This window comes from Desulfothermus naphthae (genome assembly GCF_054657475.1).
Genome location: NZ_BAAHYQ010000001.1, coordinates 1,841,495 through 1,898,692 on the forward strand (window position 1 = coordinate 1,841,495; position 57,198 = coordinate 1,898,692).

Annotated in this window: 60 protein-coding genes and 1 tRNA gene (1 of these 61 running past the window's edge); 35 read left to right on the forward strand and 26 right to left on the reverse strand. The window is 35.1% G+C overall.

Annotation, left to right across the window (positions count from 1 at the left end):
- The 5 genes from ACYQ1E_RS08905 to ACYQ1E_RS08925 all read left to right on the forward strand — a co-directional run.
- Positions 1-657 carry the 3' portion of a sigma-54-dependent transcriptional regulator gene (locus ACYQ1E_RS08905; protein ID WP_459878091.1) on the forward strand. Its footprint begins 741 nt before the window's first position, so 657 of the gene's 1,398 nt are visible here — the last part of the coding sequence; its start codon lies off the left edge, out of view; its stop codon occupies positions 655-657.
- A 61-nt stretch (positions 658-718) separates the two neighbouring features.
- Positions 719-1,960: an HD domain-containing protein gene (locus ACYQ1E_RS08910; RefSeq protein WP_459878094.1), complete on the forward strand. Its 1,242-nt coding sequence runs from the start codon at positions 719-721 to the stop codon at positions 1,958-1,960.
- A gap of 74 nt (positions 1,961-2,034) precedes the next feature.
- The gene (locus ACYQ1E_RS08915; protein WP_459878097.1) at positions 2,035-2,757 is read left to right on the forward strand and encodes a hypothetical protein; all 723 of its coding nucleotides are present in this window, start codon (positions 2,035-2,037) and stop codon (positions 2,755-2,757) included.
- Positions 2,754-3,377: a LexA family transcriptional regulator gene (locus ACYQ1E_RS08920; protein ID WP_459878100.1), complete on the forward strand. Its 624-nt coding sequence runs from the start codon at positions 2,754-2,756 to the stop codon at positions 3,375-3,377. Before ACYQ1E_RS08915 ends, ACYQ1E_RS08920 begins: the two co-directional genes overlap by 4 nt.
- Before the next feature lie 39 nt (positions 3,378-3,416).
- The gene (locus tag ACYQ1E_RS08925) at positions 3,417-3,911 is read left to right on the forward strand and encodes a hypothetical protein (protein WP_459878103.1); all 495 of its coding nucleotides are present in this window, start codon (positions 3,417-3,419) and stop codon (positions 3,909-3,911) included.
- An 81-nt stretch (positions 3,912-3,992) separates the two neighbouring features.
- On the opposite strand, the gene ACYQ1E_RS08930 is transcribed toward ACYQ1E_RS08925, so the two are convergent.
- Positions 3,993-5,714 (reverse strand): LysM peptidoglycan-binding domain-containing protein, encoded by a 1,722-nt coding sequence (locus ACYQ1E_RS08930; RefSeq protein WP_459878106.1) that lies wholly within the window; start codon positions 5,712-5,714, stop codon positions 3,993-3,995.
- Between the two features lie 23 nt (positions 5,715-5,737).
- On the opposite strand from ACYQ1E_RS08930, the gene rlmB reads away from it, so the two are divergent.
- Positions 5,738-6,475: a 23S rRNA (guanosine(2251)-2'-O)-methyltransferase RlmB gene (rlmB, locus tag ACYQ1E_RS08935; protein ID WP_459878109.1), complete on the forward strand. Its 738-nt coding sequence runs from the start codon at positions 5,738-5,740 to the stop codon at positions 6,473-6,475.
- Here rlmB and fliQ read toward each other — a convergent pair whose 3' ends face one another.
- From fliQ to ACYQ1E_RS08975, 8 genes are all read right to left on the reverse strand, one after another.
- Entirely contained in the window at positions 6,476-6,745 is a 270-nt protein-coding gene (gene fliQ, locus ACYQ1E_RS08940; protein ID WP_459878112.1) for a flagellar biosynthesis protein FliQ, read from the reverse strand.
- 12 nt (positions 6,746-6,757) lie between these two features.
- Positions 6,758-7,540 (reverse strand): flagellar type III secretion system pore protein FliP, encoded by a 783-nt coding sequence (gene fliP, locus ACYQ1E_RS08945; protein ID WP_459878115.1) that lies wholly within the window; start codon positions 7,538-7,540, stop codon positions 6,758-6,760.
- Complete coding sequence (gene fliO, locus ACYQ1E_RS08950; RefSeq protein ID WP_459878118.1) at positions 7,476-7,805, reverse strand: flagellar biosynthetic protein FliO; 330 nt, start codon at positions 7,803-7,805, stop codon at positions 7,476-7,478. The genes fliP and fliO overlap by 65 nt, the downstream gene beginning before the upstream one ends.
- Positions 7,798-8,349, reverse strand: coding sequence for a flagellar motor switch protein FliN (gene fliN / locus ACYQ1E_RS08955; protein WP_459878121.1), 552 nt, complete (start codon positions 8,347-8,349; stop codon positions 7,798-7,800). Before fliN ends, fliO begins: the two co-directional genes overlap by 8 nt.
- Before the next feature lie 16 nt (positions 8,350-8,365).
- A complete protein-coding gene (fliM, locus tag ACYQ1E_RS08960; protein ID WP_459878124.1) occupies positions 8,366-9,373 on the reverse strand; it encodes a flagellar motor switch protein FliM in 1,008 nt (335 codons plus the stop codon).
- An 86-nt stretch (positions 9,374-9,459) separates the two neighbouring features.
- Entirely contained in the window at positions 9,460-10,023 is a 564-nt protein-coding gene (locus ACYQ1E_RS08965; protein ID WP_459878126.1) for a flagellar basal body-associated FliL family protein, read from the reverse strand.
- 15 nt (positions 10,024-10,038) lie between these two features.
- Complete coding sequence (locus ACYQ1E_RS08970; RefSeq protein ID WP_459878129.1) at positions 10,039-10,770, reverse strand: flagellar motor protein MotB; 732 nt, start codon at positions 10,768-10,770, stop codon at positions 10,039-10,041.
- 62 nt (positions 10,771-10,832) lie between these two features.
- Entirely contained in the window at positions 10,833-11,762 is a 930-nt protein-coding gene (locus ACYQ1E_RS08975; RefSeq protein WP_459878131.1) for a hypothetical protein, read from the reverse strand.
- Positions 11,763-11,950: 188 nt separating this feature from the next.
- Here ACYQ1E_RS08975 and dprA point away from each other — a divergent pair, with 188 nt between their 5' ends.
- From dprA to ACYQ1E_RS09010, 7 genes are all read left to right on the forward strand, one after another.
- Positions 11,951-13,072, forward strand: a complete 1,122-nt coding sequence (gene dprA / locus ACYQ1E_RS08980) for a DNA-processing protein DprA (protein WP_459878134.1) — start codon at positions 11,951-11,953, stop codon at positions 13,070-13,072.
- Positions 13,073-13,081: 9 nt separating this feature from the next.
- Entirely contained in the window at positions 13,082-13,414 is a 333-nt protein-coding gene (locus ACYQ1E_RS08985; protein ID WP_459878137.1) for a hypothetical protein, read from the forward strand.
- A gap of 23 nt (positions 13,415-13,437) precedes the next feature.
- Positions 13,438-14,274, forward strand: a complete 837-nt coding sequence (locus ACYQ1E_RS08990) for an HDOD domain-containing protein (RefSeq protein WP_459878140.1) — start codon at positions 13,438-13,440, stop codon at positions 14,272-14,274.
- Between the two features lie 4 nt (positions 14,275-14,278).
- A complete protein-coding gene (locus tag ACYQ1E_RS08995) occupies positions 14,279-15,238 on the forward strand; it encodes a GGDEF domain-containing response regulator (RefSeq protein ID WP_459878143.1) in 960 nt (319 codons plus the stop codon).
- Positions 15,219-16,124, forward strand: coding sequence for a tyrosine recombinase XerC (gene xerC, locus ACYQ1E_RS09000; RefSeq protein WP_459878145.1), 906 nt, complete (start codon positions 15,219-15,221; stop codon positions 16,122-16,124). The genes ACYQ1E_RS08995 and xerC overlap by 20 nt, the downstream gene beginning before the upstream one ends.
- A 112-nt stretch (positions 16,125-16,236) precedes the next feature.
- Positions 16,237-17,991, forward strand: a complete 1,755-nt coding sequence (locus ACYQ1E_RS09005) for a hypothetical protein (protein ID WP_459878148.1) — start codon at positions 16,237-16,239, stop codon at positions 17,989-17,991.
- Positions 17,992-18,046: 55 nt separating this feature from the next.
- Entirely contained in the window at positions 18,047-18,640 is a 594-nt protein-coding gene (locus tag ACYQ1E_RS09010; RefSeq protein WP_459878151.1) for a hypothetical protein, read from the forward strand.
- 31 nt (positions 18,641-18,671) lie between these two features.
- Here the strand turns inward: ACYQ1E_RS09010 and ACYQ1E_RS09015 are convergent.
- From ACYQ1E_RS09015 to ACYQ1E_RS09030, 4 genes are all read right to left on the reverse strand, one after another.
- A tRNA-Ala gene (locus ACYQ1E_RS09015) sits at positions 18,672-18,744 on the reverse strand.
- A gap of 40 nt (positions 18,745-18,784) precedes the next feature.
- Positions 18,785-19,732 carry an ABC transporter ATP-binding protein gene (locus ACYQ1E_RS09020; RefSeq protein WP_459878153.1) on the reverse strand — a complete coding sequence of 316 codons (948 nt, stop codon included), beginning with the start codon at positions 19,730-19,732 and terminating at the stop codon, positions 18,785-18,787.
- A 3-nt stretch (positions 19,733-19,735) separates the two neighbouring features.
- Positions 19,736-20,698, reverse strand: a complete 963-nt coding sequence (locus ACYQ1E_RS09025; protein ID WP_459878155.1) for an ABC transporter ATP-binding protein — start codon at positions 20,696-20,698, stop codon at positions 19,736-19,738.
- Between the two features lie 6 nt (positions 20,699-20,704).
- On the reverse strand, positions 20,705-21,784 hold the full coding sequence (locus ACYQ1E_RS09030; RefSeq protein ID WP_459878158.1) for an ABC transporter permease: 1,080 nt from the start codon (positions 21,782-21,784) through the stop codon (positions 20,705-20,707).
- A 258-nt stretch (positions 21,785-22,042) separates the two neighbouring features.
- Here ACYQ1E_RS09030 and ACYQ1E_RS09035 point away from each other — a divergent pair, with 258 nt between their 5' ends.
- The 10 genes from ACYQ1E_RS09035 (at position 22,043) to thrC (ending at position 32,233) form a co-directional block, all read left to right on the forward strand.
- Entirely contained in the window at positions 22,043-22,339 is a 297-nt protein-coding gene (locus ACYQ1E_RS09035) for a hypothetical protein (RefSeq protein ID WP_459878161.1), read from the forward strand.
- A gap of 65 nt (positions 22,340-22,404) precedes the next feature.
- On the forward strand, positions 22,405-23,010 hold the full coding sequence (locus ACYQ1E_RS09040; protein ID WP_459878164.1) for an anaerobic ribonucleoside-triphosphate reductase activating protein: 606 nt from the start codon (positions 22,405-22,407) through the stop codon (positions 23,008-23,010).
- A 119-nt stretch (positions 23,011-23,129) separates the two neighbouring features.
- Positions 23,130-25,226, forward strand: coding sequence for a ribonucleoside triphosphate reductase (locus ACYQ1E_RS09045; RefSeq protein ID WP_459878167.1), 2,097 nt, complete (start codon positions 23,130-23,132; stop codon positions 25,224-25,226).
- A 169-nt stretch (positions 25,227-25,395) separates the two neighbouring features.
- Entirely contained in the window at positions 25,396-26,739 is a 1,344-nt protein-coding gene (locus ACYQ1E_RS09050; RefSeq protein ID WP_459878170.1) for an FAD-dependent oxidoreductase, read from the forward strand.
- Between the two features lie 192 nt (positions 26,740-26,931).
- A complete protein-coding gene (gene rpsF / locus ACYQ1E_RS09055) occupies positions 26,932-27,249 on the forward strand; it encodes a 30S ribosomal protein S6 (protein ID WP_459878173.1) in 318 nt (105 codons plus the stop codon).
- Between the two features lie 2 nt (positions 27,250-27,251).
- Positions 27,252-27,518, forward strand: coding sequence for a 30S ribosomal protein S18 (gene rpsR / locus ACYQ1E_RS09060; RefSeq protein ID WP_459878176.1), 267 nt, complete (start codon positions 27,252-27,254; stop codon positions 27,516-27,518).
- Entirely contained in the window at positions 27,515-27,994 is a 480-nt protein-coding gene (gene rplI / locus ACYQ1E_RS09065) for a 50S ribosomal protein L9 (protein WP_459878179.1), read from the forward strand. Before rpsR ends, rplI begins: the two co-directional genes overlap by 4 nt.
- Positions 27,969-29,381: a replicative DNA helicase gene (dnaB, locus tag ACYQ1E_RS09070; protein ID WP_459878182.1), complete on the forward strand. Its 1,413-nt coding sequence runs from the start codon at positions 27,969-27,971 to the stop codon at positions 29,379-29,381. Before rplI ends, dnaB begins: the two co-directional genes overlap by 26 nt.
- 91 nt (positions 29,382-29,472) lie before the next feature.
- Positions 29,473-30,771, forward strand: a complete 1,299-nt coding sequence (locus ACYQ1E_RS09075; protein ID WP_459878185.1) for a phenylacetate--CoA ligase family protein — start codon at positions 29,473-29,475, stop codon at positions 30,769-30,771.
- Between the two features lie 19 nt (positions 30,772-30,790).
- The gene (gene thrC, locus ACYQ1E_RS09080; protein WP_459878188.1) at positions 30,791-32,233 is read left to right on the forward strand and encodes a threonine synthase; all 1,443 of its coding nucleotides are present in this window, start codon (positions 30,791-30,793) and stop codon (positions 32,231-32,233) included.
- An 11-nt stretch (positions 32,234-32,244) separates the two neighbouring features.
- Here the strand turns inward: thrC and ACYQ1E_RS09085 are convergent, their stop codons facing one another.
- Both ACYQ1E_RS09085 and ACYQ1E_RS09090 read right to left on the reverse strand, forming a co-directional pair.
- On the reverse strand, positions 32,245-33,570 hold the full coding sequence (locus ACYQ1E_RS09085) for a sigma-54-dependent transcriptional regulator (protein WP_459878191.1): 1,326 nt from the start codon (positions 33,568-33,570) through the stop codon (positions 32,245-32,247).
- A 43-nt stretch (positions 33,571-33,613) separates the two neighbouring features.
- Complete coding sequence (locus ACYQ1E_RS09090) at positions 33,614-36,061, reverse strand: GAF domain-containing sensor histidine kinase (RefSeq protein ID WP_459878194.1); 2,448 nt, start codon at positions 36,059-36,061, stop codon at positions 33,614-33,616.
- A gap of 500 nt (positions 36,062-36,561) precedes the next feature.
- On the opposite strand from ACYQ1E_RS09090, the gene ACYQ1E_RS09095 reads away from it, so the two are divergent.
- The 6 genes from ACYQ1E_RS09095 to ACYQ1E_RS09120 all read left to right on the forward strand — a co-directional run bounded on the left by ACYQ1E_RS09095 (position 36,562) and on the right by ACYQ1E_RS09120 (position 40,271).
- Positions 36,562-37,014, forward strand: coding sequence for an IS1/IS1595 family N-terminal zinc-binding domain-containing protein (locus tag ACYQ1E_RS09095; protein ID WP_459875674.1), 453 nt, complete (start codon positions 36,562-36,564; stop codon positions 37,012-37,014).
- Positions 36,921-37,280, forward strand: coding sequence for an IS1 family transposase (locus ACYQ1E_RS09100; RefSeq protein WP_459874973.1), 360 nt, complete (start codon positions 36,921-36,923; stop codon positions 37,278-37,280). Before ACYQ1E_RS09095 ends, ACYQ1E_RS09100 begins: the two co-directional genes overlap by 94 nt.
- 58 nt (positions 37,281-37,338) lie before the next feature.
- Positions 37,339-38,025 carry a VPLPA-CTERM sorting domain-containing protein gene (locus tag ACYQ1E_RS09105; RefSeq protein WP_459878197.1) on the forward strand — a complete coding sequence of 229 codons (687 nt, stop codon included), beginning with the start codon at positions 37,339-37,341 and terminating at the stop codon, positions 38,023-38,025.
- 46 nt (positions 38,026-38,071) lie between these two features.
- Positions 38,072-38,833, forward strand: coding sequence for a LamG domain-containing protein (locus tag ACYQ1E_RS09110; RefSeq protein WP_459878200.1), 762 nt, complete (start codon positions 38,072-38,074; stop codon positions 38,831-38,833).
- A gap of 21 nt (positions 38,834-38,854) precedes the next feature.
- Entirely contained in the window at positions 38,855-39,793 is a 939-nt protein-coding gene (locus ACYQ1E_RS09115; RefSeq protein WP_459878203.1) for a VPLPA-CTERM sorting domain-containing protein, read from the forward strand.
- Between the two features lie 64 nt (positions 39,794-39,857).
- Complete coding sequence (locus ACYQ1E_RS09120) at positions 39,858-40,271, forward strand: LamG domain-containing protein (RefSeq protein WP_459878206.1); 414 nt, start codon at positions 39,858-39,860, stop codon at positions 40,269-40,271.
- Between the two features lie 61 nt (positions 40,272-40,332).
- Here the strand turns inward: ACYQ1E_RS09120 and ACYQ1E_RS09125 are convergent, their stop codons facing one another.
- Positions 40,333-40,458: a hypothetical protein gene (locus ACYQ1E_RS09125; RefSeq protein ID WP_459878209.1), complete on the reverse strand. Its 126-nt coding sequence runs from the start codon at positions 40,456-40,458 to the stop codon at positions 40,333-40,335.
- A gap of 109 nt (positions 40,459-40,567) precedes the next feature.
- On the opposite strand from ACYQ1E_RS09125, the gene ACYQ1E_RS09130 reads away from it, so the two are divergent.
- The 4 genes from ACYQ1E_RS09130 (at position 40,568) to ACYQ1E_RS09145 (ending at position 42,981) form a co-directional block, all read left to right on the forward strand.
- Complete coding sequence (locus ACYQ1E_RS09130; RefSeq protein ID WP_459878211.1) at positions 40,568-41,413, forward strand: LamG-like jellyroll fold domain-containing protein; 846 nt, start codon at positions 40,568-40,570, stop codon at positions 41,411-41,413.
- Positions 41,414-41,550: 137 nt separating this feature from the next.
- On the forward strand, positions 41,551-41,625 hold the full coding sequence (locus ACYQ1E_RS09135; RefSeq protein WP_459878504.1) for a VPLPA-CTERM sorting domain-containing protein: 75 nt from the start codon (positions 41,551-41,553) through the stop codon (positions 41,623-41,625).
- Between the two features lie 71 nt (positions 41,626-41,696).
- Complete coding sequence (locus ACYQ1E_RS09140; protein WP_459878214.1) at positions 41,697-42,455, forward strand: hypothetical protein; 759 nt, start codon at positions 41,697-41,699, stop codon at positions 42,453-42,455.
- A 289-nt stretch (positions 42,456-42,744) separates the two neighbouring features.
- Positions 42,745-42,981 carry a helix-turn-helix domain-containing protein gene (locus ACYQ1E_RS09145; protein ID WP_459878217.1) on the forward strand — a complete coding sequence of 79 codons (237 nt, stop codon included), beginning with the start codon at positions 42,745-42,747 and terminating at the stop codon, positions 42,979-42,981.
- A 467-nt stretch (positions 42,982-43,448) separates the two neighbouring features.
- Here the strand turns inward: ACYQ1E_RS09145 and ACYQ1E_RS09150 are convergent, their stop codons facing one another.
- The 9 genes from ACYQ1E_RS09150 to ACYQ1E_RS09190 all read right to left on the reverse strand — a co-directional run bounded on the left by ACYQ1E_RS09150 (position 43,449) and on the right by ACYQ1E_RS09190 (position 50,702).
- Complete coding sequence (locus ACYQ1E_RS09150) at positions 43,449-44,165, reverse strand: ABC transporter ATP-binding protein (RefSeq protein ID WP_459878220.1); 717 nt, start codon at positions 44,163-44,165, stop codon at positions 43,449-43,451.
- On the reverse strand, positions 44,162-44,920 hold the full coding sequence (locus tag ACYQ1E_RS09155; RefSeq protein WP_459878223.1) for an ABC transporter ATP-binding protein: 759 nt from the start codon (positions 44,918-44,920) through the stop codon (positions 44,162-44,164). The genes ACYQ1E_RS09150 and ACYQ1E_RS09155 overlap by 4 nt, the downstream gene beginning before the upstream one ends.
- Positions 44,917-45,879 carry a branched-chain amino acid ABC transporter permease gene (locus ACYQ1E_RS09160; protein ID WP_459878226.1) on the reverse strand — a complete coding sequence of 321 codons (963 nt, stop codon included), beginning with the start codon at positions 45,877-45,879 and terminating at the stop codon, positions 44,917-44,919. The genes ACYQ1E_RS09155 and ACYQ1E_RS09160 overlap by 4 nt, the downstream gene beginning before the upstream one ends.
- Positions 45,880-45,882: 3 nt before the next feature.
- Positions 45,883-46,737: a branched-chain amino acid ABC transporter permease gene (locus tag ACYQ1E_RS09165; protein WP_459878229.1), complete on the reverse strand. Its 855-nt coding sequence runs from the start codon at positions 46,735-46,737 to the stop codon at positions 45,883-45,885.
- Positions 46,738-46,747: 10 nt separating this feature from the next.
- Complete coding sequence (locus ACYQ1E_RS09170; protein ID WP_459878231.1) at positions 46,748-48,010, reverse strand: amino acid ABC transporter substrate-binding protein; 1,263 nt, start codon at positions 48,008-48,010, stop codon at positions 46,748-46,750.
- A gap of 578 nt (positions 48,011-48,588) precedes the next feature.
- On the reverse strand, positions 48,589-48,813 hold the full coding sequence (locus ACYQ1E_RS09175) for a hypothetical protein (RefSeq protein ID WP_459878234.1): 225 nt from the start codon (positions 48,811-48,813) through the stop codon (positions 48,589-48,591).
- Entirely contained in the window at positions 48,806-49,213 is a 408-nt protein-coding gene (locus ACYQ1E_RS09180; RefSeq protein ID WP_459878237.1) for a YkvA family protein, read from the reverse strand. Before ACYQ1E_RS09180 ends, ACYQ1E_RS09175 begins: the two co-directional genes overlap by 8 nt.
- A 447-nt stretch (positions 49,214-49,660) precedes the next feature.
- The gene (locus ACYQ1E_RS09185; protein WP_459878240.1) at positions 49,661-50,251 is read right to left on the reverse strand and encodes a hypothetical protein; all 591 of its coding nucleotides are present in this window, start codon (positions 50,249-50,251) and stop codon (positions 49,661-49,663) included.
- A complete protein-coding gene (locus tag ACYQ1E_RS09190) occupies positions 50,244-50,702 on the reverse strand; it encodes a hypothetical protein (RefSeq protein WP_459878243.1) in 459 nt (152 codons plus the stop codon). The genes ACYQ1E_RS09185 and ACYQ1E_RS09190 overlap by 8 nt, the downstream gene beginning before the upstream one ends.
- Positions 50,703-51,750: 1,048 nt before the next feature.
- On the opposite strand from ACYQ1E_RS09190, the gene ACYQ1E_RS09195 reads away from it, so the two are divergent.
- Both ACYQ1E_RS09195 and ACYQ1E_RS09200 read left to right on the forward strand, forming a co-directional pair.
- Entirely contained in the window at positions 51,751-52,677 is a 927-nt protein-coding gene (locus ACYQ1E_RS09195) for an RpnC/YadD family protein (RefSeq protein WP_459878245.1), read from the forward strand.
- A 51-nt stretch (positions 52,678-52,728) separates the two neighbouring features.
- Complete coding sequence (locus ACYQ1E_RS09200; protein ID WP_459878248.1) at positions 52,729-54,501, forward strand: AAA family ATPase; 1,773 nt, start codon at positions 52,729-52,731, stop codon at positions 54,499-54,501.
- A gap of 178 nt (positions 54,502-54,679) precedes the next feature.
- Here ACYQ1E_RS09200 and ACYQ1E_RS09205 read toward each other — a convergent pair whose 3' ends face one another.
- Entirely contained in the window at positions 54,680-56,491 is a 1,812-nt protein-coding gene (locus ACYQ1E_RS09205; RefSeq protein WP_459874731.1) for an IS1634 family transposase, read from the reverse strand.
- Positions 56,492-57,198: the final 707 nt, after the last annotated feature.

The following is a 57,198-nucleotide window of genomic DNA, read 5'->3' on the forward strand; positions in this document are numbered from 1 at the left end:
GAAATTGCCAATGCATCACCTAAGGTTCAAAAAAAGTTACTCCGTGTGATTCAGGAAAAGACCTTTGAAAGGCTAGGAGGCGAAAAAACTATTAAAGTGGATGTGCGAATAATAGCTGCCTGTAATAGAGATCTATCTCAATTAGTCAAGGAAGGGGTTTTTCGAGAAGATCTGTTTTATCGTCTAAATGTGGTGCCAATCTATTTACCCCCCTTGAGAAAAAGAAAAGAAGATATTCCGCTTTTGGCGAGGTTCTTTCTGGATATGTTTACCAGACAGATAGGGAAAGAGCCAATGGATCTCACTCCTGAAGCGATTGAGCAACTTATGCATTATTCATGGCCTGGCAATATAAGAGAATTGATGAATGTAATGGAGCGCATAGCAGTCATGAATTCGGATAAGGTAGTTAAAAGTATTCCTATCTCCATGACAAAACCGATTGTGGGAGAGTTGGAACAAAGAGAATCAAAATCTGTCAGCTTAGAGCCACCTCTAAAGGACCAGATTGCCTCTCTAGAGTTTAATTACCTTAAATTAGCACTCAAGACCTATCGAGGACGAATAAAAGACGTTTCAAAACAATCAGGACTGAGTACTAGAACGATTTACCGTAAGATGAAACAATATGGCTTAGACAAACGCGATTTCAGATGAAATACATCTTAAGCTAAAATCTACTTAAAAGAGTTAAAAGCAAAAACAAAGCAAAATATTTATGGGCACAATTAGAAAGAGTTTGTTACAACTTATATTTTCTGGCTCCTATATGCGAAGATGGAATGATAAATTAAGGTCCTTTGAGCTGTGGGAGGTAGATAAACAGGCCCATAAGTTGATTATTGCGTGGGTTTTTTATTGTTTAAATTCCAGAGAGTTATCCCAAAATAAAAAAAAAGAACTTGCCTTGAATGTGATTGAAGGAGGAATCTTTGAATATCTTTATAGGCTTATTATCACAGATATAAAACCCCCTATATTTTACAAAATAAAGTCTAATCCTGTTCATTATAGGCAGCTTACTGATTGGGTATTTGAAAATCTAGAACCAAAACTAATGCCCCTGGGTGAAGATTTTTGGAGTAAATTTAAATGCTATTTTTTAGAAGAACAAAATTCCCTTGCCAGAGATATCTTATTTAGTGCCCATCTTTGTGCGAGTCAGTGGGAGTTTAATTTACTCAAGGACCTGAATAAATGGGATGAAGAGATAAAAGAAATAGACAAAAATTTTATTAATCAGTTAAAAAAATTAGAGCATATTAAAGGGGTGTCTGAAATAATAGCACCCCTATCTTCCCCTTTAAAAAAGTTTATATTTCAATGTGGGCAATTGCGGTTTCAAAAAAGATGGTCTCAAACTCCAAGGATACCTGAGACTTCTGTTCTAGGACATATGTTTATAGTGGCGTGTTATGCATATTTTTTTACCCTTTCCATGGGGGGATGTACCTCTATGTTGATAAATAATTTCTTTAGTGGTCTTTTTCATGACCTGCCAGAGCTACTCACAAGGGACATAATTTCTCCAGTAAAGAGGTCTGTTAAAAAGATTGGGGACTTTATTAAAGAATATGAAGCAAAGGAATTGGAAAGACGAATATTTAAAGTCCTTGAAAGTGGCGGATATAAATTTATTTCTGATAGGCTTAGATACCTTCTTGGCATTGAAGTGGGTTCAGAATTTATACCAGTTATTCGCATAAATAATGAAACAAAGGAAGTTACTTGGGACATGTTATACGAAAGATATAACCATGACAAATATGATCCAAAAGATGGTGAAACAATTAGGATATGTGATAATATTGCTGCATTTATAGAGGCATATAATGCTCTTAAAAATGGTATCACCTCTGATCATTTGCAGCAAGCTGTATGGAGAATAAGGAGTGACTTTAATCAATATTCTCTGGGAAATAGATTGCACGTAGGAAGTGTCCTTGCAGATTTTGATTAAAAATCATATGTTTTAGTTTAACCTTCCAAAATCTCAAACTTGCCATTAGAAAAAGTAATTGTTATGTGAACTCTATGAAACCAAAAGGTGTGAGTACTTATCCTAAGGTAATAAAAAGATTTAGGATTTGTCAGTGTTGCGGGATTCCTTTAGATAAAGGGAGAAAAAAATATTGTTCTTCTAGTTGTAAAGAGGACTTTGTATTTAGATTAAAATGGTTTAATAATTTGCTCAGAGCAGTAAATGCAAAGTACGCAACATTTTTTTTCAATGAACAGATACTTGGGTTAAATATTCTCCCATATGATTCAGAAAATGTTTATTCTTTCTTTTATAACCGTACTCCAGGTAAACGTCCTATATATGACATGGAAAAGATGTTGTTTCTGCTTGGGGAAATATGGTGGGAAAAATTAAAAAATTATGGTAATAGGGATGCTGCATGCAGAGGAGTATTGAAACAGGGTAAGACCCATATATTCAACAAAAATTTACTTATCCCAAAAGAAAAGATCTCTCTGGCAGGAATTTCAAAGCATCTGAGCTGTCTTAAAATAAACAGAATTGAATTGATTGCCAGTGAAGATCCATATGAATTTGTAAAAGGGGCTTTCAGGAGAAATATTTTAAAGCACCATCCAGATATGGGTGGAGATGAGAGGACATTTATTAAAATTTACAATTCTTATCAAAATATTATTAATTGGTTAAAACATCCTAGATATACCTCTACCAGAGGCGTTCCAGGCCAATGGTGTTTTGAAGCAGGAAAGAGCAATTGGTACGCTCCGCTATGACAGACCTTGATTTTAATTCATTTTTTGAAAGAGTCACTAAACTAACTCCAATCAAAAAACAAATTCAGCTTGCAAATGAGTTGGGAGTTGGCAGGGCAGCCATATCAATTGCCAAACAAAAAAATAGTGTTCCCTATAAATGGGTCATCCATATTGCAGAAAAATACAATCTAAATCCTACCTATCTCATCACAGGAAAAGGAGACCCTTACAGTGGTGTTCAATCTGGCCCAAAAATGATCCAGTTAACGCCATTATGCGAAAATAATGAAGATGAGGGAAGTGGCGAGGTCTCTGTTGCTTTTTCAGAGGGAGTAGAAATTTTTATATCTCCTTGTAATAAAAAATTTTATTTCAAACTAGAGGATAATAGTATGGTAACTACCTTTTATCCTGGGGATATTTTAATAGTTGATAAGTCAAAGGAAATAAATTTGGGACATGTGTTTGTCTTTAAGTTATTGAAATATAAAAAAACATCATTTTTTGTTAGAAGAATAGGTCTGGGGGAAAATAGTTTGATTTTATTAGCAGATAATGTTAATTATCCGCCTGTTCCATATGACTCAAATAAATTTGAGGTTATTGGACGAGTAGTTGGATTTTTTAGAACAATATAGTGATGGGATTTGCAACTAAACAAAATTTATGGAGAAATTATGAAAAATAATAAATTTAAATATGCATTAAAAGAGATTGCTGATGTGATAAAATTTGAAATGTGGCTGCGTTTTTACTTTGCATCTCAAGGCAGTGAAAGAAACTCTGTGGTCTTAAAGGTACCTGAGGAAGTCATGGAATATATTAAAAAGGAATACAAGCTCCTATATGAGCTGGCTAATGAGCTCAACAATAAAAAAATCACTCCTGAGATATCCCAAAAAGCAGTGACAGATTTCATCCTCAGAAAACTTGAAGGTAAAAAATTTCCTCCTGCCATGGTCCCTAGCGTATTGAACAGTAAATCTTTTGAAGTAGAAGTGTCTGTGTTTCACCTATGGGTTTCAGCCCATGAGGATCAATTAGATGAAAAGGTTTTTGATTTTAAGGAATGGATGCAGCTTTTTGAGGCATGGAAGAGGACAGAAAAAGGTCAAAATGTATTAAGCACCTTACATTCTCCTGGATGTAAGACAAGCGAAGTAACACAATAACCACAATTGCAAAGTAAAGTGATATTAGTGAAAACTCTTTAAATGTCCTGTATGACATGTTTAGTGGAGGCGTTTTTTTTATTAATTTTCCACAATTTCAATAAAAATTTTGATCTTATCCCCTGGATATATTTTAGAGTTCTTCTTTAAATTGTTCCATGTGAGTAATTGGTTAGTGGTAACTCCAAATCTTTTTGCTATCCCCCAAAGATTATCTCCTTTTTTTACCTGATACAGAATTTGTTTAAGTGCCCTTTGAGCTTTTTTTAAAGATTTATAATCAGTGCGTGGTATATATAGTTTCATGCCAGGTTTTATTATGGATTTTTTATGTAGCCTATTTACAATGAGAATAGTATTTAAAGGTACATTAAATCTTCTAGCTATATCCCATAGGGTATCCCCAGGTTGTACTTCGTAATTTTTGCGCTTATTTTCCCAGGATCTTTGTTTGGACAAATATTTGGGGTTTCTTTTTGTTTTTTTGAAAGCAAGGTAAAATTGTTTGGATTTAGGAATCAATATAGATCTGCCAGGCCTTAATAAATTTTTGTTAGTTCTGTTAATTCGTTTTAAAATCTTTATTGGTACTCCAAAACGTCTGGAAATCCTCCACCAAGAATCTCCCTTTTTTATTTTATATCTATAGAGTCCTCCAAAGGGACGAATTGCCTTTGTCTTAATAAGATCTTTGGCCTTGGCCTCGAGAGATCTTGGCACGTAAATTATTGATACAACACTAGGTGGAGTCACATATCTTCTAAAATGGGGATTCCACTTTCTAAATTTTTTCCAGGATACTCCAAGCTTTTTAGCAAAGGTATAGAGATCTGTTCCTTCTCTAACAAATATTCTTGCTGGTAGTTTTTGATCATTTACTTCTAGGGGTTCAAATCCAAGTTTCTCTAAGTTTCTAAGGATTTTTAATATGGCCATAAATTTGGGAACATACATTCTAGTCTCTTGTCGGAGATAACCTCGCTTTGCAATATGGAAGAAATTGTCCTTTTTGGTTCTTTTTAAAGCCTTTGATATCTTACCTTCCCCTGCATTATAAGCAGCTAATGCAAGATACCAATCTCCGAAAATTTTATATAGATCTGATAAATATTTCGCAGCAGCTATAGTGGACCTAAAAGGATCTAGACGTTCATCTATCCACCAATTTACTGTTAAACCATATTTTCTGGCTGTAGCTGGCATAAATTGCCATATCCCTGCTGCGCCAGCTCTGGAATAAGCCCTTGGATTAAAACCACTTTCTCCAAAAGGAAGAAAAGCCAGGTCCTCTGGTATATTATACTTTCTGAAAATTTTCAGAATATAAGGAAGATACAATTCAGACCTTTTTAGCCACCTTTGAAAGGTCTTTCTTTCAATACTTGTATAATAAATATAATATTTTTTAGTGTATTTTGTATCTTTAATCTTTAAAACAAAATTAAAATATTCTTTCTTTGAACCATTTGAACCATTGGACAAAACCCCTTTTTGCTTTGAACAAGATGTGAATTTATTCAATTTTTTTTGAGTCTTTTCTAAGTGCTCTATCTCTTGAGGCGATATTGTAACCTCTTTCTCAAGCGGTTCAGGAGAATTTACACTTACTTTTACATTAGGTCCTATTTTCTTCTGTCCAAGATATAGGGATTTTTGTTGAGTTTTAATTGAATTATCTATATCTTCATAGTGTGAGAGGGTTTGGTTTCCTATTTTTGTGTTTGGCCTTTTACCTGTAGAAAGAAAAGAACAAGCACTTAAAGAATAAATTAATATTAACAATGAAATTAATAATTTAACCATATAGACACTCCTTGGAACAAACTATGAAGTCTGACATCCTTTATGGCAAACGTATTGTAATGGATATGTTAAGTAAATCTCCTTCTAAAATAGAGATAGTGTGGATTCAAAAAACACGATATAGAGATGTTAATGAAATATTAAAGAGTTGTCAAAACAATAAAGTCAAATATCAATTTGTTCCAAAAGAAAAGCTTGATAGGATTTGTCCAAAAAAACATCAGGGAATAGTTGCAAAGATTTTCTCCCCTGGATTCGTGGATGAATATGAATTAATTTCCAGGCTCAAGGGTTCCAAGCTTCCCCTGATATTGGCATTAGATCAGGTGCAGGACCAGGGGAATATTGGAGCCTTAGCAAGGACACTATATGGTTTGGGTGGATGCGGGATGGTTATCACAAAATTTAGGTCTGGTCAGTTAGGAGAACGTGCCATTAAATCTTCCTCAGGTGCGCTTTTGCATCTTCCTATTTCAAGGACTCAAAATCTTAAGTCTTTCCTTGACCTTTGTGCTAATAATAATATTTTTACTTATTTTGCTGGAATTTACGAAAATTGTGAGGATGTGTATTCTATTAATCTGAAGTTACCTGCAGTATTAGTTTTGGGAAACGAAGAAAAGGGTGTGAGAAGAACAGTTAGAGATAAATGTTTGATGGGATTAAAAATACCAATGTTAAGGGATTTTGATTCCCTTAACGTAGCCCAGGCAGGAGCCATTTTAATTGGTGAGTTTTTGCGCACCTGGCTTAAAAAATAGCTATCCAATTATATTGGGAATATTTTCAATGACTTGTCTGGTAAAGGTTATCATCTTGTCCATGAGCCATGGAAAAGACACAAGAAGTGCCAAAAATATTGCCAAAATCTTTGGAATAAACGATAAAGTCATCTCCTGTATCTGGGTGGCTGCCTGGATAATACTAATAATAACACCCACTATTAACCCTATCCCTAGCATAGGCATTGATAAAAGTAGAGTAAGTTCAATAGCATCTTTAGCAAAACCTACAACAAAATCTGGAGTCATAATTTGCTCTCCCTATTTAAAGCTTTTTACTAAGCTTCCTATTAAAAGTCCCCAGCCATCCACTAATACAAATAAAAGAATTTTAAAAGGTAAAGAAATCATTACAGGTGGGAGCATCATCATTCCCATGGATAACAAAATGCTTGAGACAACCATATCAATTATTAAAAATGGAATATAAATTAGAAAACCAATTTCAAATGCAGTTTTTAATTCACTTATCATAAATGCGGGAATAAGAATTAGGGTTGGAACTTCATCTTTATTTTTTGGTCTTTTTATTTTTGCAATTGAAACAAACAAAGAGATATCTTTTTCTCTTGTATTTTTAAATAAAAATTTTCTAAGGGGCTTTTCTGCCCGCCTTATCGCCTCTTTAAATCCAATTTTTTCATTTAAATATGGTTGAAGGGCATCTTTATTTATAGCCTTTCCAACTGGATACATAATTACAAAGGTCATAAAAATTGCGAGGCTAATAAGCACCTGATTTGGGGGCATTTGCTGAATACCCATTGCATGTCTTAAAAAGGAAAATACAATTACGATCCTTGTAAAAGATGTGACCGTCAATATTATGGCAGGCGCCAAGGAAAGTACTGTTAGTAGAAACAGGATTTCTAAAAGAACTGAAACCTTTTCTGGCTCATGGAGATTGTCAGGAAGTTGTAATTTTAGTATTGGTGTGGGGTCCTGTGCCCCCCATAGTGGAGAAGTGAAAAATAATACACTAGCTAGAATTAAAAGAATTATTATTGATTTTTTCTGTAAATACACTCTCAAAGTCCTGGGCATGGCTTACATCCACCTCTTTTAATAGAGTGATTTTTGACTCAGTGACACCAATCACTAGCAAACTATTCAAAAAACGCACCACCACAATTGCTTTTTTAGGTCCAAGGCTTAAACTTCCCAGGACTTTGAGTTGACTTTGTTTAAAATTATTAAATCCAGGAGGGCTAAATTTTTTTATGACAAATAATATCCCTATTAAGATTGCCAACAATATTAAGAGAAAACCAATTACTTTGAGATAGATAAGCACGGGAAATTTATCCAAGCTGCTTCACCCTTTCCATAGGACTGATAATATCAGTTAGTCTGACCCCGTACTTTTCATTGATTACTACTGCTTCACCTCTGGCAACTAACTTACCATTGACTAAAATTTCCAGGGGCTCTCCTGCCAGTTTATCCAATTCTATAACCGATCCCTGACCTAGTTGTAGTAAATCATTTATCAGAAGTTTGCTCCTGCCAAGTTCTGCGGAAACGCTCAATGGAATATCCAATATAAATTCTATATCCCTTTTTTCTCCTGTTGATTCTCTGATTTCACTACTTATATCTTTAAAATTAACATCTTGAGCTTGAAAGGATTTTTTCTTTTCTTCTTTTTCTTGTTTTAGAGTGGTTTCCTCTTCTTCAGCCAAGGCTTTAGCCCATTCTTCAGCTAGTTTTTCCTGGTCTACCTCATCACCCTTTGCTTCAGACTTGGCTCCTTTAGTTTTTTCTGATTCGTCCATTATTCCTTCTTCAGAAAGGGCCTTAGCCCATTCTTCAGCTAATTTTTCCTGGTCCACTTTATTATTTTCATCAGCCATATTAATACTCCTTTGTTTATCCTAGTTTTTGGGAAATTTTTGCATTTAATAATTGATAATTCTCAATCTCTTTAGATATTAAAAGGGCCTTGTTACCCTTATATACCCCTGGTTTTCCTGTAAATTTTGGAATTCCTTCAACTTCTGCAATAAGTTCATCATCTACGTATGTATCAAGCAACAAGATATCTCCCACCTTTAGATTTAAAAGTTGCTTTGGAGTTATCTGGGTAAAGCCCAGATTCACCACTATTTCAACTGGAGTTTCTAACAATCTTTCTCTAATTCTAATAATCCAGGTTTGGTCAACTTCAAGTCTTTCAGATTGATAGGAGGCATAGAGTTTTGACCTAATAGGTTCTATTGTAGCATAAGGTAGACCAATAATTAGATTTCCAATCGCATTTTCAAGTTCCACCTCAAAGGAGGACACAACAATTACATCGCCAGGAGGGATAATTGATGCAAATTGGGGATTTATTTCAGTTCGTTGAAATTCAATTTGAACTTCGTGTATAGGCTGCCATGAGGACTTCATTTCTTTTAAAGCAATTTCCACCACCCTATGGATTACTGCCTGTTCAATTGGAGTGAAGTCTCTACCTTCAACCTTTGGCTGAGAACCTGAACCTCCAAAGAAATTTTCAATTAAAGCAAAGACCAGTCTGGAATCTATTATAAGAAGAGCACTACCCCTTAATGGATTCATTTTAAATATATTTATAGAAGTGGGAACAGGTAAGGAACGCATAAACTCGCCGAATTTTATCATATCCACAGAGGTTGGATTAACATCTAGCCTTTTTCTCATAATTGTGGCTATACTATTTGAAAATTGTCTGGCAAATCGATCATTAATTATCTCTAAAACAGGCATACGACCGCGAATTATGCGGTCCTGATTTGTTAAATCAAAGGGAACAACATCGCTTTCTTCAGTAACTTCAACCTCTGTTTCGGCTTCTTCTCCCTGAAGTCCTCTAAGTAATGCGTCAACCTCTTCTTGGTTTAAAATTTTGCTCATAATTGTCTTGTTTTATCTAAAGATTTTATAAATCATTATTCTTTTATGTTAAAATTAATTTTAGCCAAAAAAACTCAGATGTCAACTTATTGAACTAAGAAATCAGTAAAATACACCTTGGTTACTATTGGTTTTTCAAAGATTTGATTAAGTCGCTGGGCAATTTCCATTTTTAGTGCATATTTTTTTTCAAGAGAACTTAGGTCATCAAAAGTTTTAGATGAAAGAAGCATGATTAAAGTATCTTTAATCATGGCCATTTTTTCTTCAACAAGTTCACCCGGATCCTTTCCCTTTACCTCAATTTCAATAGTTACTTTTAAATATCTTTTCCCAAGTGGATCGGCTAAATTTACTATTATAGTTGGAAGTTGGACCAGTGATGTTTCCAGCTGTGGCCGAGGTTGTTCTCCTTCTGCTTTTTTTTCTCCCTTATCTTTTGTTTTTTCTTCCTCTTGTTTTTTGTCTCCCTTCTTTTCGTTGGGTGCATCTGTTGTTTGTTTCTTGGCTGCAAAGAATTTTTTGTAGGCAAAATAACCTCCACCTCCTAACAGTGACAATATTACCAATAAAATGATTATTAATTTTAATCTACCCTTTTTCTTTAGTTCTTCCTGGGTCTTATCTTGGTCTTTTTTTTCCTTAGCCACCTATGTCTCCTTATTTTATAAGTAAGTTTTGGAATGAGGTCTATTTTTTATTAATATTTCTACTCTTCTATTCTTTGCCCTATTAGAAATAGAGGTATTGGGAACCAGAGGCCTGTCTGGTCCGTAGGCCGAGATAGAAAAATATGAAGGTTCCATTCCTTTATTAAGAAAAAACTGTAACACAGAAATAGCCCTTAAATAGGATATTTGAAAATTTTTTCTCCTAGTTCCTGTATCGTCAGTATGTCCAGAAATATTAACAGGTGCATTCATAAGTTGTATTAAATAGCTAACTTGCTCCAAGATTTTTTTTGCCAGAGGTGTTAATTTAGTAGATCCACTTTGAAAAACAATTTTATCACTTAAAACCAATACTACACCCTCTGGTCTATTTAAAATTTCTAAGTTTTTAAACAAGGTACTTTTATTTATATATTTTGGCATGATTTCGTCCGGGAAAAGGAGATCCTTGATTCTATTGGGCTTTTCCAAAATATCCCAGGGATTTTCAAGCATTTCCCTGGCAACAGTGATTCTTGTGGGGATCCTTCCTGTTTCAGTTGACATTAGAAAAGCAACCTTTCCCCTAAACCCCTGAAATGCAATCTTTATAACTTCTTTGTCCAAAGTGGACATACTCAGTAACAGGACAAAAAAGGTAAGAAGTAAGGTCATCATGTCAGAAAAGGTGACCAACCATGCCTGAGAATCCCCTTTTGGGCTTTCTTTTTTTTCTCTCTTCGCCATATTCTTAAATCTTAATACTGGTATTTATTGATGGTATTTCTAAATGAAATTTTAAAAATTTTTTAACACACAGCAAATAGTTTTATAACAAATAAAATACTTATTATCAAACCTAAAAAGGGATTTAACACCATGATTTCTTTAAACCTTATGGGATGGACACTTTTTATCAGTTTGTTATTTAGCAGAAGACCAACAATGATTAAAACAAATATCCCTCCTAAAACCACCCAGATAAATAAAGGGATCTGTCTGAAATCTTTAAAATAAATTAGATTCATAGCAATTGAACTCAATAAAAAAAATATTAGTCCATAAGACCATTTAGCACAGGCAGGGATAGAAAATTTATAATAATCCCTTCCAAAGTCATCTTTATTTCTCCTGATCATCAAGTAAAAAGTGGAATATAGAGAGGATATACCAAGAGAGAAAAATAAATAAGACCAAAATATCAAAATAAGAAACATATCTTTTGGAAGTAATAAATTTTTTATATTTAAAAGAGAGGTATTATTTTTTAAATAGTAAAAATTAAAGATCTGTGCTCCATACATTCCAACCCACCACAGGATATTAATAATAAGCAAGATTAAGATGTAAAGTCCTGTACTTTTCTTAAAGAGATTTTTCAACAAAAATAAGATAATAAATAAAAAAATAGATGCAACTATTATGGTAAGATCAATTTGTACAAAGAGATTTTTTAGGAAGAATTCTTTTATTTGTTCCAATTGAAATTTGAATTCAGAAAATTTTATTAAATAACAAGCAGATAAAATACCTAAGATTAAATATACTAAAAAAGAGAAAAAGCTCATTCTGAGGATCTGAATAGAGAGTTTCTCATAAAATTTAATTTTCTTTATCTTCCCAAAAAGCATGGAGAACAAAGAGATCAAAAGTCCTCCGCTGAAGATTCCAAAGACAAAGGTCAAAATCCCGCCTGGCACACCTAGGCTTAAAAATTTATTTAAAATTTCACCATCCATTTAGGACCTCCTTGAAAAACAGCTAAGCCCAAAGTTATTGTTGCATTACTAATTGACTTTTTATACACTTCAAAATACGTAAATACCCAACCAAAATGCATGAGGGATATAACTTTAAACTCTTAATTTGCAAACATCAAGTATTTAACCACTTTTAGAAATGGTTAGGATCACAAAGGACCCTATTGATGGATGAGAGAGAACTCTTCTATTCATTGATGCTGAAGCACACTCCAGGAATAGGACCGAGAACCTGGAAAAAATTAATTGAGGTGTTTAAATCTGCTCAAAATGCAGTTGTTAACTCTCACATGTGGAGTTCTTTTGGGATTTCGTCAAAAGTGGTCAAGGCACTAAAAGAAAAGAGATGGAAAAAAAATGTCTCAAAAGAGATGGAACTCATTAAAAGATCTAAATCACAATATCTCCTTCTCTCTGATACACACTATCCTGAGCGACTTTTTGAGATTCCTGATCCTCCCCTAATACTCTATTATGCAGGGAATTTATCACTTTTAAAAAATCCATGTATAGCTATTGTTGGAGCAAGAAAAATAGACTCTCTTGGCAAAAAATTCGCCCTCTCCATTGCAAGTGATCTCTCTAAAAAGGGAATTACAATTGTATCAGGACTGGCTGTTGGAATTGATGCAACTGCTCACAGGGGCGGATTACACCATGTGGGTTCAACCATAGCTGTTTTGGGTACTGGGATAGATGTGAATTATCCTGTGCCTAATGTATATCTAAAAGAAACCATAAAAAAATTTGGATTAGTTATTTCAGAGTTTCCTTCATCAACTTTACCAGCTTCAGAAAATTTTCCAATAAGAAATAGAATTATAAGCGGCCTGAGCCTGGGTGTGCTTGTTGTTCAGGCAGCTAAAAAAAGTGGGAGTTTGCTTACAGCATCTTGTGCCTTAGAGCAAAACAGATTGGTTTTTTCCATTCCAGGACCAATAGACAATCCATCTTTTGAAGGAAACAATGAGTTAATAAAAAATGGTGCTATCCTTGTTAGAAATGCTGAGGATATTCTAGCTGAGATCAAATATCAAATTGATCTATCAACATGGAGTGAGAGCAAAAACAATCAAAAAAAGAATACTCACATGCAAAATTACGGAGTTTCAATTCCTTTAAGTAAAAAAATACTGGATTTTCTCAAAAATAAAGGCGAAGCTAGAATTGATCAGATGTGCGATGATCTGGACATTGATCCCTCCCAACTCACCTCCCAGCTAATCCAATTGGAGGTTGAGGGAAAGGTTAAAAGGGATATAACCAATAAATATTATCTTTCAAGTTAAGGATAAAAGATGCAAAAAATACCAGTGGACAAGGCAAAGGCTGGAATGGTTCTGGCAAAGCCTGTATTAAAAGAAAATGGTATGGTATTGATAGCTGAAGGAACAGAACTCAAGGAAAACCACTTTCCAATTTTGAGAAAACAGGGAGTAAAATTCATTGTAGTTAAAGGAAATCCTTTAGACCTTGGTGAGGGAGCATATGGATTTTCAGTAAAAAAGAGGCTGGAAAGACTTGATCATCTCTTTAGAAGACATCAAGACAACCTATGGATGCAAAAGGTTAAAGAATTTTTTAAGGTGTATTTTACATATCAGCTCAAAAAAAGTAAGACAGAAGAATAGAAAAAGGGGGAACAAAATTTAATATGGAAGACTTAAAAACCAAAAGAAAAGGGAAAATACTGGCTATCAAAGATCTTCCTACGTTGCCTCCAGTTTTAGATCAAATTACCAAGATGATAAAAGATGAACAGAGTACCCCAAAGCAAATAGCTGAAATAATTGCCAAGGATCAAGTTCTTTCTGCAAAAGTTTTAAAAATGGTAAATTCACCAGTCTATGGGTTTCCACGACGGATCAATACTATTCAACATGCATTGGTTCTTCTTGGATTTAATGTAATTAAAGGAATAATAATCTCAACAACTGTCTTTGATGTAATGAGCCAGGCAATGGTGGGACTTTGGGAACACAGTCTTGGTTGCGCCACTATCTCAAAGATTATTGCAGAAGAGGTAGGACTAAAAGACCCTGAGGAATTTGCTGTGGCAGGACTTTTGCACGATATAGGTAAAGTAGTAATAGCCATTCAACTTCCTGAGGAAGAAGAAAAAATTGGGAAATTGGTTGTAGAAGAAGATATCTCATTTTTTGAAGCAGAGAAAAAAGTTTTGGGTTTTGCTCATGATAGAGTAAATAGTTGGCTTGCTGAACATTGGAATTTGCCCCTTCAAACCAAAGCAGCTCTTACTTATCACCACAATCCAGATTCTGCTGAGTTCTATCAAGAATTTGCAAAAGTAGTCCATGTTGCAGATTTTATCACAAAGGTTTTAGAGATTGGAAATAGCGGAGATGAGCAGGTGTATGAACTCTCTAAAAAAGATTTTTTAGATCTTGGTCTTAGTTTTAAAAAACTCGCAAAAATAATGGATAGGGTGTTAGAAGATATAATAGAGATTTTAACATTTATCCCCAAGTAGAAAAATGATACCAAATAACCCTCCGGAAGTTTTTTTAATATCACCAGATGAGACTATTTTTTTAATGTTTGATGATCTCTTAAAAGATAAAGGGAAGGTAGTTTTATTTAAAGAGGGAAAACCTGCTATAGAGCAGATACTCCAAACCCCTCCTGCCATGATAATTCTTGATATTAAGGTCAAGGATATTTCTTATCTGGAAATGATAAAATTAATAAAGGGTGAGAATGTTTATTTGCAAATACCTCTGATATTATGTCTTGATAAAGAAATTCCACAAGAAATTGAAAAAATGTCCATACTTGATTTAGATATTGATGAGTTTTTCGTTAGACCAATAAATCCTAAGGAAGCAAAGATAAGGTTAGAATTAACTTGTTGTAAGGCATCCAAATTTTTAGATGCAAATCCCTTAACTAAATTACCTGGTAATACTACTATTATACAGAAGATTCAAAAGTTAATTGATGCAAAAAGGGACTTTGCCCTTGGATATGCAGATCTGGATTTTTTTAAATCCTACAATGATAAATATGGTTTTTCGAGAGGTGATGAAGTACTTATGATGACGGCTAGAATTATTGTAAATACCGTGAAGGAAGCGTGCGGGGCAGAAGGATTTGTTGGACACATTGGGGGTGATGATTTTGTTTTTATTGTGCCTTTAAATAAAGCAGAAGATGTATGCAAAAGAATAATAGAAAATTTTGATGCAATAATACCTTATTTTTATGATCCAACAGACAAAAAAAGGGGATATATAGTTTCAAAGAATAGGCAGGGTAAAATAGAAAAGTTTCCATTAATGGCTATTTCAATAGGAGTTGTTTTTAACATAAATGGAAGATTAAAGCACTTTGGAGAAGCATCTCAACTAGCTGTAAATCTCAAAAAATTAGCAAAAAAATCTCAAAAAAGTACATACGTTATAGATCGGCGTAAAAATGAACAAATATCTAAATAATTACCTCTCTTACTTGAAAGGTCAAAGGGGATTTTCTCCTGCCACCTCCAGGGCATATGAGACTGATCTCTTATCTTTTGAAAAATATTTAAAAGATAATTTTTCTTTGACATTGGAACAACCAGATAAGATAACAAAAAAACATATAACCTCATTTTTAAAAACTTTGCATCTGCAGGGTTTTAAAAAAACAAGTATTTCAAGAAAGTTGTCTTCTTTGCGAGGATTTTTTAAATTTCTTGAAAAAAAGAAAATTATAGATAAAAATCCAATAATTGGCATATCCAATCCAAAAATAGGAAAACACCATCCAAAGGTACTTAACATAGATCAGATTACAAAACTTTTAGACAAGACTCAGGACTATTCTCCAAAGGGTCTCAGGAATAGGGCTTTACTTGAATTATTATATGGATCAGGATTAAGGATCAGTGAGGTACTCTCCCTAGATATAGATGATATAGATTTTAGTCAGGGACTTATAAAAATAAGAGGAAAAGGAGATAAAGAGAGGTTAGTGCCCATCACATCAAAGTGTAGGGAACTCATGTTAAGATATTTAGAGCAAAGAAGTGCTTTTAATCCAAAGGATCGGACCAGGGCACTTTTTTTAGGTGTTAGAGGAAAAAGACTGAATAGACGAGAAGCAGTACGGATTGTAGAAAGGGCTTGCATGAAGGTGTCACTTCCAGTCTTAATTTCACCCCACACCTTGAGACATTCTTTTGCCACTCACATGCTGGAATCCGGAGCTGATTTAAGGATAGTTCAAAAATTATTGGGACATTCAAGATTATCCACAACACAGAGATATACCCATATAACAATGGGCAAGATAGCCCATATATATGACAATGCCCATCCAAGGGCAAAAAAGAAAAGGTAAAATTTTTCCTGGGAAATACACCACTTGGAAATTGCAAAAAAAGGATATGTAGGATAGAATCTCTTCACTGTGATGCAAAGTTAATTAACAATTAAGACCAAGTGAACCTTAGATGGAATTAAAGTGGGAAGAGACTTTTTCATTAGTCAATAATTATAAATGGAAGGATATATATACACTGAGCCGTCCAGCTTATTTTTCAACTTTAGATGAGTTGATAAGATATCTGGATATAGTCCATATAAAATTTTGTTTAATAAAACCTTTTTTTGAATATAAGGAGTCTTATCCTTTAGTAAATCCCCAAGAACTTCTACCTTCATTTGAACCTGCATTAGAAGAATATTCATTTTTACCTGGTTTTAGTTTAGTGGCCTTTGATAGACCCATTGATTATTTCAATGAGGTTTTTCAGTTTGATCTTCTCCACTGTATTGAAGATGCAATAACAGAGATAAATGGACCAGCAGCACCTTATGAACCTGCAATAGTTCAACATAATCTTTCATTATTTTTGAGTAGATTACCCAGAACATTTCATGATTCTTTTAAAAAAGATTTTGTTAGTAAATTCATTACTAATATACTTACTTATCCAAAATTAATTCCCTATCTTTTAAATATGGACAGGGCACATGTTATTGCAAAAAATACCCATGGAAAATTTTATTTTGCAGGTGTATATGCTTCATTTCCCTCTGATTTAGATACTGAATTAAAGAGATTTGGTTTAAAAATTCGCAAGTTTCAGCCAGGAGATAACAGACTCTATGAACTTAACCGGCTTTTTGTATATCAATTTTTAATGGAATTATATGGATTTCCAATTGCATCAGAAAGACGAACCTCTGCTGCTCTATTTGCCAGAAAGCTATTTAGGATGGGTGAAGATTTTATTATAAGGGTATTAGGACAGTCTGATAGGACCATAACATCATTATATAGATCAAGTGATTCCAGACTATATCCAAAAGTGGAAAAAATTGCATTGGTTAGCCTTAGTAAAAAACAGGAAGATAAGATTCAAAAATTAAAAAAACAGGGTTTACTTGTATCTGAAGATCCACCCTGCGTAATTCTCAAGGTCCATTATAAACAACATAAATATGATCCCAACAATGTAAGAACTGATAGGGCACTTTCTGTTATTAGACAGGAACTAATACATCCAATAACTGGAGAGACAAATAGTGAATTTAATATCATAAAAGATATAAATCTCATGACATATGTTTTAAACGATATTGTTAAAGGTGAATATACAGGTAAAATTAAATATAAACGAAATGAAATAGTTGAGAACACAGAAACTCACGAAAAGCGACTAAAGTTCCTCTATGCTTGGTTAAATAAACATAAAAGAAGAATAATAGGCTATTCTGATGAATTTTATCATAATATTACAAAAGTCTTAGACAATTATCTCTTAAATTCAGAAAATTATGAAATATTTCAAGAGTATATAGACGTATTTCAAGAGGTTTGGAAAGAATACTCTTATATACAACAGGCTAGAAAAGTAAAACTGATGGAGGAATTGGCTAGGAGAATATTTAAAGGAAAGAAGATAAGTTACTTAGAGGCTCTAATGAAGATTAAAGAAATAGCCCAGGACTTTAAATTCGAGAGTGTTATGTATTTTGAGAATTTATTAGAACACATAATTAATTTGTGTGAAAGTGTACTAAATGACAAATACTTATTAAAAAACTATATCAATAAGAAAGAGGAACAATTAACTGACTATGGGAAAAAAATTAAAAAAGTCTATGGGCAATTAGTATCAATTGTAGATGATTTAAAAAAGATACATCAACAAAAAAAGAAAACTAATATAAAAATTCATGTATTTGAATATTCGTCATAAAAGGCAATTAACCATATAGTAAAGTAAATTCATTTTATTTATAGAGGAGTATATTATGTTCTGTCCAAAATGTAAGTATACAACTTTTGACTTTTATAAAAGATGTCCTAAATGTAATTATGACTGGGATCATATAAGACAGGATTTAGGCCTTGAATGGATGTCAGAGCCAGATGTAATAGAAGATAGTATATCTGTAATGGAAACTAATAATGTAGTCTCTCAAGAGAAAAAAGAAGATAATTTAGATACTGAGTCCAATATAGAAATTGAATTTGAAGAACAAGTACAAGAATTTGATATTGAAGAATCTTCTAAAGTTGAAGAAGAAAAAGAATTAGAGTTAGACCCATCTTTATTTATTGAAGAATCAGAGAATTTAAAACAGGATATAGAAAAAGAAACTAAAGAAATTGAATCAGCGGAAGAAGTAGTGGATATTATAGACATCCAGGAAGAAGAAAACAAGATAGAATCTCATGATAACGAAGAATCAATGGATATAGAGTTTGATGATCTTGTTATAGAAAAAGATGAAGATAATATTAAGCCAGAAGACAAACAACCTTCCAAGGAAGAGAGTTTTGATATAGATAAAGAAATAGAAATCCTTTTAGAAGAAGATAAGGAAAATTCAGATAAACGGTAAAGGTTAGTAAAGATAAACAGGAAAAATTAAATGGAGACGAGGGGAGTCGAACCCCCGACCTCAGCCGTGCGAAGGCTGCGCTCTCCCAACTGAGCTACGTCCCCAAAACATATAAAAAATTTTACATCTAATCATACCTTCAGGTCAAGGGATTTGTGCTAATAAATGGCACATTACCTTATGTCCTGAATTAACTTCCTTTAATAAAGGGGATTTTTTGCACCTTGGTGTCACATAGGGACATCTATTTGAGAATATACATCCATATTCACTTTTATCTGGATTATTTATTCTTTTTACAGAAAATCTCTTTTTTTTGCCTGGAACTGAATCTAACAACAGTTTGGTATAGGGATGGATGGGATTTTGAAAAACTTTGTCTGTTGGACCGCATTCTACTATTTTTCCCAGATACATTACATAGGTATAGTCACAAAAATAACCAACCAAATTTAGGTCATGGGATATGAAGATGAGGGAAAGCCCCATCTCTTGTTTGAGTTCCATTAGAAGATTTATAATCTGTGCCTGAATGGATACATCTAGGGCAGAGACTGGCTCATCACACACAATTAGTTCAGGGTTCATGCTAATTGCCCGAGCAATGCATATCCTCTGTCTCTGCCCACCACTGAATTCATGGGGGTATTTGTATGCACTGTTCTTATCTAACCCTACCATCTCAAGTAGCTCAAAAATCTTATTTAATCTTTGTTCCCTTGATTTATATATTTGTCCTACCCCATCCATTAATGTAGTTTTAATGGTCAATTTTGGATTTAAAGAACTGTAGGGGTCTTGAAACACAATTTGTACTTTTTTTCTAAATTCTTTTAATTCCCTTTCCTTTAGATATGTTATATCCTGTCCTTTAAATATTATTTGGCCTGTATCAGGCATGTAAAATCTCAGGATGATCCTTGCCAATGTAGATTTACCACATCCACTTTCACCTACTATTCCCACTACCTGATTGTTTTTTACTGTAAGATCTATTCCATCAACAGCTTTTATATATCCTACAGTCTTTTTAAACAGTCCTTTTTGAATGGGAAAGTATTTTTTTATGTTTTTTAAGCTAAGTATTTCCATAAATTATATGCCTGTTAAATGGCACCTTACCATGTGTTTTTCTGATACTGCTGTAAGTAAAGGAGTCTTTTCCATGCAAATCTTTTTTTTATAAACACACCTTGGATGAAACACACATCCTTTTGGTCTATTTTCAGGAGACGGCACATATCCTGGTATGGGTTTTAGAACTTTTCCAGGTTTTTCATAATCAGGAATAGATTCAATAAGACCCTTTGTGTAGGGATGCAATGGATTTTTAAGGACTTCATCTTTTGGTCCTTGTTCAACAATTGACCCAGAATACATCACTATTACCCTATCTCCTACTTCTGATACAACTGATAGGTCGTGGGTTATGTATATGGCTGAAAGGTCTTTTTGTTCTTTTAATTGTTTTAGCAAGTCTAAAATTTCTGCCTGAATTGTTACATCCAATGCGGTTGTTGGCTCATCTAATATAACTATCTTTGGGGATAGAACAATTGCCATGGCAATCAAGACCCTCTGCCTCTGACCACCACTTAACTCATGGGGATAACAATTTATTTTGTTTTCAGCATCAGGTATTTTTACCTGTTTTAAGATATCAATGCACATGCCTTTAACACTGTTTTTATCAATTTTTGTGTGAGTTAAAATAATTTCAGATAATTGGTCATAAATTGTAAATACTGGATTTAAAGAGGTTAAAGGGTCCTGAAATACCATTGAGATCTCTTTTCCCCTAATTTTTCTTAAACTATCTTCATTTAGGGAAAGCAAATCTTTTTTATCAAAATATATCTTTCCATTAACTCTACTGTTTTTAGGTAGAAGGCCCATAATAGAGAGTGCAGTAAAGGTTTTACCACATCCACTTTCCCCCACAATACACAAGGTCTCTTTTTCTTTTAAAGCAAAGCTGATTTTATCTATTATTTTTATTTTTTTAGAGTCCTTTAAAATATCTATCTCCAGGTCTTGGACAGTTAGTATATTTTGCATTTAAATTTAATCCCGTGCCTTTGGATTTAATGCGTCTCTTAGGCCTTCTCCAAAAAGGTTAAATGCAAGTACTACTATTAAAATTGCAATTCCAGGAATAATGGTAAGCCATGGTGCATCAAAGAGATAGTATTTTCCTTCAGATAAAATATTACCCCATGTGGCATGAGGTGGAGGGACTCCAAATCCAAGAAAACTAAGGCCAGCTTCTGTCAATATTGCACTTGCAATTCCTATTGTGGCAGATACCAAAACAGGTGTTATACCATTTGGAAGCATGTGTTTAAAAATTATTTTAAAATCACTAATATTGAGGGCCTTTGCAGCTAGAACAAACTCTCTTTCCCTTAAAGATAAAAATTCCGCTCTTATAAATCTAGCAGTCCCCATCCAGCTTGTTAGACCAATAACTATCATTATATTATAGATGCTTGGTGGAAGCAATGCAACTACTGTTAAAATCAAAAAAAAGGATGGAAAACAAAGCATTATATCAATAATACCCATTATAATTGAATCTATTAAAATAGTTAATTTAGTAAAAAAGATTTTAAAAATTAATTTCAACCATATCAAAATACAGCATAATGCTATTAATAAGAATCCAACTATAGTGTGGTAATTTTTTACAACTATACCTACAAAAAATAAAATAAGTAAAAAAAGGTAATCCAGTGATATTCTTTTATTGCCATAGTATCCTGCTATTCCTCCTATTATTATTCCAATAAACACTGAAATGGATACTGCCACAAATCCAACGGTTAAGGACACCCAGGCGCCTTGTAGCATCCTGGAAAATACATCCCTACCAAGATGGTCAGTGCCAAAAATAAAAATACCCAATGGAGGTATTTCATCTTTGCTTAAAAAAGAAGGGTCTGCTCGGGTTAGAGGTGGGAGTAATTTAGCCTCTAATCTCACCTTTGCTGGATCAAATATAGGATGAGTTGTGGATGTTGCATAAAGTCCAAATATGGCTATAAGAAAAAATAAAATAAAGATTACTAATCCAAATACAGCCAGCTTGTTTTTTTTAAAGGTGTGCCAGAGTTCAGTAAAAGATGATTTAGCGGTTATTTTCATTTTTTGCTTTACAAATTTTTTGGTGAAGTTATGTTTCTTAAAAGGAGTTGTCAATAAGATTTAGATAGGTTGTTTGAGAATTTGACAGAGGTAGAAAAAAATTTGTATTTGTTTTCATGTCCTTATTAAAATCCATTTAAAAACCAAAAAGATCTAAAATGGGGGGACAAAATGAGGATATTTTTCTTATCTATTTTTATGTTTTTTTTGCCTATTTCAATGGCGTTGGGAATAGGAGCGAAGGGGGTTCGGATTTCTATGGAAAAAAGTGTCTCTAATGATATTCAATTTATAATACAGGATATAAACAAAGGATATGAAAATTTATATAAGCATCTTAAACAATTAGAGAAGGGGTTCAAAGAGCAGAATAAGCATATTGAGTCACTAGATAAAAGGTTTAAAGACTTAAATAATAGCTTAAAACAAATAGATAAGCGCTTAGAAAAAATAAATAATGAAGTTGACAAATTAAGAAAATTTATAACTTGGTTCGTGATTTGTATCTATGCTGTGATTGGCTTATTTTGGATTTTTGGCGTTTTACTTATTTGAGAGGTTATAAAAGTAGTATAAAGAGTAAAAATTTTATTAGAAACTAATAGTTAGGTGGTATTGGGATGGAAATTTTAAAAAAAATTAAAGGGTTTCAGCCAATCAGTCTGTGTGATTGGCCAGGAAAAGTCTCCTGTGTTATTTTTATTGGGGGTTGTAATTTTAGGTGTCCTACCTGCCACAACAAACAAATTGCCTTTTATCCAGAGAAATCACCCACAATTGAAATAGATATCTTTGAGTATCTTAAAAAAAAGAAAAACTGGCTGGACGGAGTTGTGATATCTGGTGGTGAACCTACAATTGCAAAGGGCTTAGATGAGCTTATTAAAGAATTAAAATCTCTTGGTTTTCCAGTAAAATTGGACACCAATGGCTCTAATCCAAAACTTATTTATGAATTTTTAAAATTAAACTTAGTTGACCTTTTTGCTGTTGATGTTAAAGGTCCTTTTAAAAAATATAAAGAACTAACAGGTGGAAAAATCTCAGAACAAGAGGTGAAAAAAAATTTTGAGGAAATATTTTCATTGGCAACAAAATATCCTTCCAAATTCCTTTTTAGATTGACAAAAGTTCCCCTATTAAATGAACAAGATATCCTCCTTGTAAAAAAATATCTTCCTCAGGGTTTTGAGCTAAAGCTTCAAGAATATCTTGATGTTACATAGTTTTTATTGAGATGGCCTTGCAATTTTAAATTTTCTATTCTAATAATGTTGTTTGATCAGTTGTTAAAAGGATAATTATTTTTCTAATTAAATCAATATCTTATAAAAGGAGATTAACAATGTACATTGAGGGGATAGAGTCAAAAATCGAGTCTAAAGTAAAGTCTTTAGATAAGCCAAGACAGATTAGAAAGAGAGATGGAAGGCTTGAGACATGGTCTGTTGATAGGATTGCAAACGCCATTTTAAAGGCACTAAATGCAAGTGGAATAAAGGACCCTCTCTTGGCCAAAAGACTGGCCATTAAGGTGGAGAAAAAGCTTTTAGGTATAGAGATACCTGAACAGGAGCAGGTACAGGACATGGTTGAGCTGGTGCTCATGGAAAACAGGCTCTATCATGTGGCAAAAAAATATATATTATATCGTGAACAGAGGAGACAACTAAGGTCCCAGACAGAGACTTTTTTAAATATAGGTCGTACAATTGATGACTATCTTTCAAAGGAAGATTGGCGGGTATCAGAAAATGCAAACATGGCCCATTCTTTTCAGGGACTTATGCTCTATCTTTCAGGCTCTGTTCAGGCCAGATATGCCCTGGAAAAATATCCAGAAGAAATAAGGCTGGCCCATGAGCATGGATATATACACATCCATGACCTCTCCTTTGGACTTGCAGGTTATTGTGCTGGCTGGAGTTTAAGGGACTTACTCTTAGAGGGTTTTAATTTAGAGGGACGCTGTTCATCTGGACCAGCCAAACATTTTGATTCTGCCTTAGGTCAGATGGTAAATTTTCTTGGGACCCTTCAAAATGAATGGGCAGGTGCCCAGGCATTTAATAATGTTGATACCTATCTCGCCCCTTTTATAGCCAAAGACAAATTAAATTATAGACAGGTAAAACAGTCTATTCAAAAGTTTATCTTTAATCTGAATACTACATCTAGGTGGGGTGGACAGTCTCCTTTTACTAATCTCACATTTGACTTGATCCCTCCAAGACACATTGCCAATGAGGGCGTTGTATTAGGCGGTAAGATGCATGATAGCTGTTATGGGGAATATGCAAAAGAAATGGAAATGATAAATAAGGCATTTTTAGAGATTATGTTAGAGGGAGATTATCATGGCAGGATATTTAGTTTTCCTATCCCTACTTATAATGTAACAGAGGACTTTCCATGGGACAGTGAAGTTGGAGAACTACTTTTAAAACTTACAGCAAAGTATGGTGTTCCCTATTTCCAGAACTTTATTAATTCTGACCTCAAACCAGAAGATGTGCGTTCTATGTGTTGCAGACTTCAGATGGACTTAAGAGAACTTAGAAAACGCACAGGAGGATTGTTTGGTGCAGGTGATTTAACTGGATCAATTGGCGTAGTTACTATAAATCTTCCCAAATTGGGGTATCTTGCCCAAGGCGAAGAAGATTTTTTAGACCTTATTACAGAGTATGCAACACTTGCAAAGGAATCCTTGGAATTTAAAAGAAAATGGGTATCTGACAATTTAGAGAAAGGGATGTTTCCATTTTCTAAAAGGTATTTAAAAAATGGGCTAAAAGGACACTTTTCCACTATTGGAATTGTGGGAGGACATGAGGCCTGTTTAAATCTTCTTGGCAAAGGCATAGAGACTCCAGCTGGCATCAGACTTATGAAGAGGACCTTAGAACATTTAAGGGAACTTACAGTGCAGTTTCAAGAAGAAACAGGGAATTTGTACAACTTAGAGGCAACTCCTGCAGAAGGGACCAGTTATAGATTGGCAAGGATAGATAAAAAACTCTATAAAGATATAATAACATCTGGGTCTGAAGAACCCTATTATACAAATTCCACTTGTCTTCCAGTAGATTATACCCAGGATGTGTTTGAGGCACTGGAACATCAAAATAAACTCCAGCCTCTGTATACTGGCGGTACTGTATTCCACGTATATTTAGGAGAAGCAGTTTCAGACTTAGAGAGTTTAAAGAGTTTTATAATAAAGGCAATGAAGAATACAAGGCTACCCTATATCTCAATAACTCCTACTTTTTCAGTTTGTAAGACCCATGGTTATCTTAAAGGAGAACATTTTAAATGTCCAAAATGTGGACAAGACGCAGAAGTGTATACAAGGGTGGTTGGATATTATCGCCCTGTTTCTATGTGGAATAAAGGAAAACAATCAGAATATATAGATAGGGTTACTTTTAAGATTTAGAATATATTATACAAGTTAGATTTGGTAGGTTTATTGGGTTATTGAGTTTGTTGAGTTTGTTGGGTTTGTAACCCTCTAATCCTCAACCCCTCAACCCTCAAACTCTATAACTCATTAACCCATTAACCCATACACTCATTAACCCTATTATAAAAGAGAGGTATAACTTATGAATTTTGTCATAATTGGTGGAGATGCAGCAGGGATGAGTGCTGCATCTCGCGCAAAAAGAAAAAATAAAGAGCTAAATGTAATAGTTTTTGAAAAGACATATGATGTCTCATATAGTGCATGTGGTATGCCCTATAATATTGCTGATCCTGCTAGGGACATGGACGAGCTCATTGTAAGGAGAGCAGAGGTCTTCAGACAGAAGCAGGGTATAGATTTGAAAGTTGGCCATGAGGTAAAAAAAATAGATCCAAAGGCGAAAAAAATCTATGGAACTTCTATACAAGGTGAATTTGAACAGCCCTTTGATAAACTACTTATAGCAACAGGGGCAAGACCAAAGAGCTTAAATATCCCAGGAACTGAGTTAGATGGTGTATTTTCATTAAAAAGTCTTGAGCATGGGAGGCAAATAAAAAAATATATTAAAGAAAAATCAGTAAAACAGGCAGTTATTATAGGTATGGGTTATATTGCTCTGGAGATGTGCGAAGCATTACGAGCTCTTGATATAGAAGTCTCAATGATAAAGCCAAATCCCAGGTTTTTGCCTAAAATAGACCAGGAACTGGCAGAAAGAATAAAAGAGGTGGTGCTCTCACATGGAGTTAAGTTATATGCAGGTTCAAGTGTCAATGGGATTGAAAGAAAGGGTGAAAAACTGTTAGTTTTAAGCGATGATTTTTCTTTAGATGGAGATATGGTGTTAATTGCAGTTGGCGTTGCTCCAAATAGTGAGCTTGCACAGGATGCAGGCCTTGAGCTTGGTGTTAACAATGCAATTTCAGTCGATAGATATTTTAGGACATCTAATAAAGATATATATGCAGCAGGCGACTGTGCAGATACATATAATGTGATTACTGGGAAAAAGATCTATCACCCATTGGCGCTTTTGGCAAATAGGGGTGGTTGGATGGTTGCAGACAATATAGTAGGAAAAGAGAAAGAATTTAAGGGTATAGTTGCAACTTCAGTGTTTAAGGTGTTTGAATTACAGGTTGCTTCAACAGGGCTTAATGAAAAACAGGCCCAGGATGCTGGTTTTGATCCAGTTTCAGTTACCATTAATTCCAGGTCTAGGGCACACGCCCATCCTGGATCAAAGACGATTTCTGTGCACATGGTTGCGGATAAAAAAACAGGGCAACTTTTAGGGACACAAATGGTAGGAGAAGAGGGAGTTGCACACAGGATCAATTCAATTGCAGTTGCCCTACATGCCAATATGAGTGTGGATGAGTACTTTGGCTGCGACCTTGCATATGCCCCACCATTTTCGCCAGTTTGGGATCCAACTCTTACAGCTGCAAATGTGCTCAAGAAGAAGTTAGGCGATTAAAAATTAACTTCAAGTGAGAGATTAAAAGAAGTAGTTTTTCAAGTTCTAAATTTGGCTCTTGCCAAGAATCGCTGGAAGTGCTGGTTTCTCCTTGACATGTTTTTTTTATGTTTATAGAGTGTGTTTCTTCAAAAATTATTCCTTGTTCTCTGAATCTCACTTCAGAGGGCCAAGAGACCAAAAGGAGGTGTTATGAAGCTTAGAAAGTATGAGACCCTTATTTTATTCAATCCTGACATGGGAAACCATGAGCGTCAGGAGGTGCTTGAAGACCTCACCAAAGTTGTTGAAGAGCAGTTTAAAGGAAGGCTCCTGTTAACGGATGATTGGGGTGTGAAGGAATTGGCATATCCTGTAAAAAAGCATACTAGAGGTCACTATGTTCGAATTGAATACGGGGTGCCAGGAAATGCAATTCAGGAAATAGAAAGGAAACTGAGATTAAATGAGGATGTATTTAAATTTCTGACAGTTAAACTACAAGATAAATTTGAGATAGAGGAGGAATAATTATGGCTTTTAAATTTACACCCCGGAAAAAATTCTGTCGCTTCTGTGCTGATAAAAATTTACCTTTGGATTATAAAAGGCCTGATATATTAAAGGATTTTGTTACTGAAAGGGGCAAGATAATTGGTAGAAGAATTACAGGTACTTGTGCAAAACACCAGAGAAAGCTGACTAGAGAGATAAAAAAGGCAAGACAGATGGCCCTTATGTACTACACTACCATCCACAGTGTAGAAGTGAATAAGAAAATTAAAGGAGTGGAGAGATGAGGGTTATATTGAGAACAGATATTGAGAAATTAGGTAAGCTGGGTGATGTTGTTGATGTTAAACCTGGATTTGCAAGAAATTATCTATTGCCAAAAAGACTGGCTATGTTAGCTACCCCGTCTAATTTAAAGATATTTGAGCACGAGAAAAAGAAATTAGAAGAAAGGCTTAATGCTGAGAGATTTAAGGCAAAGGAGCTGGCTGATAGGTTAGAGAGTGAAAAAATAGAGATCCAGGTAAGAGTTGGTGAAGGTGATAAACTCTATGGTTCTGTCACTTCTTCAAATATTGTGGATGAGCTTGCAAAGAGGGGATATGAGATAGATAGAAAGAAAGTGGAGTTGGATAAACCAATTAGATCCTTAGGTGAATATCAGATACCTGTAAAACTCTATCCTGGTGTAGTGGCCACTTTAAATGTTTCTGTGGTGAGATACCAGGAAGAAGGAGATGAACAGGAAAATCAGGGTGAATAATTATGAGAGAAGACCCTTTGTCTCTTCTCCAGAAAAAATCCTGCCAGAACTTATAAAAAGAGTTCCTCCCCATAACCTAGAGGCTGAACAAGCGGTTTTGGGGGGGATATTAATAGACAACTCTGTTTTTCATACTATATTGGAAATCTTAAAACCAGATGATTTTTATAATCCTGCCCATAAGATTATTTTTCAAACCTTTTTGGACCTGTACTCAAAGAATGTCCCAATAGATCTAATTACTGTAAAAGATGCCTTAGAAAAAGCTGGCAAACTTGAGCAAGTGGGGGGAGTTGTATATCTTGCCAGTTTAAGTGAACAAATAGTTCCATCTGCTAGTGCCATACACTATGCTGAAATAGTAAGAGAAAAGGCTATAAAAAGGGAACTTATCACTGGGGGTGCAAAAATTATTAACCTTGCATATGAATTTGATGAAGATACAGATACCCTTTTGGATCAGGCGGAACAGTCTATATTTCAAATATCTGAAAGCAGAGTTCTACCAAGATTTAAATCCAGTAAACAGCTTGTTGATGAAATATTTGAACAATTATCTACACGGTATGATAGAAAAGCACTTGTAACAGGCGTGTCCACAGGTTTTAAAAAATTAGATGAATTAACTGCAGGTCTCCAGCGAACAGACCTGATTATAATTGCAGGCAGACCCAGTATGGGAAAAACTGCTTTTGGACTGAACATTGGGATGAGGGCTGCATGTGAGCAAAATATCCCAACAGCAATTTTTTCTCTTGAGATGTCCATGGAGCAACTCATGATGAGGATGCTCTGTGCCAAGGCAAAGGTGGACCTCAGACATTTGAGGACAGGTTATTTAACAGACCAGGACTGGGCCAGACTATATGTGGCAGCAGATAAATTATCCAAAGCTCCTATATTTATAGATGATACTCCAGCACTTGAACCCTTAGAACTCAGGGCAAGGTGCAGGAGACTTAAAAGTGAAAAAGGACTTGGTCTTGTTATAATTGATTATTTGCAGCTCATGCACGTGCCTCAAAAAAGGGATTCCAGGGAACAGGAAATCTCTTATATATCCAGAAATTTAAAGGCATTAGCAAAAGAAGTTGATGTTCCAGTAGTAGCCCTTGCCCAGTTAAATAGAAAGGTGGAAGAAAGAAAAGACAAAAGGCCTATGCTATCTGATCTAAGGGAATCTGGCGCAATAGAGCAGGATGCAGATGTGATAATATTTTTATATAGAGATGAGGTCTATAATAAAAAGGAGGACAATCCCAAAAAAGGTATAGCTGAAATCATTATTGGAAAACAGAGAAATGGCCCTATAGGTAGTTTGGAGGTGGCATTTTTGGCCAAGTGTACTGCCTTTGAGGACCTTGAAAAAAGAGAGGAACAACAATAAAATAGTTAATAGTAAAGAAGTAAATTAAAAAGATAAAATCTTAAAATGGATAAGATTGAAATAATATTGTGATTGAGCGAGGAATTAAGTTATGCAATATGAGTATTTACATAGAGAAGAGACGCTTTCAAGAGATGAATTAACACAACTTCAATTAAAGAGACTTAGACAAACCATTAGACAGGCTAAGAAAGGAATTTTTTACTGGGAACGTTTAAGTGATATAGAGCCTGAAGACATAAGGTCAATAGACGATATAAAGCACCTTCCCTTCACCACAAAGGAGGATCTAAGAAATAATTATCCGGTTGGGCTTTTAACCGAGCCAGTGGCCAAGATGGTACGGCTCCATGTATCATCTGGTACAACTGGAACCCCAACAGCTGTGCTTTATACAAAGAAGGATCTTGATACATGGGCGGATTTCATGGCTAGATGCATGTATATGGTTGGTATTAGATCTTGGGATATCTTTCAAAATCTCAGTGGATACGGACTCTTTACTGGTGGATTGGGAATCCATTACGGAGCTGAGAGATTGGGTTGCTTGACCATTCCTGCAGGCGCGGGAAATTCCAAACGGCAAATAAAACTCTTAAAGGATTTTAGAGTTACAGCAATTCATATTATACCATCTTATGCTTTGCATCTGGCCACTGTTTTTGATGAAATGGGAATTGATCCAAAATCACTTTATTTAAAGACTGCATTGATAGGCGCAGAACCCCACACAGAAGAAGTTCGGAGAAGAATTGAAGAAATATATGGCGTCAAGGCATATAATTCTTATGGGCTATCAGAGATGAATGGCCCTGGAGTTGCTTTTGAATGTCCAGAACAAAAGGGCATGCACCTCTGGGAAGATGCTTATATTCTTGAAATAGTAGATCCAAACACCTTAGAGCCTGTTGAAGAAGGCCAGGTAGGTGAGCTAGTTCTTACAACCTTAACCAGAGAAGGAATGCCCCTTATAAGATACAGGACAAAGGATCTCACTGCAATTGTACCAGGTGAGTGTCCATGTGGTAGGGTCCATAAAAGGATTGCCAGGATTGCAGGTCGTTCAGATGATATGATAATATTAAAGGGAGTAAATATTTATCCAATGCAAGTTGAAAGAGTGCTTATGTCCATGCCTGAGGTAGGACAAAATTATCTCATTATATTAGAAAAAGAAGGATATATTGACCAGATGAGGGTTTTAGTGGAAATAAAGGATGAGTATTTTATTGAAGACATGAGAGAGCTTAAAAAACTCCAGGACAAGATTGCAAGACGGCTTAAAGAAGAAATATTGATTACTCCAAAGGTGGAGCTAGTTGAACACAAGAGCCTGCCAAGGAGCCAAGGCAAGGCCGTTAGGGTGATAGATAAGAGAAATGAAAAATAAGGAAAGGAGCATCAATATTATGACAGAAATTTTCCCAGCATACAGAGGGGAGCTTGAGTATGTGTGTCAGGTTTGCGGTTCAAAATTTGACAGTAAAGAACTTTTATATACCTGCCCTAAATGTAAGGGGGTTTTTCTTCTAAAGGATAAGAAGTTTGATGAGCTAAAAAAGATTTCAGGTAAGAGGTGGAGAGAGATCTTTGATGAGAGGGCAAGGACCAAGATTTTTCAATTAAGAGGAATCTTTAGATTTTATGAATTAATTGCTCCGATTTTGGATAAAGAAGATATTGTCTATCTTGGTGAGGCCAATACTCCAATTGTATCTGCTTCTAACCATTTAAAAAAATATGTTGGAATTAACTTTGCTTATAAAAATGAAGGGCAAAATCCCAGTGCTTCATTTAAGGACAGGGGGATGGCCTGTGCCTTTAGTTTTTTGAAATATTTAATTAGAGAAAGGGGATATAAAAATATTTTAGCTATTTGCGCATCAACTGGGGATACATCTGCTTCTGCAGCTATGTATGGTGCATATGTGGGAGATCCAATTAAGAGTGTAGTCCTCCTTCCTCATGGTAAAGTTACCCCTGAACAGCTTGCCCAACCTCTTGGGAGTGGTGCTACAGTATTAGAGCTTCCTGGTGTGTTTGATGATTGTATGAAAGTTGTTGAGCACCTGGCAGATAATTATAATGTTGCGCTATTAAACTCAAAAAATAGCTGGCGAATTTTAGGACAAGAATCCTATTCCTTTGAAATAGCCCAGTGGTTTGACTGGGATGTATCAGGAAAAGTAATCTTTGTGCCTATAGGCAATGCTGGAAATATCGCTGCAATTATCTCTGGCTTTGTAAAATTATATGATCTTGGTATAATTCATTCTCTTCCCAAAATAATAGGCATTCAATCTTCTCATGCTGACCCAGTGTATCGGTTTTATTCAATGAAGAGAGAAGATAGGAGATATGAACCAGTATCTGTTAAACCCTCGGTTGCCCAGGCTGCAATGATCGGTAATCCTGTTTCTTTTCCCAGGGTAAAAAAACTTGTTGATAAATATGAATCTCTTGGTGGGACATTTTATGTGGTGCAGGTGGAAGAACAACAGATTATAGAAGGCATGTTAATTGTAAATAAACATGGACATATTGCATGTACTCAGGGTGGAGAGTGTTTTGCTGGAATGTTAAAGGCCAGGGAGTTAAATTTTATTGAAAAAGATGAGATGTGTGTGCTGAATGCAACTGCCCATTCATTGAAATTTCTCAAATTTCAGCAGATGTACTTTAATGATTCCTTTCCAGAAGATTATAAAATAGTTGCAAAGGATGAACTCAAAAATTTTCCCAAATTAGTTTTAGATGCATCAGAAAAAGACTCTTTACCTAAAGAAACATTTTATCAAAGAGCAGTTGAAAATATAGTTAAGAAGTTAGGTCTGGAAGAAAAGAATAATTAAAAAAACTATTTCTACACCCTCTTAATACCGTATTTTTTCATTCTATACCGCAAAGTATTTCGTGTAATACCGAGTAGTTTGGCAGCTCTAACCTGGTTTCCACCTGTTTTATTAAGGGCCTGTATAATTAACCTTTTTTCATGCTCTACCATATCCAGCTCTGAAATTGAGGTAGTAGTGCTTAAGTCTTCTGGCCCTTTTGTATCTAAAGAAATTTCTTCAGCTCTGATTGTTGGTCCTTTGCACTTCAAAACCACTCTTTCTATGGTGTTTTTCAACTCTCTTACATTGCCAGGCCAGTGATAGGCGAGAAAAAGATCCATTGCTTTTGGTTCAATTGATAAAGTAGGTTGGCCAAAGCTCTTGCAAAATTGCTCCAAAAAATACTCCACAAGTAAAGGTATATCTTCAGCTCTTTCACGAAGCGGAGGAATATGGATATGAAAGGTGTTTAGGCGGTAATGGAGGTCTTGTCGAAACCGTCCTTGTTCAATCATTTGCAGCAGGTCTTGATTGGTAGCGCAGATAATCTTTACATCGCATTTTATTGGCTTAGTACTCCCCACTGGTGTAACAATTTTTTCTTCAACAGCATTTAACAACTTTGGCTGCATAGAAAGGGGTAAATCGCCTATCTCGTCTAGAAAAAGAACACCTCTGTCTGCCTCTACGAATCTACCTTTTCTATCATCTACTGCACCAGTAAAGGCTCCTTTTTTGTGGCCAAACAATTCGCTTTCTAAGAGATTTGCTGGTATGGCTGCACAATTGACTTTTACAAAGGGCTGTCTTCTCCTATTTCCCAATTTATGTATTCCCCTGGCAACAAGTCCTTTCCCTGTGCCACTCTCACCAGTTATTAACACCGAGGTATCAGTATTTGCCACAAGGGTCATATCTTCTATAATTTGGCGAATAGCTGCTGAAGTGCCCACAATTTTAAGGTCTTTTTGTGAGATTTTATCTTTACCAGGACTATTTTCCAGGGCACGGCTGATTACTTCACGAACCTTTTTATTGTCAAATGGCTTGGTCAGGTAATCAAAGGCACCTTGTTTAATGGCTTCCACTGCTGAAGGAATGGTTCCATAGGCAGTGAGGATGATAAGGGGAGCCTTGAGCCCTGCTTTATTTTTGAATTTAAGAATTTCCATACCGTCCATTTCTGGCATTTTAAGGTCAGTTAACACAACATCAGGCTGCCATTTAAGCCATGTCTCAATACCTTCCCGTCCATCTTTTGCAGTTGCAACTTTATAACCAATCTTTTCCAACAGAAGCTGTAAGATCCTTCTCATTTTTTTCTCATCATCTATGACCAAAATCTTTTTGCCCATATTTCAATTCCTTCAACATTACTTTTTAATTTTAAATAGGTTATCAAATATCTCCTAATCCATAGTGGGGCCTTCTCGGTAGCCAGACCGTTACAGTAGTGCCTTTTCCTAGGACACTTTTAATGCTTATCTTGCCTTTGTGTGCCTCAATTATTTGTTGACAAATGGCAAGTCCAAGACCCAATCCATTTTCTTTTGTAGTATAAAATTTTTTAAAAACATCTTTGGCAACTTCCTCTGAAATGCCTTGACCTGTATCACATACAGATACAATAACACCTTCATTTATTTGATCTTCAGAAAAATTGATGTTCAGTTTTCCCCCATCAGGCATGGCTTCTTCGCTGTTTTGTATAAGATTCAGAAAAACCTGTCGCAGCTGTTTTTCATCTGCATATATAGGCCGCCTTCCAGGAGAGCCTGTCTGGGTAATTACAACTGTTGGATTGTGGTTATGGCTCTTTTCCCATTGCTCAAGCATTTGGGTTATTAATTCATCTATATAGACCTCGGAAAAAGAAGGTAGTTTAACACGGGCAATATCAAGTAAGTTATTTACCACTTGGTTGAGACGATCAATTTCATCAACGATAAAATCAAGCAATTCTTTTGAAGATTCACTATTATATAAATCTTCCAGCAAATATTGGGCTGAACTTCGAATTATTCCTAGAGGGTTTCTGATTTCATGAGCAACCATAGAAGCCATTTCTCCAATGCGAGCCATTTGTTCCAATTGCAATAATTGGGGATATATCTCTTGAAGTTGCTGCTTGCTGTTTTGTAAGGAGTCATAAATAAGTACATTTTCCATAACAAAGGATATATGTGACGTGAGCGTTGTTAGAGCCTGAATATCAGCTGATGTGTAGAGAGACCCTCCTTGTTTAGGACCAAGAAAAAACATTCCAATAAAAGACTTGCCTCCTTTAAGAGGGAGCACGAGCCGATATCCTGCTTGAATAATCTCCTCCATCTCCTTGGCCAGTCTAAAATCACTAACCTTTGTTAATTCACAAATAATGTAATTTGTTTTTTCATTATTAAGTGCTTCTACTAAAGCACTATAGGACCATGGAGCATTCCCAAACCTAAGATGTTGGGGATATAAATAACTTCTTCGTCCTTCAATTATCATTACACAGGCATTTGAAATGTGGAAATCCTGAGGAATTTGTTTTATTAAAAGATCTACAAGTTCAGAACGATTCAGACTTGTAGTTACTTTTACAGTGTAATGGTGAAGTAGCTTCTGGTAATCAACCTTGTCTTTAAAAAATGCTTTATCTATAAATAACTTGATTTTATTTTTGGCAGGATCAAAAAACAGGGCTATAATAAGCAGATAAATTACAAAAGAGTCTTTTGTTAAAATCCGACTATTCCATAAAGTGTTTTTTATGGTCACAAGTGTACCCATATAAGCAATATATAGCCCACTCAATAAAATTATATAAGTTAATGTGGTGCTCATAATTTCATCTATATCCATAAGACGATAACGAAGAATAGCTAGTAGAAATGAAATGGGTATAAAACCGCCAAAAAACATAGCGATTTTAAAATTAATTATGGGATAGCCCATAACTAGATGAGGTAAAAGATAAAATAAAAAATAGGGTGTTATTCCTAAAATACCGCCTAAGAAGATCCATTTGAGCTGATTTTTTATATAGGCCTCTTTTGACCTCTTGAATGTTGTCCAGTTCCTGTACACAGTAAAACCTAGTATTGGTGGGATATGCCAAAAACGAGTCCTTTGAAGATAGATAAAAAATTCCCCCTGGTGGGACAGACAAAATGCAGCAAGAATGCTCATAACAGGTGGCCCAAGGTAGATTAGAAATAACATGGGAGAGTTATCTTTAAATAGTTGCTCTTTTGTAGGAAATAGACCAATAAAGTGCGTCCAAAGACTGAATCCTACCCAATTGCTAAGTGTTGCAGTGAAAAATGGTAGTGAAATTAAATAGGGTGAATGGATTCCAAAATTGAAACCAACTTCATTCATAATGTTGATAGCAAAAGCAATAAAACATCCTAAGAAGAGTCCTGAGGGTTGATCTTGAGGGGCATTGACATAAGCTATAACTCCGCTGGCTACTAAAAGCAAAGCAAGGGAAAAATAGGGCCAGCATACCGCCAAGTAAGATAACCAAGAAAAATTAGCGTAGGACAATTGAATTGAGAGCTCTTTTTTCCCTCGTTCTACGATTAAGAGTCCTTTAAAAAGGTATTTCTTTACAGGACTAAAACAAAATCCAAGCACTTTATTGATTGAAAAAGAGTCTATAAATTTTATCTCATCACCTTTTTGTATTGGATTTAAATTTTTATATACCTCCATTACTTTAAAAGATTTCCAGCCAAGTTCATAACTAAAACCTGCATCACCTCTAAGATAAATTTGACTGGTAAGAAAGCCAGCCCAAATAAAAGGTAATAAAATACAAGCTACTATAATGAATTTTCTAAATAATTGCCTTTCCATACTCCCTATTTACTTTGAAGATTTAGACTAATTTTAAATCAGTTCAATTAACATTTAAGTTAAAAAACTTTTTAATTTTTTAGTACTACTTTTATACCTCAATAGAGATTCTATTTGTGTGATGTGAGACACTATTAGTTCATTTTTTTTAGTTTTGGTTAAAAAATTTTTAGTAGGCCCTTCCACAACTTCTATAGCCTCCTAAAATTGTGGTTTCTATTGCTCCAAATGCACCATTTGATGGCCACAAAATGGTGGATTTGAACCATATAGTCGTCTTAGCAAATTCTCAGTTTAAATACCAGAATAAACTTTTTTTGAAATTTCAAAGACATAGATTGCTTCAAACTGATCTCATATTTATTGGCATATTAGATGCTGATAAAAAACTTAAATAAAGGTTGAAACCGTTGTGAGTGGAGGAGGAGATATTGAGAGTGTTTACATTTAGATAGAAATATAATATAAGTTATCCCAACCAAAATAATGGGAGGGAGAAAATGGTTGTATGCAAGCATTGTAATTCAACGCAAGTCGTCAAAAATGGTTTTGTTCGTAAAAAACAGCGGTATCTCTGCAAGAACTGTTCACGAACTTTTGTGATAGGAGATGCAAGGAGAAAAGAATCTCTGAAAGTAAAAAAAGCCCTTGCAGTTATTCTTTATTCTCTTGGTAAAGCATCATTTGGCTTTTTAGCTAAATTATTTGGAGTTTCTCGTTCATTGACTTACCGATGGATAAAAGAGGAAGCCGAATCACTTCCAGAACCAGTTATATCTAATGAGATAAAAGAAATAGAATTTGATGAGATGTGGCATTTTATCCAGTCAAAAAAAACAAAATATGGATTATCAAGGCGTTGGATCGTAGCAGAGGGCGAACTATTGCCTGGGTTATCGGCAATCGTGATGCTTCAACCTTCAGACGGTTATACAAAAAACTTGAACAATTGAAGGACTGTGTTTTTTATACAGATGATTGGGAAGCTTTTAAGAAGGTGTTGCCGCGAGAGCGCCATATAATAGGAAAAAGAGGAACAGTAACAATAGAAAGAGATAATAGCAATACAAGACATCATCTTGGACGAATGACACGTAGGACGAAAGTTGTATCTAAAAAGGAAGAAATGGTTCATGCATCAATGAAATTATGGCATGCATTAACTGATCCTGAAATTTTTGCCCAATATCAGCAAAGATTTTTATCTATCTTTAGGTGAACACTCTCGAGATATTTTAAAAATATTTGAACAAAAGTTTATTAATGGAGGTAGACAGATGAAACAGGTTATAGTTGCAATCGTTGTGGTGGCTATGATTGTCCTTTTTGGTCAAAGTGCGTCTGCTGAGTTTGTTTTCAGCGCTAATTTTGAAAACGGGGTTCCGCCAGTATTTTCTGGAGGAACGCGCACTTCGACAGAGGGTTATGATAGTTACGGGTTTGAGAATTACTATTATTGGGACGATAATAAGGAACAAGGTGCTATAACGCTCCACTTGAGTGATCTCCCACAGCACAACACTATCGATCTTACGTTCTACGTTGCGATCATCGATTCATGGGATGGAAATACCCATCGGAATCAGGACAGATGGCCTGCTCCAGATTATTTAAATGTGTCTATAGACAATAATGAGGTATTTCACGAAACCTTTGATAATTATGAGGGATTGGATGACCAATCTTATGATGGCCCATATCTGGTCTACCAAGCAGCCCTTGCAAGAAATAGTGGATTTAATGATTCAGCCTATATCATAAAGCTAAAAAACATCTCCCACTCAGCAAACGATCTAAACATTAAGTGGTATGTAAGTGGATATGGCTGGCAAGGGGGCTGGGACGAATCTTACGCTATTGATAATATAAGTGTAAGCGCGGTCCCCATCCCTGCTGCTGCGTGGCTTTTGGGCTCTGGGCTGTTGGGGCTTGTGGCTATGAGAAAAAAGTCTGGCGTGGTGTAGTTTATTTAGAATTGAGCTATAAATAATAACTAGGAGGATAACTTAAATGAAAGTATGCAAAAAAATATCATTAGGCGTCATAATAATTGTTTTTATGTTTTTTATCGGAATTAATACATCTTCTGCCAGTTTAATTGCTTATTTCCCCTTTGATGGAAATGCTAAGGATACTACAGGAAATGGACATGATGGAACTGTATATGGAGCTTCGTTGACAAGTGATGGATATAAGGGAAGTGCATATCAATTTGACGGTATAAATGATTACATTTATGTGCCATTGGACATAAATCCTTCAGCTATGACATTTTTAACAATGGGAGCCTGGGTAAAAGCATCAAATGATTCTCCCATTAGGCAGGTAATTTCTCATGATAATGGTGGTTATGATCGCTCATTAGGCATAGACCAAAGAGGAGGATCAACTGGCTGGTCTGCCTTTTCAGGCAGCGGTGAGGTTTTAGGTGGATTCCCAGTCACTACTGAGCAATGGACTTTTGTGGCAGTGGTGTATGATGAGAGCAGCAAAAATGTGATGCTTTACGTGGATGGACAGACCATGAGTGAGACAGGTGATTTATCAAATGGGAAAGATTTTTTACGTATTGGTTCAAATCCTGGATTTGGGGAATACTTTCAGGGAACAATTGATGAAGTATTCTTCTTTGACGAAGCACTGACAAAGAGTCAGCTTGATAACATCATGAATAATGGAGTCTCTTCTGTGCCAATTCCACCATCTCTAGTACTGTTATTTTCTACTCTTTTGGGAATTGAAGTATTCAGAAGAGTCAAGTTATTAGCTTAAATTGAAATAGGAGGGAAAATAATGGGTATAAAAAAAGCATGTTCAAGTTTTTTGATGGCATTGACCATGTTTTTATTTGTTACTGGTTTAGGACAGGCTGCTCATCTAAACGTAATTACCAGTTCTCCCTCATGGTATTATGGGCAGCGAGGCGCTGGGGTTCGAGAAACCTTTATGCTGACTACTAATGAATATACAGCATCCGGCCACTTAGAGCCACAATATAATACTCCATATGGAATTGTGTGGGGATGGGAGTCGGACGGAATTTGGACAGATCATACGTCGTTGGAGCTGTATCACGAATACCGGATTACTCAGCCCGAAGCAAATCATGTAAAAATATTTCAGGAGACCGATGTGTGGGCTAAAGCATCCAATAATAATGATTTTGGTAGTATTTTAATCACAGATAATAATTTTGGGACTTATGGTGCATATGCAGACTCAACGGTTTGCCAGGCTATAAGTATATTGGGAGACAATGGCGAAAATATAGGAGACCCTGTAGAGATAACTATTTTGCCATGGTATGATTGGAGTTATGAACATTCACCCTCTGGACTTGGATGGATAAATGGAACTATATCAGGACCATTTCCTCACGGGTTTACGGTGTATAGAAAAAATGCAAGTGGAGAAATACTTGAGACTTTCGACTATGGTGAAAAATACCTTGATGAATCCAGTGTAACGAATGGAGCTTACCTATTTTGGCCACCTTTAACTTTTAACGCTGCTATTGGAGATATTATTGAAGTTGATAGCGCTATTTTTAGTAGGATATTTTTGGACGAGACTAATATGGATTCGGAGCAGTGGAAGGGTGAAGCATTTGTGGAGGTGCACACGGATGTGTATGTCGCTTCATCCCCCGTCCCCATCCCTGCTGCCGCATGGCTTTTGGGCTCTGGGCTGGTAGGGCTTGTGGCTATGAGAAGACGGTCAGGTAAAGTTTGATTTATAGGCGCTTCACGGCTCCTTGGGAAGATTTGTAGACAACTAAAAAAATGGAGGTTTTATCATGAAAAAAGGTATGATCCTGATTGTAGCTGTTTTGGCATGCTTTTTTGCAACAATGGTTCATGCAGCGCTTTTTGTCGAGGATTTCGAATCTGATTTGTCTAATTGGACCGGAAAAAATCAAGGTACTCACCACGGGGAGATTGTGGATGATCCACTTATGCCAGGAAATAAGGTATTGAAGTTTGTAGCACTAAATGCGTCTGGTGATATTTTTACAAAAGACACATTTAGCTCTGCGAATGGAAATTTCGTTTTATCTTTTGACTATTTGGGTGTTAATAGCTCTGACTCAGGCGGATTTATTGGTTACAGCTATGGCTTTCCTGGGGAACACCACTGGTTAGGGGAACACACCCTGTTACTAATTATGATCTGCAACTATTGCCTGATACCGGGAACTGGGAGCATATAGAAATTTCATTTACTGCTGAAGGCAATATTCACTTGATGCTGGAAGAATTCAGAGGAAGCGATCAGACAGTAGGAAATGCATATTTTGACAACATTACTCTTTCAGCAGTACCTGTTCCACCATCAGTCTGGCTCCTTGTTTCAGGTTTGGCTGGCGTTGCAGGATGGCGGAGGTGGCGGTTTTCCATAAAGAGCTGATGAGTTAGCTTGCGCCAAAACCGCTCTGATATGACAGCTTGCTCTAGATTTACAATCAGGAAAGCGACTGAAAAAAAAAATTTCAGAGGAGGGTCAAAAATGAAAAAAATTGCACAACATCTTATCTTTATCACAGTGGTTATCCTTTTGACGAGCAGTTTAACCATGGCATCGGTGGTTGCTGACTACTGGTTTGAAGGACCATCAGGAGAAGATGGCACCTTGGTACTTGACCACTCGGGCAATGGTAACCATGGGACATTAGTAGGGTTTACCAAAATGAATATTGGCTATGCTGATAATCCATCAAACCCTGGATACACTTCAGACGGCATGATTCGGATTGTGCAAGGGGATCCAGTGGAGTACATCCAATCAGGTGTCTATGCCTACCCGTTTATCACCAACAGCTTTACAATAGAAGCAATTACAGGCCTTGCTCCAGGTGAGGCATTCTACTGGCAGCCTTTGGTAGGCCATGTGACTGAGCGAGAAGACGGCACTGAGACTTTTATTTACTGGGGTGCAGGAGGCTCTGCTCCTCACTGGCACATAGATCATGGAGGGCCATGGTGGACCTACGACGATTATGCCGAAATCCTTAATGACGGCAATTTACACCACTATGCTATTACCTATGATGCTAACAGCCAGGAAATGAAGATGTATCTGGACTACCAACTAATTGCCACTGTAGATGCCGACCTCAGCAATGCCGTGCTTTCTGATGATCCCGGGGTATTGTTTATAGGGTCGCACAAGGGTGAATGCTCCTGGGAGGTGTGGAACGGGCTGATAGACCGTATCCGCTTTTCTGACGAGGCTTTGGGTCCTAATGACTTTATTCATGCAAACCCCGTCCCCATCCCTGCTGCTGCATGGCTTTTGGGTTCTGGACTGTTGGGGCTTGTGGCTATGAGAAGAAGGTCTGGCTTGATTATGTAGGTTACTAGGTTGACAGTGCTATATTTAGTAAGATATACTTAGATGCATATAATGAGGAGAGTAAGGGAATTAACTGGGAAGGAGATGCATCGCTCTCATTACTTACCAGCGTAGATGTTGCTTCATCTCCCGTCCCCATCCCCGCTGCCGCGTGGCTTTTGGGAGCAGGGTTGTTGGGGCTTGGTGCTATGAGAAGATCAGGAAAGGTTTAGTATAAAATAGTATAAAAACGGATTAGGGTAATTTTACTTTTAACATAAAAAATTTTTACAGGGAGGCAAAGATGAAGAAGTATTTGACTAGTTTATTAACGTTTTTAATCCTTGGATTTTTTTTGGTTTCTGCAAGAGCAGCTTCTGTTGAAACTTCTGCCTATCTTGATTGGTCCAATTTTTCCTGGATGGGAATCTCTTTAACGGGGGGCTCAAATCCCATTTTAAGTTGGATAAGTCAAGGCGAAATGATAGAACTTGAAGCTCAAGAAAATTATTATTCTGAGTCTGCTTATAATTGGAATGATAACCTTTCATATACTATCACTACTCTTCAAATTGAGGTTGGAGCAAATGCGTTATCTGATAACATATCATCTTATGCTACTGCTTCTTCTGGTGATGGTTATGGGGATACTTATAGATGGGCTCAATTTCAAGTTAGTGGAAGTGGTTTGATAGTGTTTACAGTACCTTATAGGATTGAAGGAAAAATTGATGTAGGTCCTGAATCTGAATTTGATTATGCTTCAATAGATGGGGAAGTCTATATGGGCGTTTATCTTGACGGTAATGTTTCTCAGGACTCCTATTCATGGGCAACTCTTGAAAAATATTACAACATAAACGATTGCCAGAGTGATACAGGAGAATGGGAAGATGAGGGGTGGCTTAGTGTGGCTTTTTATTTTAATGATGGCGAAAGTGGGTATTTTCACGCTGGAACTTACACTGAAGTAACAAGTGCACCTATTCCTTCTTCTATTCTTTTAATAACTTCTGGAATTGGTTTAATATTCATTCGCAGAAGAGGGATTTCATGGGAATAGTGTAAGGAGGAGTTTATGATAACCAAATTGCGAAAAAATTATTAAATAGGTAAAAGGATGTCATAATTTCATCAATTTCATGGGTGCAATCTATGAAATTGATGAAAGGGCATTCTCTATAATTTTTATAACTCATTTACCAATTTTTAGAAAATTTATCTTGTAGAGATAAAGGATGCAAAACAGCTACAAACTGGATATTCATATACCAGTGGATATGATATCCGGTGATATTATAGTACTCTTTAGGACTTGATATAGGAGAAATGATTTGATATAAAGAATTCTCATGAAAGGGAAACGTATTAAGGTTAAAAATATAAAAAAGGTAAAAGAATTATTAAGGAGTATGAAGAAAGACAACACTGTGGTAAAACTTATTTTTCTCAATTTTATAAAAGAAGGGATAGATTTTGAAAAGGCCTGTAGACTTTGTGAAATAGACCAATCGACAGGATATGTATGGATAAGAAAATGGAATCGAGATGGTTATAAAGGGATAAAAAGTCAAGGAAGCGGAAGATGAGGAGGTAGACCAAGCAGGTTAACAGAGGAAGACTTAAAAAAGCTTAAGGAATTACTTAAAAATAGATCATATTGGACCTTAAAAGAGTAAGAACATTGAGAAAAGATACTTTTTTATATTAATACTCAGTTCAAGAGAAACACAATATTTTATATACTATAAAAGGTGAAAGTGTAAAATCATTTTTTGAAGATTCAAAGGATTTTTCAGCAAAGTTTTTAGAAAAGATAAGAGAAGTAAATTAAGAAATATAAAGCGATAGTAGCAAAAATATACAATTTTTCATCATTTAAGAGTAAAGTAATAAGAGAAAAGACATCTGAGTTAAATATTTATTATCTACCAGAGCTAACCTAATTATTAGTAAGGGCTTGTGCTGAATTAAAAGACTTATTGGGAGCAAAAAAATTTCTTTCATTCAATATTAGCTACCTATTACCTATTGATTAATCATCCAAATAGAATCATCAAATCCCAAGATAGGTCTTTTTTATTTCGTCTTTTTCTTTTAGCTCTTTTGGTTTGCCCTGTATTTTTATTTTGCCTTCAGCCATAACATAACCATAGTCAGCAATAGCTAAAGAAAGCTGGACATTTTGTTCTACTACAAGCATTGTTACGCCCTGTTTTTTTAACTTCTCTATGGCCTCAAATACCTCTAATACCAGCTTAGGAGCAAGACCCAGACTTGGTTCATCAAAAATAAGTAACCTAGGAGAACCCATAAGCCCCCTTCCAATAGCCACCATTTGTTGTTCTCCCCCTGACATGGTCCCTGCTTTTTGATCCAGCCTTTCTTTTAGTCTTGGAAACAGAGAAAACACAAATTCCATATTTTTCTTTAATTCTGCTCGTGCCCGTTTTGTATATGCACCCATCTCCAAATTTTCATAAACGCTCATCTCAGAAAAAAGGAGCCTTCCTTCAGGAACCATTATAAGACCCAACTCAGCCCTTTTATATGAAGGCAATTTAGTAATATCCATACCCTCAAAAATTATTTTTCCATTCCACGCAGGCAATATTCCCATTATAGCCCTCATTAATGTGGTCTTCCCCGAACCATTAGCTCCTATTACTGTTGTTAAATTGGATTTTTGAGCTCGCAGGTCTATTCCCCACAATATCTGGACATCTCCATATCCAGACTCAAGGGACTCTATTTCCAATATGCTATCTGTCATAGGGTATTTTCCTTTGATTTTATAAACTTTAATGCAAGATCAGGATCTCCCAAATATGCCTCTATTACTTTTGGATCATTGGCTACTTCTTCAGGCGTGCCTTCTGCAATCTTAGCCCCGTAATCCAAAACTATAATCCTATCTGAAATCTTCATAATAGCATGCATTAGGTGTTCTATCATCAAAATAGTTATTCCTGCCTCTCTAATTTTTTGTATAACTTTTATCATCTCATCTGCTTCTGCGGGATTTAAGCCAGCAAGGACTTCATCTAACAATATAATCTCTGGGCCAGAGGCAAGGGCCCTGGCAAGTTCTAATCTCTTCTTTTCTGGGACATTTAGTTTTGCAGCAAGGATATCTTTTTTCTCTGTAAGACCAACAGTGTTTAATACTTCCTCTGCAATGGATACGCTCTGTTTTAAACTAGCACCTCTTTTGCCAAAACAGGCACCTACCATAACATTTTCTAGGACTGTAAGTTCATTAAGGGGCTTTACTATTTGGTGAGTTCTTGCAATACCTAGTCTTGCCCTTTTGTAACAGTCCAATTTTGTAATTTCTTTGTGTTTAAAGAAAATTTTACCTTCCTCTGGATAATATACCCCGCTAATCACATTAAACAAGGTGGTTTTACCAGCACCATTAGGGCCAATTATTCCGAATATCTCTTGTTTTTTCACCTCAAAAGAGACGTTGTTTACAGCAACTAGGCCACCAAATTTTTTGGTCGTACCTTGCATTTTTAAAATCATTCCAATAAGCCCCTGAGTTTCTTAAATTTGTTCCTAATTGATCCAACTATGCCTCCTGGAGCAAATAAGATTATTATGAGCAAGACAAATCCTGCAATAGCCATATGCAAATTTTTAAATAATGGATTTACAAGTAACAGGCCCTTTAATCTCTCATATAATAACGCACCAATTGGAGGACCAGATACTGTTCCAAATCCACCTAACATTACCATAAATATCATTTCAATTGATTTGACTAGATGAAATGCATCTTCTGGTTCTATATTTCCTGCCTTAAAAAAGAAAATTGCTCCTACAAGACCAGGGAAAAATGCAGAAATGGCATAGGCTATGCTTTTAAAGCGTTTAGCATTTACTCCTAAAACTATTGCTGCATCTTCGTCTTCTCTTATAGCAAACAACCCATAACCAAATTTAGAATTTTTAATAAGGTATGAAGCAATCAAGGTTATGATAGTTACTATTACCATAAGGTAATAGGCAAACCAAATGGCCTTAGCTGCTCCGCCATAGGTTTTGTATATCTTAAAATTAAAAAACATACCTGTGGCGCCACCTAAAAATGGCAGGTTTGTAACAAGTGATTTTATTGCCTCATTGATTCCAATAGTAGCAATAGCAAAAATGGCTCCTCTGAGTTTTAGCACTGCTTCTCCTACAATTAGGGCAATAATTGCAGATACAATGCCCCCAATTATCATTGCAATGACTAAATGTAGACCAAATTTATACATTAAATAAAATGAAGTATATCCTCCTATACCATAAAATACGATGTGACCAAAACTCACATATCCTGTATACCCCAATATAATGTTTAGACTAACAGCCAGGGTAATATACATAAGTATTAGAAAAACTGTCTCTCTATAAATTACAGAATCGGTTACAACAGGAATTAAGGAAATTCCAACTATAATGGGGATGAGCCAGAGAAGAGTATATCTTTTTTTCATTGTTTACCTCTTAGTTATTAGTCCAGTTGGCTTAACTAAAAGAATGATTACTAAAATCACAAATTCAATAAAGGGAATATATCCTACAGGGAACTTTAATGCAAATAGGTTTTCCAAAAGTCCCAGTATAAGACCACCAACCAGTGCTCCAATTGGGCTACCAAGCCCTCCAAGAACACATATAACAAAACTCTTTAATTCATAAACTGCTCCAGAAAGGATTGTAAAAGGGAATATAGCTGCAATAAGACATCCAGCAACCATCGCCAATCCAATACCTATTCCAAAGGAAAGGGACAATATAAATGTTGAATTCACTCCCATAAATTCTGCAGCAGATCTGTTAATAGAAACTGCTCTAATAGCCTTACCAGTCCAGGTTTTATATAAGAAGACATAAAGTAATAGAGTAAATAAAATTGAAAAAAGACCAGTTAAGATCTTTGAAACAGGCAGATATATTCCCAAAATTTTAATAGAACCAAGACCTATATCTATTGCCCGTGGATTGGTGGTAAAAACAAAAGTCCCAAGACCAATTATAATAAGACTGAGTGAATAAGTAGAAAGTAGTGTTGACAATTCTGGTGCGTCTAACACCCTATGAAGCACTATAAAATAGGAAACCATTCCTAGGAGTATACCAATAATTAATATGAGTATCATGGCGAAAAAGGGATTTATTCCAGCAATATGAAATACAAAGTAAGCGCAAAACATCCCCAGGGCAATAAATGCTCCATGAGACAAATTTATCACATTCATTACTCCCCAGATGAGGTTAAGGCCCATGGCAGCAAGGCCATAGACCAACCCCAAAAGGATTCCGTTTATTATTGCAGCAAGCCAACCTTCCATTTATTTTTCCTTATTTGAATTTTTTATAGTAAGGATATACGAATTTGGCTGATTCAGCCCCCTTTGGCCAGATTACTTGCTTTACCAATTTGCCACCCTTGTTTTGCCACTGTAGATACACCATTTCATGGCCTAACTGGCGACCATAATAATCTCCCTTGTCAAATTTAATCCTGCCATAAAAGGTCATAATATCCATGGCCTCCAATGCCTTTTTAACCTTATTGGATTTTAGGGAACCAGCATCTTCAATTGCCTTTTGGATGACCAGGCCAGCAACAAATCCTCCCGCTGCATGATAACCTGGAGTCTCGCCATATAATTTAGAATAGTTTTTCACAAACCAATTTGCAGAAAGGCCAAACCAGGGTAGGCCTAATTTTTTGGCAGTGTTTTGGGTAAATTGGGCCTTGGGTTCCCATTGAGATGGAGCAGTAACATAGAGGGCAGCTTTACCAATTTCTGCAAATTTTGGAACTGCTGGGGCAACCAAAAGAGACAGGAGCTTTACTCTAATCTTTTGTTCAAATAACTGTTTTGCAAAGGTCTCCCCATCCGAAAAATGTCCTCCTCCTATAACTGCATCTGGTTTTTTCGCTGCAATCTTGTTTAAAAATGAAGTAAAATCAGTAGTGCCCTTTGCGTAGGATTCAAAGAGAACGAGTTTAAAGCCATGTTTTTTTGCATAATTTTTTGCTGCAGTTGCCACTGCCTTGGCAAAGTTACTCTGTTCAAAAATAATGGCTACTTTTTTGGCTCCTGGATCATGTGCTTTTAATAAATCTAAGGCACCTGTTAAGTAGCGACTGGCTGGGGTGTAGATTTGGAAAGTATGGGTATAACCTTTGGAAAAAATACTATCAGAGGCAGCGCCTATAGCAAGCATGATCTTTTCATATTGCTCTGCTATTATAGCAGAAGATGCAGTCAGGCCAGAGCTATAAGGACTTATAAGAAAATCAGCGCCGTCTTGAGTTATGAGTCTAACATATAATTGTTGAACCCTGTCTTTACTGCTTTCATCATCATAATATCTAAATTCTACAGGAAGTCTTTTGTATAGTTCTTTTACATAAATTCCCCCTTGCTTATTCACATAATTTTTCCACAGGCTTAACCCATTGAACTGTTCTTTGGACTCTGCATTGAGTTTTCCAGTCTGGGACACGGTAAAGCCTATTATAATTTTGTTTTTCGCAGATGCTACCTTGGTAAATCCAAAGGACAGAAAAAAACAAGTTAGAAACACCCAAATAAAAATCCCTCTCTTCATCATCATCCCTCCTTTATGTTTGTAGAATTGCCCACCTTCAAACACCCCGTTTGAAAAATAAAAGGGTGTTTTCTAATCTATTCTTTTCTTTTTCTTAATAAGATTATTCCATAAAAGTCAAATCACTTTTTTGACCAACTAAAAAATACTTCAACATGGAAAGACTTATGGTCTTTCCTAATCTTCTTGATCTTGGAATAAGAATAATATTAATTATTTTTTCTGATAATCTCAGCAATAAAATCAGATTTATTCACAAAATAACAATTTTTTTGGGTAAATTTTTAAAATCACTTTCACCAATAGGGAGTTTTTGCATGGCTTTGTCCTTTGGATTTAATTTTAGGCCAAAGTTAGGTGTTTATTTAGGAAAGGTCAATACCTTGTTGAAAAGAATTGAGGTCCCCAGCTGCGGCCAAGTATAAGCCATGAAAATTTTCCATTTTCGATGCCTATGATTATTTATATCAAATTTATCACAAATTTGGAGCAGTATAATCTTAAACACATTTAATACATTTTTGTCTATTTTCCTAAATATTTTCTATTAGATTAAAATTTATTTAAAAATTTATGCTTCAACTTATAACAAATCTTTGCTCTATCCTGACATCTCCACCACATTCAGGACATCTTTTATATGTTTTTTTCAATATTTTCCTTTTTAATTTTAAAAATACACTATTTATTACCCCAACCTTTTTTTCATATTTCACAGTCTTCCCCCATTCACAATTTTTACAACAGATATTAAACATTACATATTTCCCGGCTAAAGGCATTGTTTGATTTGGTTTAAACATTGCAGCCCTCCTTATATTCTCTGTATTTTTCCAGATCATCTTTGATTAATTCCAGGACAAAGCCAATTACTGCTGCATCATCAAGATAACCAATTGCAGGAATAAAATCCGGAATAAAATCTATAGGTGAAATAAAATAAAGCAATGCAGCAACTATCGCTGTAACAGTTTTCCAGGCCATCTCATATCTGCCTTCACAAAAATCCTTTAGCATATTCCACATATCCACTATGGCATCCCACACTTTTTTCAGTGTAGAGGGAATATCTTTTTCCAGCGAAGGAATTTTTTCTTTGCCTTTAATTATGGCTTTGTCCACATCATGTTCTTTAATGTCCTCTTTTTTTTCCAGCAAAAATTGTCTTAATTTTTCCTTATCTGTTTTATTCAGTCTATCCATTTTTACCCCCTTATTTTAAAGGATTTTTTACTCATTCCAAAAGAGATTTATACACCTCTTAAGCGAACACGTTGGTTCGCAAAAAAATTTATTGAAAAAAATTTAAGGTGATAATTGTTGTAGATAATCTTGTAAAAGGTGCTTTATTTTTCTATTTAAAATTGAATTGTCCAGAATAACGACGTCAGGTAGCCATTTTTTACAAACCAAATTACTTCTGTCTCATCAAAATATTTCATTCTGGCCACGCAAAAATCCCTGTTTCTCTGTAGAATTATAATATTGGACCGAATATTTTTGCTTAAATAACAGTAAGCTTCTCCTCTTATTTTTAACCTTACACTTTTCATTTTAGGTTTAATCCATGAACTTTTTATTTATGTTTATTAGCTTTTCCTTTTATAATATGTCAATAATGAAAAACATAAATTTACATTAATTTATTACTTAACTTGTTTTTCTTTTTTGTAATCTTTCATACCATTGTCTTCCTTTTTCTCCACATCGTTCTTTTATTAAAATTTTTAACTTATGTGTCTGATGGTTTAATCTATGGACTTCTCTCAAAAGCTCCTCTTGTTGTTTTTTTATTTGGTCTCTTTCCAGAAATAGTTGATTTCTGAGTTCATTGAGGAGTTTTATTTCTTTATAAATATTCTTTAGAAGCTGGTAGTTGTTTTCTTTTTTTGCTTGATTAAGCTTATTTTTTAACTCACTTTTGTATATTTTGGTATCATACAATATTTTATTTAAACCTTTTAATGTTGTTCTGGCGTCATTAAAGAATTTATAACTTTCATTGCCACATACTACAAAAGAATAATGCAGGTTAACTAGAAAGTGGAAATTATAGGTTGTTGTGGCCTCTTCAATATGACGTGCAATTCTTTGGCGATGTTGTTCAATTGTTAATTTGACTTCTTTTCTTTTTTTATGCCATCTTTGTCTGGACTTTTCTTCTTCTTTATTTAAGGTATAGACTGTTATTCCTAAGGCAGATAATACTATTGCACCACCAATCAACCAGATATTATTCATGTTTGTCCTCCATGGAGTTTTTATTATTATTGTTGATCTTAGAAGTTAATTCTTTTGTTATTGAGTTCAATTGATTTGCGGATTGGTTGTTATTTTGTTTAATTAAATCCAGCATTTGACTGATTAACTCTTTAATATATTTTTTCTCTTCCAGTTGAGTTTGAGGATCGCAGAGCCTTTCTTGTAATTTTTTTATTGCTCGCATAATTTGTTCTTTCTCTAGCTTGTTGTTTTCAATATATTTCATAATAATTTCACATTTCTGTAAAAATAATTTGTGCTCATGTAATAATTGTCCAATTTTAAAATTATATTCTTCATCAATTTTATGATGCACGATTTCAGATTGTCTAATAATATCTTCTTTTTTTAATTCTAATTTTTCGAATTCATAATCATATGTTTTCTTGATTTTATATAAATTGCAAATAGTATCTAGAGGATCTAGCATATTAAAGATACTATCCCGTGTAATTACAGAAACCTTAGAGGCAATGTCACTTATAAAATCATTTTTAGTTTTAGAGATATTAGAAAGATCAATTTGTTTTTTATTAAAGGGTTAATTATGTCTTGTATAATTAGACGAGAAAAAAAAGATAAAGGTGACAAGTAAGAAAAATTTTTTTAACAGTTTATAAATTTTTATAAATTCGGTGGCTTATAATTAATAACCTTTATTGCTTTATGTCTCTTTTTGCAGCAGTCATACTTCAAGCAAAATAATCTAATATTCTTTGATTGTTTAAATACTATGACACAAAGATTTTATTGGAAAAAGATTTAGATCGGTTTACATTTGAAAATGGGAAAAATCTAAGTTCTAGGTTCTAAGGTATGGGTATAACATTATGAACATCTAAATTTTTGAGGTCTGCTAAAGGGCTTCTTTTACTCCTATCATATCATAAAAGACAAAAAGCTCAGGTCTCAAACCCCTAAAAGGGGGGGAGGGGTAAGTGGGTTAATGGGTAGATGAGTTGATGGGTCGATGGGTAAATGGGTTTATCCCTTAAAAGCGGGGCGTATTTTCAGACAAATCACCCCCCTTACAAAAGTCTAGCCAAGGAGTAAGTCTCAAACCCCTAAAGGGGGAGCGTATTTTTATCCTGTTACCCTATTGAGCCCTTGTGTGTCAAGGTCCGAGAAGGTAAAATCCGTCCATGCCCTCAAAAAAAGTGTCCGGTCGATTTTTTGACGCTCAAATTTTGCACAATTTTTAATATAACCATTTAAAATTATTAGTAAATCAAAAGTCCGTCTATCTATTTTTGGCTTATTTAATAATTTCAGTATGTTGACAAAAATTGTCACTTGTTCCAGATCATGGACGAATTTTTGTGATTTGGAACAATTTTGTATTGTAAATTAATTAATAATTAGATTAAAATTTTTAGTAGTTGTGATTTTGCTATGTTCGGGATATTGCTCAATTAATAATAGTTGCAAAATATTTGAGATTGGCTCAAAATTAGATAAAAAAATAAGAGGGGAATTAAATGCAATATGATATAGCATCAAAGGTGATATTGACACATTGCAGGAATGTTATATTGCGTAAGTTGTGTGGATTAGAGATAAAGGATTCGGAGTTAGTAGATGTGCATCCCCAAGAGACAGCGTCAGTAAGGAGATCAGATTTTGTATTAAAGGCATCTTTTGAGGATGGGACACAGAGGCTAGTGTTATTGGAATTAATAACTCAGTGGAAGAAATACTTGCCTTTAAGGACATTGGAGACAAGATGCAGGCATATACTTGAAGAGGATTTGGAGATAGAGACAGTAATGATAGAGTTAAAGAGATGTTATGGGATAGTGGATTATTATAGGGACAATGAGGTAGAATTTAGGTATAAAGTAGTAAAGCTATATGAGCTAGAAGCAAGAGAGGTATTAAAAGAAGGGATTGTGTGCTTGTATCCATTTGTACCTTTAATGAAGGGAGGTATAGGTTTAATAGAAGAAGCGGAGAAAGGGATATATGAGGTAGAGGAAAGCAGGCAATATAAATCAGATTTACTAACAGGGATGGCGATACTAAGTGGTTTAATATCCAGGGAAATTCCTATGGAATTAATAAAGCGTAGGAGGGATATAATGATAGAATCAGCAGCATATGAGATAATAAAAAGAGAAGGGGTTGAAGAAGGGATCCAGCAAGGAATTCAACTAGGAATCGAGCAAGGAATTCAGCAAGGAATTCAACAAGGAATTCAGCAAGGAATCGAGCGAGGAAAACTTGAAGGTCTTTTGGAGGCCATAAAATTTGGTTTGGAATTAAAATTTGGAAAAGAGGGTATAAAATTATATCCTGAAATTAAAAAGATTAAAGATTTAAATATCCTAGAAGCCATGATAGATGTTATTCGGATAGCTGAAAGTGTGGAAGACGTAAAAGAAATATATCAGAAGGTTTTGAAATAACAACTTTCTTAATCCTTTTATTAAATAGATTTTTAAGATAAGGTGTTTTAGATGAAAAAAATTCCCTATGGCAAATCAGATATAGTTCAGATTTTAACTGAAAATTACTATTATGTGGATAAGACAAGATTTATCCCTTTAATAGAGCAGGCAGGGGATTACCTCTTTTTTCTTAGACCAAGGCGCTTTGGAAAATCTTTGTGGTTAGCAACACTGGAGACCTATTATGATATTTTAAACAAGGATAAACTTACTGCGATATTTAAAGATACGTGGATAAGTGAAAATTTGACCCGTGAAGCAGGGAAGTATTTTATCTTGCGTTTTAATTTTGCTATGGTTGATCCTAATCCAGACAGGGTGGAGGAGTCATTTAACATTAGATGTGAGCAAAGTATTTCTTTCTTTTTAACCAGATATCAAAAACTCCTGCCAGAGGAGTTAATAAAAAAGATAAAGTCCTATTGCAGATATGATGATATGTTAAGTGCGTTGTTATCTCCTGATTTTTATTATTTAACAGGGGAAAAGATTTATCTTTTAATAGATGAATATGACAATTTTACAAATACGATACTGTCAGAATATTCATCAAAGAGGTATCATGAGATAACGCATGGTTCAGGTTTTTTAAGGTATTTTTACAATTTGTTAAAAGGAGCTACAACAGGACCAGATGCACCGGTTGGCAGGATATTTATAACAGGTGTCTCTCCAATAACCATGGATGATGTGACTAGTGGATTTAATATAGGAGATCCCATTTCCTTAGAACCTGAATTCAATGAAATGGCAGGTTTTACTTTTGAGGAAGTAAAAGAGATTTTTAAATATTACGTGGAAGCTGGATGGCTAAATCAACCCCTGGATAAGCTATTAGATATAGCTTCTCAGTGGTATAATAATTATAAGTTTGATAATAACAGTGAAGTGACTTTATACAATCCAGATATGATATTTTATTTTGTTAGGCAAACAGGCCGTAGAAAGGGCATTCCTAATATGCTAATAGATGATAATGTAAAAATAGATTATAATAAACTAAAACACCTTGTTATAATTGATAAGAGATTTAATGGGAATTTTTCCATTCTTCAAAATATTATTCAAAAAGGATATATTTCAGGAGAGGTGGCAAGTTCCTTTCCTCTGGAAGATTTACTGGAAGAAGAGAATTTTACATCCCACTTGTTTTATTTAGGATTACTCACCTTTGAAAATGGAGGTCTCCTTAAGATTCCCAATCAGACCATGTGGAAGATACTCCATGATTATATTCGTAGGGCCTATAAGGATTTAAAGATTTTTACACCGCATATCTGGCAGCTTCAACAATATTTAAAAGAGATGGCTTATGAAGGTAGATGGGAAGCGGTTTTTGAGCTATTATCCAGAGAGATCAAAAATCAAAGTAGTATAAGAGATTTTTTAAAACATGAAGAGAGCATAAAGATATTTTTGGCCACGTATATAAATATAATGGATTATTTTATAGTACGCACAGAGACAGAATTAAATAAAGGATTTGCAGATATATATCTTGAGCCCTTCTGGGAAAGGGATGAAAATGTAAGGTATGGTTATTTAATAGAATTAAAGTATATTCCCCGTTCAGAGAAGATAACAGAAGGGTTGCTAAAAGGACTAAGAGACAGGGCCAGAGAGCAACTGGAGCAATATTCAAAGGATGTAAGGATTGAGAAGAAATTTTCTGCCAGGGCAGATGGAGAATTGATTAAGATATATCAGATCTGGCATGGTTGGGAGATGGTGGAGATAGGGCAGTTATGTGGTGAAATGGAAAGAAATCAGCACCTTGTTTAAATATCTCCCGTCTTTTTTATGTTTTCCTTCTCTTTTATCTCGCCTTTTAGAATCTTTAATTTTTCATTTTAAGGCCAGCTAAAGCGCCTTTTTGCTCCCCTATCCCAAGTTTGTCACTTTTTTTTGTAAGATATTGTAATTATTGAATTCAATCATCTTTTTCTTCACTACAAATTTATCAATTAATTTTTAAAATGCTAGATAAAGGCTTTAAAGGAAGTTCCAGGGCATTATATATCTCCAGTTGAAAAGATTCTAATTCTGTTATTTGTCTCAGATGGATTGTTTTACCTTCCTGGGTTATCATAGTGGTGGTTACTCTAATTATGGTACTTAACTCTCTTCTTATTGTTTCCCATAATTTTGAAATCCCTCTTTGTCTCAATCTCCTTTGAATAACACAAAGCAGATGATAAGCTAATATGGTTAAAAAAATATGACCTGTTATTCGTTTATCTATTCTATGATAGATTGGTCTTAATTTTAGTTCACTCTTTAAGCTCCTGAATGATGCTTCTACATTTGAAAGAAGATTGTAAATCTCCCATAATTCCTTATTACTTAGCTCTGTCCTGGAAGTTCTAAGTTTGTACGCTCCTGAAAATCTTACATGAAGTTTGTCTTTATCTCTTACTCTCCAGCAAATATCCACTGCTTTGCCATTCTCTTCCTTTACTTTAATCTCATAAAATTGCGACACACTGCTGTATTTCTCTTTTATTCTTCCTATCCTCTCCAGTACCTTCGGATAACTTTTGATTCCTACTTTTCTTGTAAGAGATTGCTTGAGCCTTTGTAAATCTTTTTCCAGGCGCAGTTGAATACGATTTTTTATTGCCTCTTCCTTTTTGGCCCTACCGCTACTTTTACAATATAAAAATACCTCTTCAGGCTCTTCTACTCGTATCGCATATACTTTGCCACTATTACTCTCATGAACTATACTTTCTTCACCTGAGGGAAGTTCTTTTACTCGTCGTCTGTCTACACATATATAATCAAGTCCTTTGGCTCTGATTAGTTTTAAATTCTCTTCTGTGGCTATACCTGCATCTATAACTACTGTAAGCTTGCCTGTAAGCGATCTTGGAGAATTTATAAAAAAATCATCTAAAATCTTCTCCAGTGTTGAGGCTTCCGACACATTACCAGGAAAAATCCTGCTGGCCTTGGGAAAACCATCTTCATCAAGTATTATACCTACTGTCACTAATGGCCTATCATTTCGTTTCTCCTTAGATAGACCTCTCTTTGACAATTCTGAGCTTGTAACCTTCCCCTCAAAATATGTATTAGTCAGATCATATAAAATAAGCTGTTCTCCAAGACCAAAAAGTTCTCTTTCTCTTTTTACCACCTTCTCTTCTATAGCTTCTTTATTGGCTATCAGCTTGTCCAGAGTCCTATATAAACTGGATAGCGATACCACTTTTGCATCAATATTCATTACCTCATCAAGCCCACTTAACCGGTGAAACCATTTATGAATTTCCCTCTCACTCCCACAATTTATCAGACTCCCAACTATAAGAACTTTTGCTCTATCTATATCCTTTCTATTAAAACCTATTTCCTTTAAAATTTTTGTAATCATAAGTTTATCATATGCCCAGGCCCCTACAACTTCTGCTCCAACACATCTGACATCTTCGTTTTTTACTGAAGCAACATCAACCATCTTCCAATGAGCCTCATGTTTTGTTTTCTCCTCACTCTTTTGAAGAGCTTTTTTTCTTATTAAACCTGCAAAACGTCTTGCAGGTTTTTCAATTTTTTCAGGGACTTTTAATAACGACAATTGTCCTTTTAATAATTCCTCAATTCTATTAGCAAGAAATTTTAACTCCTCCCTGGACAGATCCAGTTTTCCAAGGTTTAAAATAGTTCTCTGCCTGGGACCATCAGGGGTTCTGTAAGATTCTACTAATTGATGGTAGAAATAAGTTTTTCCAGATTTGGGATCGGTTTTTCTAACTTTGCGGATAAACATAGGTAAGGATTATATCAAATCGGTTTTTCTTTGTCAAGATGCGAAATATTTTTTCTACCACTACATTCAGTTTTTAAAAAATTTAATTCAATAATTCCAACAGATTATAGCATTTTGCATCACAAAATCAACCAAATTTTTTATAAAAATCTTATTATTTTGACAAACTTGGGCTATCCCAAAAGGCAAAAAAGCTCAAGTCCCAAATCCCTAAAAGGGGGAAGGGGTAAATGGGTTTATGGGTAGATGGGTTAATGGGTTTATCCCTTAAAAGCGGGGCGTGGTTTCTAACTCTTACCCTATTGAACCCCTGTGTGTCAAGGGCCGAGAAGGTAAAATCCGTCCATGTCCTCAAAAAAAGCGTCCGGTCGATTTTTTGACGCTCAAATGTTGCATAATTTTTAATGTAACCATTTATAATTATTAGTAAATCCAAAGTCTGTCCATCTATTTTTGGCTTATTTAATAATTTCAATAGGTTGACAAAAATTGTCACTTATCCCAGATTATGGACGAATTTTTGTGATTTGGAACAATTTTGTATTGTAAATCAATTAAATATTTCAATATAGATTAAAATTTTTAGTAGTTGTGGTTTTGCTATGTTCACGAGTCAATTATAATAGTTGCAAAATATTTAGGATTGGCTCAAAATTAGACAAAAAAATAAAAGAGGAATTAAATGCAATATGATATAGCATGGAGGG

Bases quoted from the DNA above. Each gene is read 5' to 3' on its own strand.
- ACYQ1E_RS09050 (WP_459878170.1), top strand. From the start codon at position 25,396: ATGAATTTTGTCATAATTGGTGGAGATGCAGCAGGGATGAGTGCTGCA.
- ACYQ1E_RS09025 (WP_459878155.1), bottom strand. From the start codon at position 20,698: ATGCAAAATATACTAACTGTCCAAGACCTGGAGATAGATATTTTAAAG.
- ACYQ1E_RS09185 (WP_459878240.1), bottom strand. From the start codon at position 50,251: ATGAATAATATCTGGTTGATTGGTGGTGCAATAGTATTATCTGCCTTA.
- ACYQ1E_RS09040 (WP_459878164.1), top strand. From the start codon at position 22,405: ATGGAAATTTTAAAAAAAATTAAAGGGTTTCAGCCAATCAGTCTGTGT.
- ACYQ1E_RS09195 (WP_459878245.1), top strand. From the start codon at position 51,751: ATGCAATATGATATAGCATCAAAGGTGATATTGACACATTGCAGGAAT.
- ACYQ1E_RS09160 (WP_459878226.1), bottom strand. From the start codon at position 45,879: ATGAAAAAAAGATATACTCTTCTCTGGCTCATCCCCATTATAGTTGGA.
- ACYQ1E_RS08915 (WP_459878097.1), top strand. From the start codon at position 2,035: ATGAAACCAAAAGGTGTGAGTACTTATCCTAAGGTAATAAAAAGATTT.
- ACYQ1E_RS09120 (WP_459878206.1), top strand. From the start codon at position 39,858: ATGAAAAAAGGTATGATCCTGATTGTAGCTGTTTTGGCATGCTTTTTT.
- ACYQ1E_RS09085 (WP_459878191.1), bottom strand. From the start codon at position 33,570: ATGGGCAAAAAGATTTTGGTCATAGATGATGAGAAAAAAATGAGAAGG.
- ACYQ1E_RS09205 (WP_459874731.1), bottom strand. From the start codon at position 56,491: ATGTTTATCCGCAAAGTTAGAAAAACCGATCCCAAATCTGGAAAAACT.
- ACYQ1E_RS09125 (WP_459878209.1), bottom strand. From the start codon at position 40,458: ATGGAAAACCGCCACCTCCGCCATCCTGCAACGCCAGCCAAACCTGAA.
- ACYQ1E_RS08975 (WP_459878131.1), bottom strand. From the start codon at position 11,762: ATGGATGGTGAAATTTTAAATAAATTTTTAAGCCTAGGTGTGCCAGGC.
- ACYQ1E_RS08930 (WP_459878106.1), bottom strand. From the start codon at position 5,714: ATGGTTAAATTATTAATTTCATTGTTAATATTAATTTATTCTTTAAGT.
- ACYQ1E_RS09190 (WP_459878243.1), bottom strand. From the start codon at position 50,702: ATGCTAGATCCTCTAGATACTATTTGCAATTTATATAAAATCAAGAAA.
- ACYQ1E_RS09045 (WP_459878167.1), top strand. From the start codon at position 23,130: ATGTACATTGAGGGGATAGAGTCAAAAATCGAGTCTAAAGTAAAGTCT.
- ACYQ1E_RS09175 (WP_459878234.1), bottom strand. From the start codon at position 48,813: ATGTTTAAACCAAATCAAACAATGCCTTTAGCCGGGAAATATGTAATG.
- fliM (WP_459878124.1), bottom strand. From the start codon at position 9,373: ATGAGCAAAATTTTAAACCAAGAAGAGGTTGACGCATTACTTAGAGGA.
- ACYQ1E_RS09035 (WP_459878161.1), top strand. From the start codon at position 22,043: ATGGAAAAAAGTGTCTCTAATGATATTCAATTTATAATACAGGATATA.
- ACYQ1E_RS09090 (WP_459878194.1), bottom strand. From the start codon at position 36,061: ATGGAAAGGCAATTATTTAGAAAATTCATTATAGTAGCTTGTATTTTA.
- ACYQ1E_RS09115 (WP_459878203.1), top strand. From the start codon at position 38,855: ATGGGTATAAAAAAAGCATGTTCAAGTTTTTTGATGGCATTGACCATG.
- fliP (WP_459878115.1), bottom strand. From the start codon at position 7,540: ATGCCCAGGACTTTGAGAGTGTATTTACAGAAAAAATCAATAATAATT.
- ACYQ1E_RS09155 (WP_459878223.1), bottom strand. From the start codon at position 44,920: ATGATTTTAAAAATGCAAGGTACGACCAAAAAATTTGGTGGCCTAGTT.
- fliN (WP_459878121.1), bottom strand. From the start codon at position 8,349: ATGGCTGATGAAAATAATAAAGTGGACCAGGAAAAATTAGCTGAAGAA.
- rpsF (WP_459878173.1), top strand. From the start codon at position 26,932: ATGAAGCTTAGAAAGTATGAGACCCTTATTTTATTCAATCCTGACATG.
- rplI (WP_459878179.1), top strand. From the start codon at position 27,515: ATGAGGGTTATATTGAGAACAGATATTGAGAAATTAGGTAAGCTGGGT.
- ACYQ1E_RS09165 (WP_459878229.1), bottom strand. From the start codon at position 46,737: ATGGAAGGTTGGCTTGCTGCAATAATAAACGGAATCCTTTTGGGGTTG.
- ACYQ1E_RS09180 (WP_459878237.1), bottom strand. From the start codon at position 49,213: ATGGATAGACTGAATAAAACAGATAAGGAAAAATTAAGACAATTTTTG.
- fliQ (WP_459878112.1), bottom strand. From the start codon at position 6,745: ATGACTCCAGATTTTGTTGTAGGTTTTGCTAAAGATGCTATTGAACTT.
- ACYQ1E_RS09150 (WP_459878220.1), bottom strand. From the start codon at position 44,165: ATGACAGATAGCATATTGGAAATAGAGTCCCTTGAGTCTGGATATGGA.
- ACYQ1E_RS08970 (WP_459878129.1), bottom strand. From the start codon at position 10,770: ATGGCGAAGAGAGAAAAAAAAGAAAGCCCAAAAGGGGATTCTCAGGCA.
- ACYQ1E_RS09010 (WP_459878151.1), top strand. From the start codon at position 18,047: ATGTTCTGTCCAAAATGTAAGTATACAACTTTTGACTTTTATAAAAGA.
- ACYQ1E_RS09105 (WP_459878197.1), top strand. From the start codon at position 37,339: ATGAAACAGGTTATAGTTGCAATCGTTGTGGTGGCTATGATTGTCCTT.
- ACYQ1E_RS09110 (WP_459878200.1), top strand. From the start codon at position 38,072: ATGAAAGTATGCAAAAAAATATCATTAGGCGTCATAATAATTGTTTTT.
- rpsR (WP_459878176.1), top strand. From the start codon at position 27,252: ATGGCTTTTAAATTTACACCCCGGAAAAAATTCTGTCGCTTCTGTGCT.
- ACYQ1E_RS09005 (WP_459878148.1), top strand. From the start codon at position 16,237: ATGGAATTAAAGTGGGAAGAGACTTTTTCATTAGTCAATAATTATAAA.
- ACYQ1E_RS09130 (WP_459878211.1), top strand. From the start codon at position 40,568: ATGAAAAAAATTGCACAACATCTTATCTTTATCACAGTGGTTATCCTT.
- ACYQ1E_RS08925 (WP_459878103.1), top strand. From the start codon at position 3,417: ATGAAAAATAATAAATTTAAATATGCATTAAAAGAGATTGCTGATGTG.
- ACYQ1E_RS09020 (WP_459878153.1), bottom strand. From the start codon at position 19,732: ATGGAAATACTTAGCTTAAAAAACATAAAAAAATACTTTCCCATTCAA.
- ACYQ1E_RS09145 (WP_459878217.1), top strand. From the start codon at position 42,745: ATGAAAGGGAAACGTATTAAGGTTAAAAATATAAAAAAGGTAAAAGAA.
- ACYQ1E_RS08910 (WP_459878094.1), top strand. From the start codon at position 719: ATGGGCACAATTAGAAAGAGTTTGTTACAACTTATATTTTCTGGCTCC.
- dprA (WP_459878134.1), top strand. From the start codon at position 11,951: ATGGATGAGAGAGAACTCTTCTATTCATTGATGCTGAAGCACACTCCA.
- ACYQ1E_RS08985 (WP_459878137.1), top strand. From the start codon at position 13,082: ATGCAAAAAATACCAGTGGACAAGGCAAAGGCTGGAATGGTTCTGGCA.
- ACYQ1E_RS08990 (WP_459878140.1), top strand. From the start codon at position 13,438: ATGGAAGACTTAAAAACCAAAAGAAAAGGGAAAATACTGGCTATCAAA.
- ACYQ1E_RS09140 (WP_459878214.1), top strand. From the start codon at position 41,697: ATGAAGAAGTATTTGACTAGTTTATTAACGTTTTTAATCCTTGGATTT.
- rlmB (WP_459878109.1), top strand. From the start codon at position 5,738: ATGAAGTCTGACATCCTTTATGGCAAACGTATTGTAATGGATATGTTA.
- ACYQ1E_RS09095 (WP_459875674.1), top strand. From the start codon at position 36,562: ATGGTTGTATGCAAGCATTGTAATTCAACGCAAGTCGTCAAAAATGGT.
- ACYQ1E_RS09030 (WP_459878158.1), bottom strand. From the start codon at position 21,784: ATGAAAATAACCGCTAAATCATCTTTTACTGAACTCTGGCACACCTTT.
- ACYQ1E_RS08920 (WP_459878100.1), top strand. From the start codon at position 2,754: ATGACAGACCTTGATTTTAATTCATTTTTTGAAAGAGTCACTAAACTA.
- ACYQ1E_RS09075 (WP_459878185.1), top strand. From the start codon at position 29,473: ATGCAATATGAGTATTTACATAGAGAAGAGACGCTTTCAAGAGATGAA.
- ACYQ1E_RS09200 (WP_459878248.1), top strand. From the start codon at position 52,729: ATGAAAAAAATTCCCTATGGCAAATCAGATATAGTTCAGATTTTAACT.
- ACYQ1E_RS08995 (WP_459878143.1), top strand. From the start codon at position 14,279: ATGATACCAAATAACCCTCCGGAAGTTTTTTTAATATCACCAGATGAG.
- ACYQ1E_RS09170 (WP_459878231.1), bottom strand. From the start codon at position 48,010: ATGAAGAGAGGGATTTTTATTTGGGTGTTTCTAACTTGTTTTTTTCTG.
- dnaB (WP_459878182.1), top strand. From the start codon at position 27,969: ATGAACAGGAAAATCAGGGTGAATAATTATGAGAGAAGACCCTTTGTC.
- thrC (WP_459878188.1), top strand. From the start codon at position 30,791: ATGACAGAAATTTTCCCAGCATACAGAGGGGAGCTTGAGTATGTGTGT.
- xerC (WP_459878145.1), top strand. From the start codon at position 15,219: ATGAACAAATATCTAAATAATTACCTCTCTTACTTGAAAGGTCAAAGG.